Origin of the sequence: Streptomyces sp. NPDC047061, from assembly GCF_040643955.1 — a bacterium.
Lineage (GTDB): Bacteria > Actinomycetota > Actinomycetes > Streptomycetales > Streptomycetaceae > Streptomyces.
Genome location: NZ_JBEYVI010000002.1, coordinates 454,281 through 509,847, shown reverse-complemented (window position 1 = coordinate 509,847; position 55,567 = coordinate 454,281). Strand labels below are relative to the sequence as shown.

At 72.2% G+C, this 55,567-nt stretch carries 55 protein-coding genes, 1 pseudogene and 1 riboswitch (2 of these 57 only partly in view); of the genes and pseudogenes, 21 read left to right on the top strand and 35 right to left on the bottom strand.

What is annotated here, in order from left to right; all coding sequences use genetic code 11:
• Positions 1-131, bottom strand: partial view of an MMPL family transporter gene (locus ABZ887_RS05825; protein ID WP_361283381.1) — the 5' end (the start) only. 2,278 nt of this gene lie to the left of the window's left edge; 131 of the gene's 2,409 nt are visible here — the first part of the coding sequence; its start codon is at positions 129-131; its stop codon lies beyond the left edge, outside the window.
• A gap of 175 nt (positions 132-306) precedes the next feature.
• Between ABZ887_RS05825 and ABZ887_RS05820 the strand changes: the two genes are divergently transcribed.
• The gene (locus tag ABZ887_RS05820) at positions 307-996 is read left to right on the top strand and encodes a response regulator transcription factor (protein ID WP_350776007.1); all 690 of its coding nucleotides are present in this window, start codon (positions 307-309) and stop codon (positions 994-996) included.
• The gene (locus tag ABZ887_RS05815; protein WP_361283244.1) at positions 993-2,426 is read left to right on the top strand and encodes a HAMP domain-containing sensor histidine kinase; all 1,434 of its coding nucleotides are present in this window, start codon (positions 993-995) and stop codon (positions 2,424-2,426) included. Before ABZ887_RS05820 ends, ABZ887_RS05815 begins: the two co-directional genes overlap by 4 nt.
• A 135-nt stretch (positions 2,427-2,561) precedes the next feature.
• Here ABZ887_RS05815 and ABZ887_RS05810 read toward each other — a convergent pair whose 3' ends face one another.
• The 4 genes from ABZ887_RS05810 to ABZ887_RS05795 form a co-directional block, all read right to left on the bottom strand.
• Positions 2,562-2,963, bottom strand: a complete 402-nt coding sequence (locus ABZ887_RS05810) for an ATP-binding protein (protein WP_361283379.1) — start codon at positions 2,961-2,963, stop codon at positions 2,562-2,564.
• A 5-nt stretch (positions 2,964-2,968) separates the two neighbouring features.
• Entirely contained in the window at positions 2,969-4,525 is a 1,557-nt protein-coding gene (locus ABZ887_RS05805) for an ABC transporter substrate-binding protein (protein WP_361283242.1), read from the bottom strand.
• 210 nt (positions 4,526-4,735) lie between these two features.
• Positions 4,736-6,022: a metallophosphoesterase gene (locus ABZ887_RS05800; RefSeq protein ID WP_361283240.1), complete on the bottom strand. Its 1,287-nt coding sequence runs from the start codon at positions 6,020-6,022 to the stop codon at positions 4,736-4,738.
• A 27-nt stretch (positions 6,023-6,049) separates the two neighbouring features.
• Positions 6,050-6,289, bottom strand: a complete 240-nt coding sequence (locus ABZ887_RS05795) for a hypothetical protein (protein WP_361283238.1) — start codon at positions 6,287-6,289, stop codon at positions 6,050-6,052.
• A 262-nt stretch (positions 6,290-6,551) separates the two neighbouring features.
• On the opposite strand from ABZ887_RS05795, the gene ABZ887_RS05790 reads away from it, so the two are divergent.
• Entirely contained in the window at positions 6,552-7,757 is a 1,206-nt protein-coding gene (locus tag ABZ887_RS05790) for a D-alanyl-D-alanine carboxypeptidase (protein WP_361283377.1), read from the top strand.
• Here the strand turns inward: ABZ887_RS05790 and ABZ887_RS05785 are convergent.
• From ABZ887_RS05785 to ABZ887_RS05770, 4 genes are all read right to left on the bottom strand, one after another.
• A complete protein-coding gene (locus ABZ887_RS05785; protein ID WP_361283236.1) occupies positions 7,705-8,610 on the bottom strand; it encodes a YihY/virulence factor BrkB family protein in 906 nt (301 codons plus the stop codon). The genes ABZ887_RS05790 and ABZ887_RS05785 overlap by 53 nt on opposite strands.
• Positions 8,598-9,023 carry a GtrA family protein gene (locus ABZ887_RS05780; RefSeq protein ID WP_361283234.1) on the bottom strand — a complete coding sequence of 142 codons (426 nt, stop codon included), beginning with the start codon at positions 9,021-9,023 and terminating at the stop codon, positions 8,598-8,600. The genes ABZ887_RS05785 and ABZ887_RS05780 overlap by 13 nt, the downstream gene beginning before the upstream one ends.
• On the bottom strand, positions 9,020-9,964 hold the full coding sequence (locus ABZ887_RS05775) for a decaprenyl-phosphate phosphoribosyltransferase (RefSeq protein ID WP_361283375.1): 945 nt from the start codon (positions 9,962-9,964) through the stop codon (positions 9,020-9,022). Before ABZ887_RS05775 ends, ABZ887_RS05780 begins: the two co-directional genes overlap by 4 nt.
• A gap of 83 nt (positions 9,965-10,047) precedes the next feature.
• Entirely contained in the window at positions 10,048-10,545 is a 498-nt protein-coding gene (locus ABZ887_RS05770; protein ID WP_361283232.1) for a phosphatase PAP2 family protein, read from the bottom strand.
• 150 nt (positions 10,546-10,695) lie between these two features.
• Here ABZ887_RS05770 and ABZ887_RS05765 point away from each other — a divergent pair, with 150 nt between their 5' ends.
• Entirely contained in the window at positions 10,696-12,159 is a 1,464-nt protein-coding gene (locus ABZ887_RS05765) for an FAD-binding oxidoreductase (RefSeq protein WP_361283230.1), read from the top strand.
• Between the two features lie 15 nt (positions 12,160-12,174).
• A complete protein-coding gene (locus ABZ887_RS05760) occupies positions 12,175-12,930 on the top strand; it encodes a decaprenylphospho-beta-D-erythro-pentofuranosid-2-ulose 2-reductase (RefSeq protein ID WP_361283228.1) in 756 nt (251 codons plus the stop codon).
• A 97-nt stretch (positions 12,931-13,027) separates the two neighbouring features.
• On the opposite strand, the gene ABZ887_RS05755 is transcribed toward ABZ887_RS05760, so the two are convergent.
• From ABZ887_RS05755 to ABZ887_RS05745, 3 genes are all read right to left on the bottom strand, one after another.
• Positions 13,028-13,606: a 2'-5' RNA ligase family protein gene (locus ABZ887_RS05755; protein ID WP_361283226.1), complete on the bottom strand. Its 579-nt coding sequence runs from the start codon at positions 13,604-13,606 to the stop codon at positions 13,028-13,030.
• Positions 13,607-13,746: 140 nt separating this feature from the next.
• A complete protein-coding gene (gene trpS, locus ABZ887_RS05750) occupies positions 13,747-14,760 on the bottom strand; it encodes a tryptophan--tRNA ligase (RefSeq protein ID WP_361283224.1) in 1,014 nt (337 codons plus the stop codon).
• Positions 14,761-14,878: 118 nt separating this feature from the next.
• A complete protein-coding gene (locus tag ABZ887_RS05745) occupies positions 14,879-16,333 on the bottom strand; it encodes a glycine hydroxymethyltransferase (RefSeq protein ID WP_361283222.1) in 1,455 nt (484 codons plus the stop codon).
• A 32-nt stretch (positions 16,334-16,365) separates the two neighbouring features.
• Positions 16,366-16,482: riboswitch (ZMP/ZTP riboswitch) on the bottom strand.
• A gap of 104 nt (positions 16,483-16,586) precedes the next feature.
• Here ABZ887_RS05745 and rocD point away from each other — a divergent pair.
• Positions 16,587-17,792: an ornithine--oxo-acid transaminase gene (gene rocD / locus ABZ887_RS05740; protein WP_361283220.1), complete on the top strand. Its 1,206-nt coding sequence runs from the start codon at positions 16,587-16,589 to the stop codon at positions 17,790-17,792.
• A gap of 53 nt (positions 17,793-17,845) precedes the next feature.
• On the opposite strand, the gene ABZ887_RS05735 is transcribed toward rocD, so the two are convergent.
• On the bottom strand, positions 17,846-18,247 hold the full coding sequence (locus tag ABZ887_RS05735) for a hypothetical protein (RefSeq protein ID WP_361283218.1): 402 nt from the start codon (positions 18,245-18,247) through the stop codon (positions 17,846-17,848).
• Positions 18,244-18,885, bottom strand: coding sequence for a TetR/AcrR family transcriptional regulator (locus tag ABZ887_RS05730; protein ID WP_361283216.1), 642 nt, complete (start codon positions 18,883-18,885; stop codon positions 18,244-18,246). Before ABZ887_RS05730 ends, ABZ887_RS05735 begins: the two co-directional genes overlap by 4 nt.
• A 392-nt stretch (positions 18,886-19,277) precedes the next feature.
• Here ABZ887_RS05730 and ABZ887_RS05725 point away from each other — a divergent pair.
• Together ABZ887_RS05725 and ABZ887_RS05720 are read left to right on the top strand one after the other, a co-directional pair.
• Positions 19,278-20,216, top strand: a pseudogene (locus tag ABZ887_RS05725) (hydrolase); the annotation flags it as partial.
• A gap of 116 nt (positions 20,217-20,332) precedes the next feature.
• The gene (locus ABZ887_RS05720) at positions 20,333-21,160 is read left to right on the top strand and encodes a DMT family transporter (protein WP_361283373.1); all 828 of its coding nucleotides are present in this window, start codon (positions 20,333-20,335) and stop codon (positions 21,158-21,160) included.
• 73 nt (positions 21,161-21,233) lie between these two features.
• Here ABZ887_RS05720 and ABZ887_RS05715 read toward each other — a convergent pair whose 3' ends face one another.
• On the bottom strand, positions 21,234-21,758 hold the full coding sequence (locus ABZ887_RS05715; RefSeq protein WP_361283214.1) for a CGNR zinc finger domain-containing protein: 525 nt from the start codon (positions 21,756-21,758) through the stop codon (positions 21,234-21,236).
• Between the two features lie 144 nt (positions 21,759-21,902).
• Between ABZ887_RS05715 and ABZ887_RS05710 the strand changes: the two genes are divergently transcribed.
• On the top strand, positions 21,903-22,772 hold the full coding sequence (locus tag ABZ887_RS05710) for an alpha/beta hydrolase (protein ID WP_361283212.1): 870 nt from the start codon (positions 21,903-21,905) through the stop codon (positions 22,770-22,772).
• A gap of 42 nt (positions 22,773-22,814) precedes the next feature.
• Here ABZ887_RS05710 and ABZ887_RS05705 read toward each other — a convergent pair whose 3' ends face one another.
• On the bottom strand, positions 22,815-23,516 hold the full coding sequence (locus ABZ887_RS05705) for a DUF3050 domain-containing protein (protein WP_361283210.1): 702 nt from the start codon (positions 23,514-23,516) through the stop codon (positions 22,815-22,817).
• Positions 23,517-23,811: 295 nt separating this feature from the next.
• On the opposite strand from ABZ887_RS05705, the gene ABZ887_RS05700 reads away from it, so the two are divergent.
• The 6 genes from ABZ887_RS05700 to ABZ887_RS05675 are packed head-to-tail and all read left to right on the top strand — an operon-like array spanning position 23,812 to position 31,727.
• Complete coding sequence (locus tag ABZ887_RS05700) at positions 23,812-24,399, top strand: hypothetical protein (RefSeq protein WP_361283208.1); 588 nt, start codon at positions 23,812-23,814, stop codon at positions 24,397-24,399.
• A 30-nt stretch (positions 24,400-24,429) separates the two neighbouring features.
• Positions 24,430-26,640: an aminodeoxychorismate synthase component I gene (gene pabB / locus ABZ887_RS05695; RefSeq protein ID WP_361283206.1), complete on the top strand. Its 2,211-nt coding sequence runs from the start codon at positions 24,430-24,432 to the stop codon at positions 26,638-26,640.
• A complete protein-coding gene (locus ABZ887_RS05690; protein WP_361283204.1) occupies positions 26,637-28,148 on the top strand; it encodes an AMP-binding protein in 1,512 nt (503 codons plus the stop codon). Before pabB ends, ABZ887_RS05690 begins: the two co-directional genes overlap by 4 nt.
• A gap of 23 nt (positions 28,149-28,171) precedes the next feature.
• Positions 28,172-29,731 carry a class I adenylate-forming enzyme family protein gene (locus tag ABZ887_RS05685; protein ID WP_361283202.1) on the top strand — a complete coding sequence of 520 codons (1,560 nt, stop codon included), beginning with the start codon at positions 28,172-28,174 and terminating at the stop codon, positions 29,729-29,731.
• Positions 29,728-30,906 carry an FAD-dependent monooxygenase gene (locus ABZ887_RS05680; protein ID WP_361283200.1) on the top strand — a complete coding sequence of 393 codons (1,179 nt, stop codon included), beginning with the start codon at positions 29,728-29,730 and terminating at the stop codon, positions 30,904-30,906. Before ABZ887_RS05685 ends, ABZ887_RS05680 begins: the two co-directional genes overlap by 4 nt.
• A gap of 29 nt (positions 30,907-30,935) precedes the next feature.
• Positions 30,936-31,727 carry an aminotransferase class IV gene (locus ABZ887_RS05675; protein ID WP_361283198.1) on the top strand — a complete coding sequence of 264 codons (792 nt, stop codon included), beginning with the start codon at positions 30,936-30,938 and terminating at the stop codon, positions 31,725-31,727.
• Between the two features lie 102 nt (positions 31,728-31,829).
• Here the strand turns inward: ABZ887_RS05675 and ABZ887_RS05670 are convergent, their stop codons facing one another.
• Together ABZ887_RS05670 and ABZ887_RS05665 are read right to left on the bottom strand one after the other, a co-directional pair.
• Entirely contained in the window at positions 31,830-32,318 is a 489-nt protein-coding gene (locus ABZ887_RS05670; protein WP_361283196.1) for a carboxymuconolactone decarboxylase family protein, read from the bottom strand.
• A 64-nt stretch (positions 32,319-32,382) separates the two neighbouring features.
• Positions 32,383-33,819 (bottom strand): PLP-dependent aminotransferase family protein, encoded by a 1,437-nt coding sequence (locus tag ABZ887_RS05665; RefSeq protein WP_361283194.1) that lies wholly within the window; start codon positions 33,817-33,819, stop codon positions 32,383-32,385.
• 47 nt (positions 33,820-33,866) lie between these two features.
• Between ABZ887_RS05665 and ABZ887_RS05660 the strand changes: the two genes are divergently transcribed.
• Complete coding sequence (locus tag ABZ887_RS05660; protein ID WP_361283192.1) at positions 33,867-34,364, top strand: carboxymuconolactone decarboxylase family protein; 498 nt, start codon at positions 33,867-33,869, stop codon at positions 34,362-34,364.
• Positions 34,361-35,071, top strand: a complete 711-nt coding sequence (locus ABZ887_RS05655; RefSeq protein ID WP_361283190.1) for an isocitrate lyase/phosphoenolpyruvate mutase family protein — start codon at positions 34,361-34,363, stop codon at positions 35,069-35,071. The genes ABZ887_RS05660 and ABZ887_RS05655 overlap by 4 nt, the downstream gene beginning before the upstream one ends.
• A gap of 33 nt (positions 35,072-35,104) precedes the next feature.
• Here ABZ887_RS05655 and ABZ887_RS05650 read toward each other — a convergent pair whose 3' ends face one another.
• The 7 genes from ABZ887_RS05650 to ABZ887_RS05620 form a co-directional block, all read right to left on the bottom strand.
• Positions 35,105-35,794, bottom strand: a complete 690-nt coding sequence (locus tag ABZ887_RS05650) for a DUF2637 domain-containing protein (RefSeq protein ID WP_361283188.1) — start codon at positions 35,792-35,794, stop codon at positions 35,105-35,107.
• Positions 35,795-35,816: 22 nt separating this feature from the next.
• A complete protein-coding gene (locus ABZ887_RS05645) occupies positions 35,817-35,996 on the bottom strand; it encodes a hypothetical protein (RefSeq protein ID WP_361283186.1) in 180 nt (59 codons plus the stop codon).
• 203 nt (positions 35,997-36,199) lie between these two features.
• Positions 36,200-37,042: a hypothetical protein gene (locus ABZ887_RS05640; protein ID WP_361283184.1), complete on the bottom strand. Its 843-nt coding sequence runs from the start codon at positions 37,040-37,042 to the stop codon at positions 36,200-36,202.
• Positions 37,043-37,247: 205 nt separating this feature from the next.
• The gene (locus ABZ887_RS05635; RefSeq protein WP_361283182.1) at positions 37,248-37,598 is read right to left on the bottom strand and encodes a hypothetical protein; all 351 of its coding nucleotides are present in this window, start codon (positions 37,596-37,598) and stop codon (positions 37,248-37,250) included.
• Positions 37,588-39,360 carry a hypothetical protein gene (locus ABZ887_RS05630; protein WP_361283180.1) on the bottom strand — a complete coding sequence of 591 codons (1,773 nt, stop codon included), beginning with the start codon at positions 39,358-39,360 and terminating at the stop codon, positions 37,588-37,590. The genes ABZ887_RS05635 and ABZ887_RS05630 overlap by 11 nt, the downstream gene beginning before the upstream one ends.
• A gap of 110 nt (positions 39,361-39,470) precedes the next feature.
• Positions 39,471-40,031: a DUF664 domain-containing protein gene (locus ABZ887_RS05625; protein ID WP_361283178.1), complete on the bottom strand. Its 561-nt coding sequence runs from the start codon at positions 40,029-40,031 to the stop codon at positions 39,471-39,473.
• Positions 40,032-40,041: 10 nt separating this feature from the next.
• Complete coding sequence (locus tag ABZ887_RS05620) at positions 40,042-40,995, bottom strand: LysR family transcriptional regulator (RefSeq protein WP_361283176.1); 954 nt, start codon at positions 40,993-40,995, stop codon at positions 40,042-40,044.
• Positions 40,996-41,090: 95 nt separating this feature from the next.
• Between ABZ887_RS05620 and ABZ887_RS05615 the strand changes: the two genes are divergently transcribed.
• Both ABZ887_RS05615 and ABZ887_RS05610 read left to right on the top strand, forming a co-directional pair.
• Positions 41,091-42,494, top strand: a complete 1,404-nt coding sequence (locus ABZ887_RS05615) for an MFS transporter (protein WP_361283174.1) — start codon at positions 41,091-41,093, stop codon at positions 42,492-42,494.
• Between the two features lie 40 nt (positions 42,495-42,534).
• Positions 42,535-43,221: a siderophore-interacting protein gene (locus tag ABZ887_RS05610; protein ID WP_361283172.1), complete on the top strand. Its 687-nt coding sequence runs from the start codon at positions 42,535-42,537 to the stop codon at positions 43,219-43,221.
• A 69-nt stretch (positions 43,222-43,290) separates the two neighbouring features.
• Here ABZ887_RS05610 and ABZ887_RS05605 read toward each other — a convergent pair whose 3' ends face one another.
• The 7 genes from ABZ887_RS05605 to ABZ887_RS05575 all read right to left on the bottom strand — a co-directional run bounded on the left by ABZ887_RS05605 (position 43,291) and on the right by ABZ887_RS05575 (position 50,184).
• Positions 43,291-44,280: a malate dehydrogenase gene (locus ABZ887_RS05605; RefSeq protein WP_361283170.1), complete on the bottom strand. Its 990-nt coding sequence runs from the start codon at positions 44,278-44,280 to the stop codon at positions 43,291-43,293.
• A gap of 362 nt (positions 44,281-44,642) precedes the next feature.
• Positions 44,643-45,680, bottom strand: coding sequence for a DUF2690 domain-containing protein (locus ABZ887_RS05600; protein WP_361283168.1), 1,038 nt, complete (start codon positions 45,678-45,680; stop codon positions 44,643-44,645).
• Positions 45,681-46,024: 344 nt separating this feature from the next.
• Positions 46,025-46,495 (bottom strand): helix-turn-helix transcriptional regulator, encoded by a 471-nt coding sequence (locus tag ABZ887_RS05595; protein WP_361283166.1) that lies wholly within the window; start codon positions 46,493-46,495, stop codon positions 46,025-46,027.
• 302 nt (positions 46,496-46,797) lie between these two features.
• Complete coding sequence (locus ABZ887_RS05590; RefSeq protein ID WP_361283164.1) at positions 46,798-47,469, bottom strand: response regulator transcription factor; 672 nt, start codon at positions 47,467-47,469, stop codon at positions 46,798-46,800.
• Positions 47,466-48,629 carry a sensor histidine kinase gene (locus tag ABZ887_RS05585; RefSeq protein WP_361283162.1) on the bottom strand — a complete coding sequence of 388 codons (1,164 nt, stop codon included), beginning with the start codon at positions 48,627-48,629 and terminating at the stop codon, positions 47,466-47,468. The genes ABZ887_RS05590 and ABZ887_RS05585 overlap by 4 nt, the downstream gene beginning before the upstream one ends.
• A 282-nt stretch (positions 48,630-48,911) precedes the next feature.
• Positions 48,912-49,340 carry a DUF3017 domain-containing protein gene (locus ABZ887_RS05580; protein ID WP_361283160.1) on the bottom strand — a complete coding sequence of 143 codons (429 nt, stop codon included), beginning with the start codon at positions 49,338-49,340 and terminating at the stop codon, positions 48,912-48,914.
• The gene (locus ABZ887_RS05575; RefSeq protein WP_361283158.1) at positions 49,330-50,184 is read right to left on the bottom strand and encodes a bifunctional methylenetetrahydrofolate dehydrogenase/methenyltetrahydrofolate cyclohydrolase; all 855 of its coding nucleotides are present in this window, start codon (positions 50,182-50,184) and stop codon (positions 49,330-49,332) included. Before ABZ887_RS05575 ends, ABZ887_RS05580 begins: the two co-directional genes overlap by 11 nt.
• A gap of 229 nt (positions 50,185-50,413) precedes the next feature.
• On the opposite strand from ABZ887_RS05575, the gene ABZ887_RS05570 reads away from it, so the two are divergent.
• Complete coding sequence (locus ABZ887_RS05570; protein ID WP_361283156.1) at positions 50,414-51,001, top strand: RDD family protein; 588 nt, start codon at positions 50,414-50,416, stop codon at positions 50,999-51,001.
• 85 nt (positions 51,002-51,086) lie between these two features.
• Here ABZ887_RS05570 and purH read toward each other — a convergent pair whose 3' ends face one another.
• Complete coding sequence (purH, locus tag ABZ887_RS05565) at positions 51,087-52,670, bottom strand: bifunctional phosphoribosylaminoimidazolecarboxamide formyltransferase/IMP cyclohydrolase (RefSeq protein ID WP_361283154.1); 1,584 nt, start codon at positions 52,668-52,670, stop codon at positions 51,087-51,089.
• Complete coding sequence (purN, locus tag ABZ887_RS05560) at positions 52,667-53,296, bottom strand: phosphoribosylglycinamide formyltransferase (protein ID WP_361283152.1); 630 nt, start codon at positions 53,294-53,296, stop codon at positions 52,667-52,669. The genes purH and purN overlap by 4 nt, the downstream gene beginning before the upstream one ends.
• Positions 53,297-53,629: 333 nt before the next feature.
• Here purN and ABZ887_RS05555 point away from each other — a divergent pair, with 333 nt between their 5' ends.
• Positions 53,630-54,385, top strand: a complete 756-nt coding sequence (locus tag ABZ887_RS05555) for a hypothetical protein (protein WP_361283150.1) — start codon at positions 53,630-53,632, stop codon at positions 54,383-54,385.
• A gap of 58 nt (positions 54,386-54,443) precedes the next feature.
• Here the strand turns inward: ABZ887_RS05555 and ABZ887_RS05550 are convergent, their stop codons facing one another.
• A protein-coding gene (locus ABZ887_RS05550) for a DUF6350 family protein (protein WP_361283148.1) crosses the window boundary here: on the bottom strand, positions 54,444-55,567 show its 3' portion. The gene runs 616 nt beyond the window's last position; only the last 1,124 of its 1,740 coding nucleotides appear in the window; its start codon lies beyond the right edge, outside the window; its stop codon occupies positions 54,444-54,446.

Genomic DNA, 55,567 nt, shown 5'->3' with positions numbered 1-55,567 from the left:
TCCGTGTCGGGGAGGGAGAACACGTTCGCGTAGTTCGTGCCCGCCGCCGAGGCCGAGAAGCCCACGCCGACGAGTGCCCCCACCCACAGCAACAGGACCACCAGCCGGTGCCGATAGCACCACCGTGCCAATGCCGTCACGCTCAACAGCTCCTTGTCGTAGATCACTTCGGTCGGTTGGTCCCCCAGGTCCTGGGCACCAGGATCGGCAGCGGGCCGGGCGCCGGGACACCGGGCGCGCATGACTCTCAAGGAACTCCAAAGCTGCGCGCCCCCGGCTGTCGGCGGCGGCGCCGATACTGGGGGCATGACGGCTCCAGGCAGCACCGTGCTGATCGTGGAGGACGAGCCGAGCATCGCGGACGTCCTCGCCATCGCCCTGCGCTACCACCGGTTCGAGGTGATGACGGCCGGCACGGTCCGGGACGCCCTCGCCCTGGCCGAGCGCACCCGGCCGGACGCGGCCCTGCTCGACGTGATGCTGCCGGACGGCGACGGCCGCGCCCTGGGCCGTGAGCTGCGCGCCCGGCGGCCGGACCTGGCGCTGGTGTTCCTCACCGCGCGGGACGCCCCGGCGGAGATAGTCGGGGCGCTCGGCTACGGCGACGACTACATCACCAAGCCGTTCAACATCGACGAGGTCGTCGCCCGGATCGGCGCCGTACTGCGCCGCACCCGCCCGGCGGACGTCATCCAGCAGCGCCCGCCGCTGCGCTACGGCGACCTGGAGCTGGACGAGACGACGTACTCGGTGCACCGCGCCGGCCGCACGGTCGAGCTGACCCCGACCGAGTACGCGCTGCTGCGCTTCCTGGTGCGCAACGGCGGCCGGATCGTGCCGAAGGAGCAGCTGCTCAAGCACGTCTGGCAGTACGAGCACATACCGTCCGAGTCGACTGTCGTGGAGACCTACATCAGCTATCTGCGGCGCAAGCTCGACGCCCTGGGAGCGCCGGTGATCACCACCCGGCGGGGTGTCGGGTACGGCCTGACATGAGCCTCGGCAAGCGCCGGCACCGGCACGGAATGCACTCGCTGCGCGGCAAGCTCACCCTGGCCAACGTGGGGCTGCTCGCCGTCGGCATCGTGGTGGCGGCCGTCGTGAGCATCATGGGCATGCGGCTGTACCTGCTCGACCAGGTGGACTCCGAGCTGCTCAAGATGCGGACGTCACTGGGGGATTCGGGACTGACGCTGCGGCAGGTCGACTCGCTGAGCGCGCTCGGTGTGATCCGCGACCGGATCGTCCCCACCGAGTCCGACCCGACACCGGACTCGATCTTCGCGGTCATCGACACCAAGGGCGACGCGATCTCCCTCTTCGACATGAAGCCGACCGAGGCCCAGCGCTCCCTCGCCGCCGCCGTGTCCGACCCGCGCGCCCTCGCCGCCGCGCCCGACCCGCACGACATCGAGGTGCACGGCGCGTCCTACCGGGTGACGGCGACCCGGCTCGCCGACGGCCCCTACGTCCTGCTGGCCCAGTCGACCGAGCTGCTGCACAAGGGCATAGCCAAGGCGCTCAAGCTCGACTTCGCGGTCGGCTCGCTGCTGCTGGCGCTGCTGTGCTGTCTGACCATGTACAGCGTGCGGCAACGGATGCTGCCGCTGGAGGACATGGTGGAGACGTCGTCGGCGATCGCCGAGGGCGACCTGACCCGGCGGGTGCCCTCCAGCCAGCATCCGACGGAGGAGGTCGAACAGCTGCGGCTCGCCCTCAACACCATGCTGCACCAGGTGGAGGCGGCCTACCGGACCCGCGAGCGCAGCGCGGCCCAGCTGCGCCGGTTCGTCGGCGACGCCTCGCACGAGCTGCGCACGCCGCTCGCCGCCATCCGCGGCTACCTCCAGCTGTACGAGAAGGGGATGCTGAGCGAGCCCGGGGAGCGGCGGCGGGCCTGGGACCGGATGCACGGGGAGGTGGACCGGATGGGCCGCCTGGTGGACGAGCTGCTGCTGCTCGCGCGGCTCGACCAGCGGCCGGAGATCCGGTTCCGGAACGTCGACGTGAGCCGGCTGGTGCGGGACGCGGCGGAGGACCTGCGGGCGCAGCAGCCGGGGCGGCCGGTGGCCGTGGAGGCCGACGGGGCGGTGCTGGTGCGGGCGGACGAGTCGGGGCTGCGGCAGGTGCTGGGGAACCTGATGGCCAACGTGCGTGTCCATACGCCCGGTGACGCCGCCGTGCGGTTGGGGGTGGAGCGGGCGGACGGGGTGGTGCGGGTGTGTGTGGCCGACGAGGGGCCGGGGCTGAAGGAGGAGGACGCGGGGCGGATCTTCGACCGGTTCTTCCGGGTGGGGAGCGCGGAGGGGAGCGGGCTGGGGATGGCGATCGTGCAGGGGGTGGTGGAGGCGCACGGGGGTGAGGTGTGTGTGCGGACCTCTCCCGGGGAGGGACTGGCGGTGACGGTGACGTTGCGTTGCGGCTGAGTTCCGGGTGCGGGTGCGTTGTGGCTGGTCGCGCCCACGCGGCGGCAGCCGCAAATGGATACAGCCCCGCGCCCCTTCTTTTAGGGGCGCGGGGAACTGCGCGAGCAACCACGACGGCACCGCGGCCGCAAACGGCTACGGGTCGACCGAGATCAACGCCCAGACGGTCTTGCCGTGGCTTCCTCTGCTCCACACACCCCACGCCGCCGCGATCGTCTCCACCAGGTGCAGGCCCCGGCCCGTCTCGTCGTCCTCTCTCACGAGGCGCAGGCGGGGCTCCGCCCGGCCCTCGTCCGAGACCTCTATCAGGCAGGAGCCGTCCGCCAGGGCCGTCACCGCGACCTCGAACTCCCGCTCGCGCAAGGGGCCGTGGCGGACGACGTTGGTCGCCAGTTCGGAGACGAGGAGAGTTGCGTCGTCGACCGCCCGGGTGTCCGGACCGTGGCCCCAGGCGGCCAGATGGTCCCGGACCCGGTGCCGGGCCAGGCCGACGGACGCCGGGTGCCGGGGGAGCCGGAAGGCGTTGCGTCTCAGCACGCCCGTCAGATCCAGTTCAGACTCCACAGGCGGAAGATGCCCGTGCTGTCCGTGAGGTACTGGGCCCCGCCCACGTCCTCGCTGCTGAGGACGTAGTCCGTGCGCTGCCACAGCGGGATCAGCGGGACGTCGTCCGCCACGTCCGTCTGGACGTTGCGGAAGTCCTGGTCGGCCCGGCTGCGGTCGGCGTAGCGCTGGCTGTCCTGGAGGAGGTGGTCGACGGCCTTGTTGCTGTAACCGGTGCTCATCACGGAGTCGCTGCCGACGAGGGAGGCGCCGAAGGTGTCCGGGTCGGGGTAGTCGGCGACCCAGCCGACCGCCCAGGCGTCCATCTTCCCCTGGGCCCACGACTTCTGGAAGTCGGTCCACTCGTACCCCTTGACGTCGACCTTGAACAGGCCGCCCGCCTCCAGCTGCTTCTTCAGCGCGGCGGCCTCCTCGGCTCCCGCGCCGTGGCCGATGCCGTAGCCGAAGGTGAACTTGACGGGGGTGCTGACGCCCGCCTCCTCCAGGAGCGCCTTCGCCTTGGCGACGCTCTGGGTCGGGTAGGTGTCGAAGAAGGACGTGGTGTGGCCGGTGAGGCCGGTCGGGATCAGTGAGTACAGCGGCTGCACCGTGCCGTCGTACACGGTCGAGGCCAGTTCCTCGCGGTTGATCAGCCAGGCGATGGCCCGGCGGACCAGTACGTCGTGCAGGGCAGAGCTCTTGCGGGTGTTCAGGTACAGGTTGCGGGTCTCGGAGCTGTCCGACTCCAGGACGCGCTGGTCGGGGTCGCTCGGCGAGAGCTTGGAGACCATGCCGGGCGGCAGCGTGCGGGTCGCCACGTCGATCTTCTTGGCCTTGTACGCGCCGGCGAGCTTGGCCGAGTCGGCGTAGTAGTTCAGCTCGACGGGGCGGCCGGTGCCGCTCAGCTCACCCTTGTAGTTGCTGTTGGGCCGCAGGGTCGCCTGCTTGCCCTTCGTGTACGACGTCAGGGTGTACGGGCCGGTGCCGTCCACCGAGTCGTCGGTGCGCAGCTTGTCCGCCGGGTACTTGTCCTTGTCGACGATCGCGCCGGCGCCGGTGGCCAGCTTGAACGGGAACGTCGCGTCCGGGGACGACAGGTGGAAGGTGACAGTCTTGCCGGAGGCGGTCACCGAACCGAGCGTCGAGAGCAGGGAGGCCGGGCCGACATCGGAGTTGATCTTCTTGACCCGGTCGAAGGAGTACTTCACGTCCTCGGCGGTCATCGCCCGGCCGCTCGGGAAGGTGATCCCGTCGCGTACCACGCAGCGGTAGGTCTGGAGGCCGGAGTCCGTGAAGTCACAGCTCTGGGCGGCGTCCGGGACCGGCTGGACACCGCTGGGCTCGAAGGTCAGCAGTGTCTGGAAGACGTTGTTGAACAGCGCCCAGGAACCGGCGTCGTACGCGCCGGCCGGGTCGAGCGAGGTGACGGCGTCGGTCGTGCCGACGGTGATCGTCTTGTTCTTGTTCTCCTGCGACGGCAGCAGCTGCCAGCCACCGATTCCCACGACCGCCAGGACGACAAGTGTGACGAGAATCCGCATGCGAACAGATCGCATGGTTGGTGCCCTCCCCAGGACCAGCGCGGGTCCGCTCCAGGCCCTACCCAGGCCCTCCGCAAATGCCACTCCCCTAAGTGACGCGGCTCACCTAATCACAGGTGTTTCATGTGGGGGAAGAGTGATCTGACTAGATGAGGAAGAACTTACCGAGGGCTTGTTTCCGCCGGATTTCACAGCTCTTCCACAGTGAGTGCGGGGCTGTTTCGGTCAGGCCTGTATCGACGCCAGCTCGATGACCGTGATGTCCGACGGGGCGCCGACCCGGGTGGGCGGCCCCCAGGCACCGGCGCCCCGGGAGACGTACAACTGGGTGTCGCCGTAGCGGTCCAGGCCGGCGACGGTCGGGTTGGCCGCCGCCGCGATGAAGTTGCCCGGCCAGAGCTGGCCGCCGTGGGTGTGGCCGGAGAGCTGCAGGTCGACGTGGTGCCGGACGGCCTCGTGGATCTGGACGGGCTGGTGGGCGAGGAGCACGCAGGCGCGGGCCGTGTCGCGGCCGGCCAGGGCACGGTCGAAGTCCGGGCCCTGGCCCGTGCTCTCGCCGGCGATGTCGTTCACACCGGCGAGGTCGAAATGGGCCAGTTCGGTGCGGGCGTTCTCCAGGGGGTGCAGGCCGAGGGTGCGGACCTCCTCGACCCACTGCCGGGCGCCGGAGAAGTACTCGTGGTTTCCGGTGACGAAGTAGCTGCCGTGGCGTGCCGACAGCTGGGCCAGGGGGGCGGCCGCGGGGCCGAGGTCCTTCACGCTGCCGTCGACGAGGTCGCCGACCACCGCGATGAGGTCGGGCTGGGTGGCGTTGATCGTGTCGACGACCCGCTGCGCGAAGCCGCGGCCGAGGACGGGGCCGAGGTGGATGTCGCTCACGACGGCGATGCGGTAGCCGTGGGCGGCGCGCGGGAGTTTGGCCAGGGGGACGGTGACGCGTTTCACGCGCGGGCCGCGGAGGACGCCGTAGGTGCCGTAGCCGACGGTGGCCGTCGCTGCGGTGGCGGCTGCGCCGCCGACGACGCGGGAGACGAAGAGGCGGCGGGTTGGGGTGGGGGTGGGTTCTTGAGCGCGGGTCAGTGGGGGCTGTTCGCGCAGTTCCCCGCGCCCCTGAGGGGGTCCACCGGTCGGTGTCAACAGTTGCGCGTCGTGGGGGCTGGTCGCGCAGTTCCCCGCGCCCCTGAGGGGGCGCTTGTCGTCCCGGCGCTTCAAGAGACGGCTCAGTAGAGGCCTCAGCGCCTCGCCCGCCACCACCGTCAGCAGCAGGTACAGGGACAGGACCATCCACAGGAAGCCCGGCCAGGCGAGGGCGCGCTGGAGTACGAACGGCGCGTGGCCCACCTCTGCGAACAGGGCCGCGAACATCAGGACCGGGCCGACGACGAACAGCGTGGTGCCCAGTTGGCGCGGCAGGCCCCACCCCGTGGTCGTGTCGCGCACCAGGCGGCGCCACAGGTACCAGTAGAGGGCCGTCACCACGGCCAGGGCGAGGAACCCGAAGACGATGATCACCCTGCCGTGCCTCTTCCTCTGCCGTTGCTATGACGTGCGGCGCAGTGCGCGGACTCCGCGCAACCCGATGACCCCGATGACCGTCCCCAATACGAAGGACACGACGGCCAGCGTCAGGTGGACCCAGAAGTACGCCGTGGGGTGGCCGTCGTCGAAGGCGAGTCCGCTGCCGTCCTTGACGAGGTTCTTGACGAAAGTGATCCAGATGAACCAGCTCCACACCCCGAACACGAGCAGGAACCAGGAGACCGGACGGCTGAGTTTCACAGGGACAGACCTTTCGTCACCACGCTGGGCGCCCACAGCCAACCGAACCGGCCGGGGGTCCGGCCCGTCGCGCAGCGACCAAAGGCCGCCGCGTCCCCCGGGTGAGCACAGCATGGGTTCAGTATCTCCGGGGGCTGTCCGGTTCCGGCTCCGGGGTGGGGTCGGTGGTGGGACTTCGGCCTCCCGGGCAGGTACGTTCTCGTCCGTGTCCGCTCCGAAGCCGAAGGCCAGCCGTGTGCTGCTGGTCACCTCCGCCGCCCTGATGTCCCTGTCGCTCACCGCGCCGGCCGCGCTCGCCACGCCGACCCCCTCGACGACTCCGTCGGCCACTCCCCCGGCAGACATGTCGACGGTGGGCGGTACCCGGCTGGGGCAGCCCGGTACCCAGGTGAATTCGGCCGCCGGGGTGCCGGCGCTGCCGAAGGACGTCACGGGGCGTTCCTGGATCGTCTCCGACGCCGAGTCGGGCGAGGTGCTCGCGGCGCACAACGCGCACTGGCGGCTGCCCCCGGCGAGCACCATGAAGATGCTGTTCGCGGACACCGTGCTGCCCCGGTTCCCGAAGTCGACCCCGCACAAGGTGGTGCCGGCCGACCTCGCCGGTATCGGCGCCGGTTCCAGCATGGTCGGGATAAAGGAGGGCCAGACCTACACGGTCCGCGACCTCTGGCTCGGCGTGTTCCTGCGCTCCGGCAACGACGCCGTGCACGTGCTGTCCGCGATGAACGGCGGGGTCGAGCAGACGGTCCGGGACATGCAGGACCACGCCGACGAACTGCAGGCGCTGGACACCCATGTGGTGAGTCCGGACGGCTACGACCAGCCGGGGCAGGTGTCGTCGGCGTACGACCTGTCGCTGTTCGCGCGGTCCGGGCTGCAGAAGAAGGACTTCCGGGAGTACTGCTCGACCGTGCGGGCCAGTTTCCCGGGCGACACGACGAAGAACGCGAAGGGCAAGTCGGTCCGCGGGTCCTTCGAGATCCAGAACACCAACCGGCTGCTGAGCGGTGACACCGACGTCCCGGTGTACCAGGGCATCGCGGGGGTGAAGAACGGCAACACCACCAACGCGGGCGCCACCTTCACCGGGGTCGCCGAGCGCGACGGCCGGGTGCTGCTGGTCACCGTGATGAACCCGGAGAAGAAGGAGCACAACGAGGTCTACAAGGAGACCGCCAAGCTGTTCGACTGGGGTTTCCAGGCGGCCGGCAAGGTGACTCCGGTGGGTGAACTGGTGCCGCCCAAGGGGGCCGTGACCTCCAGTGCCGCGCCGTCCGCCACCGCCGTCGGCAAGGACGACGGCACGAGCTCGAAGCCCGTGGCCGCGGCCTCCGCCGACGGCTCCGGCGGGGTCGGGGTGGCGCTGGGGATCGCGGGCGGGGCGGTGGTGCTGCTGATCGGCGCGGGTTTCCTCGTCAACCGCCGTTGGCCGCTGCCGGATCTGGTGCGCCGACGGACTCGTCCCTGAACTCGGCGGTGGTCTCCTCCGCGGTCCAGGCGGCGGAGTACAGGACGATCCTGGCCGTGAAGTTGATCCACAGCAGCAGGGCCACCGGGACGCCGAACGCCCCGTACATGCTCTTCCCGGCGACACCCTGGATGTAGCCGCTGAGCAGGAGCTTGAGGAGTTCGAAGCCGACCGCGCCGATCAGGGCCGCGACCAGCAGGCGGCGGCGCGGCGGTTCGACGCCGGGCAGCAGGGTGAGGACGTAGAGCAGGAGCAGGAAGTCGGCCGTCACAGCGACGGTGAAGGCGGCGGTGCGGAGCAGGAGGCTGCCCCAGCTGTGTTCGGCGATGCCGAGCTGCCGGGACGTCCAGCCGACCGCCGCCGAGGCGACGGTGGAGACGGCGAGCGTGACGAGCACCGCGCCGCCGAAGCCGATCAGGATCAGCCCGTCCTTGGCCTTGGCCAGGATCGGGTTCTTGTCCATGTCGGGCAGCTCCCACACCGCGCGCAGGCAGTCCCGCATCTGGCCGACCCAGTTGATGCCGGTGAACAGCAGGACCGCACCGGCGATGAGACCGACCGTGCCGGCGTTCTGGACCAGGGAGTGGATGTCCAGCTGGTCGGAGATGCCGGGCACCTGGTCGGCGATCTTGTTCTGGAGTTCCTGCTGCCGGGACTCGCTGAGCGTGGCGGCCCCGATCGCGGCGCCCACGGTCAGCAGCGGGAAGATCGAGATGAAGCTGATGAAGGTCATGGCGGCGGCCAGCCGGGACCACTTCACCCGGTCGAGCCGCTCGTAGGACCGCCACACGTGCGTGGTCATCAGCCAGCCCACGAGGGGGCCGACGACGGGGAGTCTGCTCAGCCAGTCCATGATCCGACTCTGCCCCCTCCGCGGAACACCAATGTACGGGTACCCCAGAAGCGCAGGACCGTGGCCAGCGCCATGCCGACGACCGCGCCGGAGACGGTGTCGGCGCGCTGTGAGGTGAGGCCGAGACCGTAGTGGCTGACGGCGAGGCAGAGCAACTGGACCAGGGCACCGGCGAGGTTCACGGCGACGAAGACGGCGTAGGGGCGCACCCCGCTCGCCCGTGTGTGGCGGTAGGTGCCGCAGGCGTTGCCGAGGTAGGCGACCGTGCAACCCGCCACGAAGGAGAGGGACTTGGCGGTGAGCGGGTCGAGGGCGGCCGGGCCGCGCAGCCAGCTGAAGAGGCCGAGGTCGGCGATGTAGGCGAGCAGCCCGACGACCGCGAAGCCGATCAGCTCGCGCTGCTGGGCGGTCACCAGTGGGTCACGGCGAGGCCGTACATCGCCAGCCAGGCCAGGCCGATCAGGGCGAGGGCGCGGTCGCGCAGGACGACGTCCTCGGGTTCGCCGGCGGTGCCGCGGTCGGCGAAGACGGCGTACCGCAGGATCGCCAGGATGAAGGCGACCATGGACAGCTGGCGCCAGGGCAGCAGGCCGGCGGCGGGCCCGCGGTGGCCCTCCAGCGCCCACAGGCAGTAGGCGAGGACGGCGACCCCGGCGGCCAGCTGCCAGACGAAGCGGAGGTAGCCGGTGGTGTACTCGGTGAGCAGCGCTCGGGTGGCGCCCGCCTTCCCGGCCATCTGCACGGCCTCGGAGTAGCGCTTGGCCGACACCATGAAGAGCGCGCCGAAGCCGGTGGTGATCAGGAACCAGCGGGACAGCGGGATGCCGAGGGCGACCCCGCCGATCATCGCCCGCATCAGGAACCCGGTGGTGACGACGACGAGGTCGACGACGAGGACGTGCTTCAGGGCGACGCAGTACGCCAGTTGCATGCCCAGATACGCGACCAGGAGGACGGGGACCAGGGGCGGGGTCAGCCGGATCGCGAGCAGGGGGCCCAGGACCGCGAGGACGCCGCCCACGACGTAGGCGACGGGGACCGGGACCTGCCCGGCGGCGACCGGGCGGCGGCACTTGACGGGGTGGGCGCGGTCGGCCTCGGCGTCCCGGGCGTCGTTGATCAGGTAGACGGCGGCGGCACAGGCCGTGAAGAGGGCGAAGGTGAGGGCGAGGCGGGCGAGGGCGGGCCCGGAGAACAGCCGGCCGGCGGCGGCCGGGGCGGCGATGACGAGGGTGTTCTTGACCCACTGCTTGGGGCGGGTGGTCCGCAGCAGGCCGCGGAGGACGCCGGGGAGGGTGACGGGGGCCCGGGGTGGCGCGGACGGCCGGGCGGAGTGGGCGCGCTGCTCGTGCAGGGTCGTTTCAGCAACACCCTCGGCGGGACCTTTCGCGGGGGTCGTCCCGGCCACGCCTTCCGCTGCGGCGTGCGCGGTCTCGGTCACGCCGTGCCTCCGCTCATCCAGCGCGCCCCGGCTCGGGCGGTGAGCGCGCCCAGGGCCGCGCCCGCCGCCACGTCCGTCGGGAAGTGCACGCCGACCACCAGCCGGGACAGGCACATGGCGGCCGCGAGGGGGCCGAGGGCGGGCACGCCGAGCGCCCCGAAGGCGACGGCGGCGGCCGCGGCGGAGGTGGCGTGCGAGCTGGGGAAGGAGTGCCCGCCCGCGGTGCGCATCCGGGGCCGGACATGCGCGGGGCGCGCCCGGCGCACGACCCGTTTGACGCCCATGCTGCCCAGGTGCGCGCCCGCGACGAGCGCTGTGCCGCGCAACCAGGCGCCGCGCCGCACGCCGTCCACGGCGGCCCCGGCGAGGCCCGCCGCGAGCCAGAGCGCCCCGTGCTCACCGGCGAGGGAGAGACCGCGCGCGGCCGACGCGACGCGCGGATCGGCACCGCAGGCGTGCAGCGCGGAGAGGATCCGGTGGTCCATGTCGTCCATTGGACTCACTGTTCACCTTCACTCCGCCAAAGCTACGACCATATTGAGCGACATTCCGATAATCACCCGTTTCGGGGAGTCAGGTGATCTTCCGTAACCAATCCCCCATAGCGCTCATAACACCCATACGGCAGCGATACGGTCGCCCTTATGCCCGTCACACCCGGAAGGCCTGAAGGTCCCGCAGGTCCCGCAGGTCCCGCAGATCCCGCAGGCCCCGTAGACCCCGCAGGTCCCGCTGGCCCCGCAGGTCCCGCCGCGCCCGAGACCACCGTCTCCGTCACCGGCTGGGGCCGCACCGCACCCACCGCCGCCCGTCTGATCCGTCCCCGCACCTACCAGGAGGCAGCGAACGCGATCCGGACCTGCGGGGCGCGCGGCGGTATCGCGCGGGGTCTCGGGCGGGCCTACGGTGACGCCGCGCAGAACGCCGGCGGTGCCGTGCTCGACATGACGGGCCTCGACCGCATCCACGCCGTCGACGCCGACGGCGGCACCGTGCTGTGCGACGCCGGGGTCTCGTTGCACCGCCTGATGGAGGTGCTGCTGCCGCTCGGCTGGTTCGTCCCGGTGACCCCGGGGACCCGCCAGGTGACGGTGGGCGGCGCGATCGGCGCCGACATCCACGGCAAGAACCACCATGTCTCGGGATCGTTCTCCCGTCACGTGCTGTCCTTCGAACTCCTCACCGCCGACGGCCAGGTCCGCACGGTGAGCCGCGGCACCCCGCTGTTCGACGCGACGGCCGGCGGCATGGGTCTGACCGGAGTGATCCTCACGGCGACCGTCCGCCTCCTCCCCGTCGAGACGTCGTACATGCGCGTCGACACCGAACGCGCCACCGACCTCGACGACCTGATGGCCCGGCTGACCGCCACCGACCACCGCTACCGCTACTCGGTCGCCTGGATCGACCTGCTCGCGCGCGGGGCGGCGACCGGGCGCGCGGTGCTCACCCGCGGCGACCACGCACCCCGGGAGGCGCTCGGCGCACGCACCCGCGCCGGGCGCGCCCCCCTCGCCTTCCGCCCCCGCAGCCTCCCGCCCGCCCCCGCCTTCGTCCCCGACGGCCTCCTGGGCCGCACCACCGTCGGCCTCTTCAACGAACTCTGGTACCGCAAGGCGCCCCGCGCCCGGGTCGGCCAACTCCAGCCCGTCTCCGCGTTCTTCCACCCCCTCGACGGCGTCCCGCACTGGAACCGCGTCTACGGCCGGGCCGGCTTCGTCCAGTACCAGTTCGCCGTCGGACACGGCCGGGAGGACGCCCTGCGCCGGATCGTGGCCCGGATCTCCGAGCGCCGCTGCCCGTCCTTCCTGGCCGTCCTCAAACGCTTCGGCGACGCCGACCCCGGCTGGCTCTCCTTCCCCGTGCCCGGCTGGACCCTCGCCCTCGACATCCCCGCCGCGCTGCCCGGCCTCGCCGCCTTCCTCGACGAACTCGACGAGGAGGTGGCGGGCGCCGGCGGCCGCGTCTACCTCGCCAAGGACGCCCGGCTCCGCCCCGACCTGCTCAGCGCGATGTACCCGCGGCTCCCCGACTTCCGCGCCCTGCGCGCCGAACTGGACCCACGCGGGGTCTTCGTCTCCGACCTGTCCCGCCGTCTCGGTCTCTGAACCTCAGGAGTTGCAGTGAAGGACGCCTTCGGAATGCCCCAGTCCCTGCTCGTCCTCGGCGGTACGTCGGAGATCGCGCTGGCCACCGCACGCCGGCTGATCGCCCGCCGCACCCGCACGGTCTGGCTGGCCGGCCGCCCCTCCACCGCGCTCGAACAGGCCGCCGAGCAGCTGCGCGCCCTGGGACCGGACGTCCACACCGTCGCCTTCGACGCGCTGGACCCCGAGTCCCACGAGACGGCCCTCGGCAAGGTCTTCGCCAACGGCGACATCGACCTGGTCCTGCTCGCCTTCGGCGTCCTCGGCGACCAGGCCACCGACGAACGCGAACCGGTGAACGCCGTGCGCGTCGCCCAGACCAACTACACCGGCGCGGTCTCGGCCGGCCTGGTCAGCGCGAGGGCCTTGCAGGCGCAGGGCCACGGCTCCCTGGTGGTCCTCTCCTCGGTCGCCGGGGAACGGGCCCGCCGCTCCAACTTCATCTACGGCTCCAGCAAGGCGGGCCTGGACGCCTTCGCGCAAGGGCTGGGCGACGCGCTGCACGGGACGGGCGTGCACGTGATGGTCGTACGGCCGGGGTTCGTGCGGTCGAAGATGACGAGGGGCCTGGAGGAAGCACCGCTCGCCACGACCCCGGAGGCGGTCGCGACCGCGATCGAGGTGGGCCTGCGCAGACGCTCGGAGGTGGTGTGGGTACCGGGGGCACTGCGGGTGGTGATGTCGGCGCTACGGCACGCGCCGCGGTCGGTCTTCCGAAGGCTGCCGATCTAGTTCCGGCCGCCGGGGGGCGCCCCCTTGGGGGCGCGGGGCTGTGTTCGATATGCGGCTGCCGCCGCGTGGGCGCGACCAGCCCCCACCGGCCCGCAGACTACCGACTGGCGATGGACCCTCGCTCCACATGCCCCACCTGAGGCGGAACGACAGAGCCCCCGAAGACGAAGTCGCGCAGCTTCCGCCACACCCCGTCCGCCCCCTGCTCGTACAACGCGAACCCCATGCACGGCCACTCGGCCTCGAAGTCCGCCAGCTCGGCGAACGCCCGGTCCATCGCGGCCTCTTCGATCCCGTGGGCGACGGTCACGTGCGGGTGGTACGGGAACTGCAGCTCCCTGGCGAGCGGCCCCGACTCGTCCCGCACCCGTGCCTGCAGCCAGGCGCAGTCCTCGGCCCCCTGGACGACCCTGACGTAGACCACCGGCGACAGCGGCCGGAACGTACCCGTACCGCACAGCCGCATCGGGAACGGCCGGCCGGCCTCGGCGACCTCGCCCAGGTGGGCTTCCACCGCGGCCAGCGCCTCCTCTGCGATCTCCGCCGGAGGCAACAGCGTGACGTGCGTGGGGATGCCGTGGGCCGCGGCGTCGCCGAAGCCCGCGCGCCGCTCCTGGAGCAGGCTGCCATGAGGCTCCGGGACCGCGATCGACACGCCGATCGTTACGGTCCCCACGTCATCTCCCGTCGGTCGTGGTGGGCGGACGCATGTCGGGTTCGTACCCGGGCGTCCGGCTATCGACTGTACGGCCACGGCCGCCTCCCGGGCAGCCGTGGCCGAAGTGATGTGCAGCGCTTCGCTTCGCTCGGTGCTTCTCAGTGCTTCGCGGGCAGGAAACCGACCCTGTCGTAGGCCTGGGCCAGGGTCTCGGCGGCGACGGCGCGGGCCTTCTCCGCGCCCTTGGCGAGGATCGAGTCGAGGGTCTCCGAGTCGTCCAGGTACTGCTGGGTGCGCTCGCGGAACGGGGTGACGAAGTCGACCATGATCTCGGCGAGGTCCGTCTTGAGCGCGCCGTACATCTTCCCCTCGTACTCCTGCTCCAGCTCGGCGATCGACTTGCCGGTGAGGGTGGAGTGGATGGTGAGGAGGTTGGAGACGCCCGGCTTGTTCTCGGCGTCGTAGCGGATGACCGTGTCCGTGTCCGTGACCGCGCTCTTGACCTTCTTCGCGGTCGCCTTCGGGTCGTCGAGGAGGTTGATGAGGCCCTTCGGCGTGGACGCCGACTTGCTCATCTTGATCGACGGGTCCTGGAGGTCGTAGATCTTCGCCGTCTCCTTGAGGATGTACGGCTTCGGGATCGTGAAGGTCTCGCCGAAGCGGCCGTTGAAGCGCTCGGCGAGGTCACGGGTGAGCTCGACGTGCTGGCGCTGGTCCTCGCCGACGGGGACCTCGTTGGCCTGGTAGAGCAGGATGTCGGCGACCTGGAGGATGGGGTACGTGAACAGGCCGACGCTCGCGCGGTCCGTGCCCTGCTTGGCCGCCTTGTCCTTGAACTGGGTCATCCGGCTGGCCTCGCCGAAGCCGGTGAGGCAGTTCATGACCCAGGCGAGCTGGGCGTGCTCGGGGACGTGGCTCTGCACGAAGAGGGTGCAGTGGTCGGGGTCCAGGCCGGCCGCGAGCAGCTGGGCGGCGGCGAGCCGGGTGTTGGCGCGCAGGTCGGCGGGGTCCTGCGGGACCGTGATCGCGTGCAGGTCGACGACCATGTAGAAGGCGTCGTGGGACTCCTGGAGGGCCACCCACTGGCGGACGGCGCCGAGGTAGTTGCCCAGGTGGAACGAGCCGGCGGTGGGCTGGATGCCGGAGAGCACGCGAGGTCGATCTGAGGCCATGCTCACCATTCTCTCAGAGAGCTCGGGTGGTTTCGGTGCGTGGGGAACTGCGGACCGTGGGGGCTGATCGCGCAGTTCCCCGCGCCCCTTCAGGGGCGCTGCCCCTGACCGGCGTCGATCAGCCGAGGTCGATCTCGGGGTACAGCGGGAAGCCGGAGACCAGGTCTGTCGCCCTCTGCGCGATCTCCGTCGAGACCTTCTCGTCCAGGACGTGGGAGGCCTTCGACGGCGCTCCCGACTTCGTCGTGCCCGGTTCGGTCGCCGTCAGGACGCGGTCGATCAGGCCCGCGACCTCGTCCATCTCGGCGGTGCCCAGGCCGCGGGTGGTGAGCGCCGGGGTGCCGATGCGGATGCCGGAGGTGTACCAGGCGCCGTTCGGGTCGGCGGGGATCGCGTTGCGGTTGGTGACGATGCCGGAGTCGAGCAGGGCCGTCTCGGCCTGGCGGCCGGTGAGGCCGTACGACGTCTCGACGTCGATCAGGTTGAGGTGGTTGTCGGTGCCGCCGGTGACCAGCGTGGCGCCCCGGCGCATCAGGCCCTCGGCCAGCGCGCGCGAGTTGTCGACGATGCGCTGGGCGTAGTCCTGGAAGGCGGGCTGCCGGGCCTCGGCGAGGGCGACGGCCTTGGCGGCCATGACGTGCGGGAGCGGGCCGCCGAGGACCATCGGGCAGCCGCGGTCGACCTGGTCCTTGAGGGAGTCGTCGCACAGGACCATGCCGCCGCGCGGGCCGCGCAGCGACTTGTGGGTGGTCGTGGTCACGATCTGGGCGTGCGGGACCGGGTCGAAGTCGCCGGTCAGGACCTTGCCGGCGACGAGGCCCGCGAAGTGCGCCATGTCGACCATCAGGGTCGCGCCGACCTCGTCGGCGATCTCCCGCATGATCCGGAAGTTCACCAGCCGGGGGTACGCGGAGTAGCCCGCGACGAGGATCAGCGGCTTGAAGTCGCGGGCCTGGGCGCGCAGCGCGTCGTAGTCGATCAGGCCGGTGGCCGGGTCGGTGCCGTAGGAGCGCTGGTCGAACATCTTGCCGGAGATGTTGGGGCGGAAGCCGTGGGTGAGGTGGCCGCCGGCGTCCAGGGACATGCCGAGCATCCGCTGGTTGCCGAAGGCCTGCCGCAGCTCGGCCCAGTCGGCCTCGGAGAGGTCGTTGACCTGGCGGGCGCCGGCCTTCGCGAGGAAGGGGACCTCGACGCGGTCGGCGAGGACGGCCCAGAAGGCGACCAGGTTGGCGTCGATGCCGGAGTGCGGCTGGACGTAGGCGTGCTGCGCGCCGAACAGCTCGCGGGCGTGCTCGGCGGCGAGCGCCTCGACGGTGTCGACGTTGCGGCAGCCGGCGTAGAAGCGGCGGCCGACGGTGCCCTCGGCGTACTTGTCGCTGAACCAGTTGCCCATCGCGAGCAGGGTCGCCGGGGAGGCGTAGTTCTCGGAGGCGATCAGCTTGAGCATCTCGCGCTGGTCGGCGACCTCCTGGCCGATGGCGTCCGCGACGCGCGGCTCGACCGCGCGGATCACGTCGAGGGCGGCGCGGTAGGCGGTGGACTCGGTGGACAGGGGCGCAGACGGGTCAGACATTCGGGACCTCCGGACATGGCGTTCGGCATTCACGGTTCGGCCCAGGCGCACGGCACTCGGTCACGACACGGGCCGCTCCCCGATGGTCGGTCCCATCTTCGGGGTCTGCCGTCACGACAGCCCCCTGCGCGCCAGTCACGGCCCGCGGGTCACATTACCGGGCACGCCGGGCCCGAGGGCCGTGGCGTCCACCAGTCGGGCAGGGACAGAGGGTAGGAAAGGGGGCAGTCCGACCGCGTTCCCTGGAGTCGCCGTGACCACTACGGAAGCCCTCATCGCCGCCGCCGACGCGCACGGCGCGCACAACTACCACCCGCTGCCGGTGGTGATCGCGACGGCCGACGGCGCCTGGATGACGGACGTCGAGGGGCGCCGGTACCTGGACTTCCTGGCCGGCTACTCGGCGCTGAACTTCGGGCACGGCCACCCGCGCCTGGTCGCGGCCGCGAAGGCCCAGCTGGAGCGGGTGACGCTGACGTCGCGGGCCTTCCACCACGACCGGTTCGCCGCGTTCTGCACCCAGCTGGCCGAGCTGTGCGGGATGGAGATGGTGCTGCCGATGAACACGGGCGTGGAGGCCGTGGAGACGGCGGTGAAGACCGCCCGGAAGTGGGGGTACCGGGTCAAGGGCGTGCCGGCGGAGATGGCGAAGGTCGTGGTGGCGGGCGGCAACTTCCACGGGCGTACGACGACCGTGATCAGCTTCTCCACGGATCCGGAGGCGCGGGCGGACTTCGGGCCGTACACGCCCGGCTTCGAGATCGTGCCGTACGGGGACCTGACCGCGATGCGGGCCGCGGTGACCGAGAACACCGTCGCGGTGCTGCTGGAGCCGATCCAGGGCGAGTCGGGGGTGATCGTGCCGCCGGAGGGCTATCTGGCGGGGGTGCGGGAACTGACCCGGGAGCGGAACGTGCTCTTCGTCGCCGACGAGATCCAGTCGGGGCTGGGCCGCACCGGGCGGACGTTCGCGTGCGAGCACGAGGGGGTCGTACCGGATGTGTACGTGCTCGGGAAGGCGCTCGGGGGCGGGGTGCTGCCGGTGTCGGCGGTGGTGGCGAGCGCGGACGTGCTCGGGGTGTTCCGGCCCGGGGAGCACGGGTCGACCTTCGGGGGGAATCCGCTGGCCTGTGCGGTGGCGCTGGAGGTGATCGCGATGCTGCGGACCGGGGAGTTCCAGGAGCGGGCGGCCGAGCTGGGCGAGCTGCTGCACCGGCGGCTGGCGGAGATCGCGGGCAGTGGACGGGTGACGGCGGTGCGGGGGCGGGGGCTGTGGGCGGGCGTCGACGTGGATCCGGGGGTGGGCTCGGGGCGGGTGGTCTCGGAGCGGCTGCTGGAGCGGGGAGTGCTGGTGAAGGACACGCACGGGGTGACGGTGCGGGTGGCTCCGCCGCTGGTGGTGGCGGAGGAGGATCTGGAGTGGGGGATCGAGCAGTTGTGGGGGGTGCTGAGCGCCTGACGGAGTCGTGCCCCGCCAATTGCTTGGCGGGGCGCCGCGGAGGGCCGGCGGAGCTACTCGGAGGGGCTCGGCGCGGGGCTGTGCACCGACTGTCGCCGGATCCTGAGGAACAGTGCGGGTCCGGCGACGAGGACGAGCAGGCCGGCGGCCAGCAGGAGCCACGGGTCGAGCAGGCCGTCGGTGCAGCTGCCGGCGTTGGCCGAGGTGGTGCAGTAGGTGCCGGGGCCGTGCCGGTCGAGGTAGGCGAGCAGGAACAGGGGCAGGCTCGCACCCGACAGCAGGCCGGGCAGGCCGCGCCAGGTGTCCCGGCGCGTGGCCAGCGCGACGGTGCCGGCCACGGCGATCGGCAGGATGAAGATCCCGACCGACAGCGCGGTGAGGAGGGCGAGCAGGCAGCAGGCTCCGGTCAGAAGCCATCCGGTGAAGAGCAGCCAGGCGCGTGTGTTGCTGGTCATGCCTTCTTCTTTCGTTTGAAGATGTCGAGAAGGGAGGCGATTTTCCCGGCGCGGTCGAACAGGGCCAGTGCGGGCCCGCGTTCCTCTTCGAGGCCGGCGAGCATCTCCAGGCCCAGGTACAGGGCCACGATCGCGTGGGCGAGTTCCTCGGGGGGCAGCAGCCGAGCGGCGGGCGAGCCCGCGAGGGCCTCGCGGACGCTGTCGGCGGCGAAGGTGCGCCACGGACGGATCCGGGCGGCGACTTCCGGGCGGAGCCCGGGGGTGAACTGGGCGGCGGCGATCATCTCGACGAGCACGGTCACATGCCCCTGGTCCAGGTCCTCGTCGAAGACCGCCCTGGCGGCCCGGACCAGGTCGCCGATGGTCTTGGACTCGTCGACCATGGCCTGGTAGCGGGCGTTGCGCGCGTCGCTGACCGCGTCCAGGGCCGCCAGGTGCAGCTTCGCCACCGAGCCGAAGTGGTAGAAGACCAGCGACTGTTGGCAGTCGGCCCGCCGGGCGATCTCCCGCGCGCTGGCCCCGGCGAAACCCTCCTCGCGCAGTGCGTCGACGGCTGCGGCGACCAACGCCGCCCGCGTCGCCGCCGAGTTGGGACCCCCGGACGGCTCGACCGACCGCTTCCCTCCGGCTCTGGCCACGCTGCACCCCTTCGACTGAGCGATCGGTTTGAGCAACTGCTCAAACGGTAGGGGCGTTCGGAGGCCCCGAACAAGAGACCTAAACCAGCCATGATCGACACCGAGACGCCGGGATGCCGAGGTCGACTTGTCATGCACAGGTAAGAAAATCATGTGAAGTCACCGGGGATCCTGTCGGCGCACCGCATCCCGCCGGTACCGTCCAGCTGTCCGTAGGTGAACGATCAACTGCGGACTCTACGCGCGCAGAACGCTTCCCCTCCGCCAGAACCGCATTTCCCTGTACCCCGGTCCACGTCTCGTTCTACGCGCGCAGAACGACTCTTGACGCACCACCCGCACCACCCGCACCGCCATCCCTCTCGCACCCCCCACCGATGGAGGAATGACAGATGCCCGGCTTCGCCATCCCGCGCCGCAGACTCACCACGGCCCTGGCCGTGCTCGGCCTGCTCACCGCCGGTGCCGCCGTCCAGGCCACCAGCGCCGCGACCCCCGCCCACGCGGCCACCACCTACAAGGTCCTGTTCGACGACGGCCACGCCGAAGAGGCCGGCAACGCGGACTGGATCATCTCCACCAGCAAGCCCGACCCGCTCTCCCAGGACTCCTCCCCGTCCTCGGACAAGGACTGGACCGGCGCGCTGTCCTCGTGGGGCATCGCCCTGCAGAAGACCGGCAACTACAGCCTGAAGACCGCGACGAGCGCCCTCACGTACGGGGGTTCGTCGACCACCGACCTGTCGAAGTTCAACGCGCTCGTACTGCCGGAGCCCAACACCAAGTTCACGACCGCCGAGAAGACCGCGATCATGAACTTCGTGAAGGCCGGCGGCGGTCTGTTCATGATCTCCGACCACACCGGGGCCGACCGCAACAGCGACGGCTACGACGCGGTCGAGATCCTGAACGACCTGATGACCAACAACAGCGTCGACTCGACCGACCCGTTCGGCTTCTCGATCGACTCGCTGAGCATCAGCTCCGGTTACCCGGCCGCCATCAGCGACAGCAGCAACAAGGTCCTGCACGGCTCCTTCGGCACCGTCACCAAGAGCCTGATCGCCAGCGGCACGACCGCCACCCTCAAGCCGTCCGACAACTCCGCGGTCAAGGGGCTGCTGTACCGCAGCGGTTACTCCGGCAACACCGGCGCCTTCTTCGCCACCAGCACCTTCGGCAGCGGGCGGGTCGCGTTCTGGGGCGACAGCTCCCCGATCGACGACGGCACCGGCCAGTCCGGCAACACGCTGTACGACGGCTGGAACGACACCGGCGCCACCAACGCCGCCCTCGCCCTCAACGCCACCGCCTGGCTGGCCGGCGCGAGCTGACGCTGCGCGGACAGGCAAGGAGCGGGTCCGGGGTCGCCCCGGGCCCGCTTCTCTTACTCTCCTCCCGATCACCGCACGCTCCCCTCCCCTACAGTCCCTTTGTGCTCTTCGGAATGGTGTGCGCCCTCGCGGCCGCGATCTGCTTCGGTACGGCGACGGTCCTGCAGGCGATGGCCGCGCGTGCGGCCGGTGACGGCGCCGGCGGGGAGGCCGCGCTGCTGCTGCGGGCCGTGCGGCAGTGGCGGTATGTCGTCGGACTGGGGCTGGACGGGCTCGGGTTCGTGTTCCAGATCCTCGCGCTGCGGTCGCTCCCCATCTACGCGGTGAGCGCGGCCCTCGCGTCGAGCCTCGCCGTGACGGCGGTGGTCGCGGCGCGGCTGCTGCGGGTGCGGCTGAGCGGGGTCGAGTGGGCCGCGGTGGGGGTGGTGTGCGCGGGGCTCGCGATGCTGGGGCTGGCGTCGGGGCCGGAGGGGGACCGGGCCGGGACCATGACGCTGAAGTGGGTGATGCTGGGGACGGCCGTGGGGGTACTGCTCCTCGGCCTGGCCGGCGGGCGGCTGACCGGCAGGGGGCGGGCGCTGGCGCTCGGCCTCGGGGCGGGGTTCGGGTTCGGGGTGGTGGAGGTGTCGGTGCGGCTGATCGACACCCTGCGGCCGGCCGACCTGCTCAGCAACCCCGCGACCTATGCGCTGCTGATCGGGGGCGGCGGTGCCTTCATGCTGCTGACGTCGGCCCTCCAGCGTGGCTCGGTGACCACGGCGACGGCCGGCATGGTCATCGGCGAGACGATCGGCCCGGCGGCGGTGGGGGTGGTGTGGCTCGGGGACCGTACCCGGGAAGGGCTGGCCTGGCTCGCGGTGCTCGGTTTCGCGGTGGCCGTGGCGGGGACGCTGGCGCTGGGCCGGTTCGGGGAGGCGCCGGTCACGGCCGAGGAGGGGTGAGGGGCGAGGGGCGAACCCGTCCAGCCCGTCCGGCCCGTACGGCCCGCCGGGGGCGTCGAGGGCGTCGGGGCCGTCAGTCGGCCACGGCGTCACGGGTGCGCTGGTAGTGGCGTCTCGCCTTCATGCGGTTGCCGCAGACGGCCATGGAGCACCAGCGGGCCTGGTTGGTCCTGCTGCGGTCGACGAGGAACAGCCGGCACTCCGGGTTGGCGCACGGCCGCAGCCGGCCGGGCATCGTCTGCTGCACCGCGCTCCAGGTCATGATCACCTCCGCCGCCATCCTGCGGTCCGCGGGCGCGTCCAGCTGCCATGAGACCCCGGCGGGCGAGAGGTGCGGGCGGGAGATGACGTCTTCCAGGAGCGGGGCCAGGGCGGTGGCGGGCCGGCTGCCGCGTACGACGTCCTGAAGGGTGTCGCGGGCGGCCACGAGAGTGCGGAGTTCGGCCGCGGTTCCGCTGCCGCCGTGCGCCCGTTGCCAGGCCCGGGCCTCCTCCGGATCCGCCAGCCGGTCCTCTGCGACGCCGCTGACCACCGGTGTGCTGTTGAGGAGCGCCAGCAGCAACGCCTCCTGCCGGTCCCGCTGTTCGCGCTGGGCCACCGCCACCCCTCCTAACCGGATCGATTCATTTGACAGGTTACACGAGCAGGCGCACACCTAACCCCTTCACTCGACTTGACAGGTTATATGGGGCGTGCTCGACTGGAGATATAACCACCCAGGATCGATAGAAGGGTTAGGGACATGGAGCTCGCAGTCCACCACCGCACCGCCACCGTCGACGGCCTCGAGGTCTTCTACCGGGAGGCCGGCGACCCGAAGGCACCCGCCGTCGTCCTCCTGCACGGCTTCCCGACCAGCTCACACATGTTCCGCGGCCTCCTCCCGGCGCTCGCCGACCGCTATCACGTGATCGCCCCCGACCACATCGGGTTCGGCCAGTCCGCGATGCCCTCCCTGCGGGACTTCCCCTACACCTTCGACGCCCTCACCGACGTCACCTCCGGCCTGCTCCGGCACCTCGGTGTCGACCGGTTCGCGATGTACGTGCAGGACTACGGCGCCCCCATCGGCTGGCGGCTCGCCCTCCGGGCCCCGGACCAGGTGAGCGCGATCATCACGCAGAACGGCAACGCCTACGAGGAGGGGTTCGTCAAGCCGTTCTGGGACGCCGTCTTCGCCTACGCCACGAACCCGGGGCCGGAGACGGAGGCGCCGATGCGGGGCGCGCTGACCCCGGAGAGCACCCGCTGGCAGTACCTCAACGGGGTCGCCGACCCGACCCTGGTCAGCCCCGACAACTGGGTCCACGACCAGGCGCTGCTTGACCGCCCGGGCAACGACGAGATCCAGCTCAGGCTCTTCCGCGACTACCCCACCAACGTGGACCTCTACCCGCGGGTCCACCAGTACTTCCGCGACTCGCAGGTCCCGCTGCTGGCGGTCTGGGGCGCGGGTGACGAGATCTTCGGCCCCGCGGGCGCGGAGGCCTTCGGCCAGGACCTGCCCGACGCCGAGATCCACCTCCTCGACGCCGGCCACTTCGCCCTGGAGAGCCACCTCGGCACCATCACCGGGCACATCCGCGACTTCCTCGGCCGCACCCTCGCCTGACCCACCACCGAGCGCGGCCGCGCCCACCGTCCCCGCCCGCGCTCACCCCATCGCCGCGACGATCCCGTCCCACAGCCGGGACCTGGCCTCCAGGGCGACGAGGACCGTCTCGGTGGCCTCGTGCCAGCGCCGGTCGTCGGTGCCGCACAGGTCGGCGACCATCTGGAGGGCCATGGGGGTGTGTTCCTCGCCGTCGACCTCGATGTGGCGGGCGAGGTAGTCCCGGAAGAGCGGGAAACGGTCGGTGCCCTCCTCGCTGATGACCTGGTCGAACATGTCCGGGATCAGGTCCTCGCGGGAGAAGGCGAAGGCGGCGGCCCGGCAGTGCAGCGGGCGGTCGGCGATGATCCCGAAGGTCGTGCGCACGAACTCGGCCGCCGGAGCCGGGACCTGGGCCACCCGCAGGGCCGCCGGCACGTCGTGGCCCTCGGCGAGGAGCGCGACGAAGGTGTCGAGGGCGGCGGTGTCGGCCGCCGCCTCCGTCATGGCCGCGCGGTACAGCTCGAAGTGGCTGGTGAAGCCGCCGTCCAGGGCGTCGCTCTCCTCGACCAGCACGATGTCGTTGACGAGCCGGCGGGCCACCGCGGAGCCGCGGGGCACCCAGGGGACGTCGACGCAGGTCAGCTCGTACTGGAGCGACTTGAGCAGGGACATGAAGTCCCAGACCGCGAACACGTGGTGGGCCATGAAGACGGCCAGGTTTTCCCGGTCGGATATCCGCTGGTAAAGCGGGTGCGCGGTCACTTCTTTTCGCGCCGGTTCGATCACGGAACGCGCTTGATCGATTGCCTGTCGACCCTCTTCGGTCAAATTCCAGACGTACCTCGACATGGCGTCCTCCTTCGTTCTTGGACGGCGATCGTGCAACTTTCACGGCCGACCCGGCAAGCACTTTCCGGAATTACGGAGGAGTTACCGGAAGTAGCCGACGGCAGACCACAGCAAGCTCACAGAAAGCGCTATAAAAAGTCACGATCCGGACAACAAAAAACTCGTTGAATCTTTGAACGCGACTTGTGTCCATCTCGTAAAGGACACCGTGACCAGTAATCCCGTCACCGTCACCGTGGCCTATCACGTGATGCCGGGTCGCGAGGCCGACTTCCACTCGTGGGGGTGGGCCATGCTGGGCGCGAGCGCCCGCCGGCCGGGGTTCCTCGGCGGCGGTGTCCTAGTCGACCAGGAGGCGGAATGGCATGTCGTGTATCGGTTCGCCACCGAAGACACCGCGCTGGCCTGGGAGAACTCCCCAGATCGCGGAGAGTGGGAGATCCGCGCGGGCGGCATCGCCCGGCCCACCGGGCGCCGTAGCGTACGGGGCTCGAAGGCGTGGTTCGACTCGCTGACCGGGCCGCCGCCCGTGCCACCGCCGCCCGTCCCTCCGGCGAAATGGAAACTGTGGTTCATCAACATGAGCGCGGTGTTTCCACCGGTCCTCCTCTTCAACATCATCGTGATTCCGCATCTCAGCGGACTCAATCCACTCATCCGCACCCTGGTGCTCTGCCTCTGCGTGACAGCGCTTGTCACGTGGATTCTCATGCCGCGACTTCAGCGTTTCTTCAAGAAATGGCTGTATCCCCCGCTCCAGGCGCTGCGCGGGCGGCACAAACGACGGGCCGCATAGGCCCGGGAACGACCCGAGGGAGGTGGGCGGGTGAAGACCCTGCTCATCGACAATTACGACTCGTACACATACAACCTGTTCCAGCTGATCGCCGAGGTCAACGGCGAGGAACCGGTGGTGATCCGCAATGACGAGCCGGCACCGCCCGCTCTCGCGGGGTTCGACAACGTGGTGGTGTCCCCGGGGCCGGGGCATCCGGGAGACGGCCGTGACTTCGGCATCAGTGCCCGGCTGATCGCCGAGGCGACGGTCCCCGTCCTCGGGGTGTGCCTGGGCCACCAGGGCATCGCCCTCGGGGAGCGGGCCCGGGTGGTGCCCGCCCCGCAGCCGCGGCACGGGCACCTGACCAGAGTGCGGCACGACGGGCGGGACCTCTTCGAGGGACTGACCCAGGACTTCACCGCCGTCCGCTACCACTCCCTCGCGGTGCACGAGCCGCTGCCCGCCACCCTGGAGGCCACCGCGTGGGCCGAGGACGGCGTCCTGATGGGGCTGCGGCACCGCGAACGGCCGCTGTGGGGCGTGCAGTTCCACCCGGAGTCGGTGCTCACCGAGTACGGCCACCGCATGCTCGTGAACTTCCGCAACCTGACCGCCCGCCGCGCCCGCCGGGCCCGTACCAAGAACACCGCCGTCCCGCCGACCGAGGCGGCGATCCCCCGGCCGAGGCCCGCGGCGAGCGCGATGGGCACGGTCGGCACGGTGGACACGGCCGTCCCCCGCCCCCGTCCCCGCCCCGGCATCCCCCGCCCCCGCCCCGGCGAGGTGCCCGCCTACCGCCTGCACACCCGCCAGGTCGCCGGCGCCGTCGACACGGAGGCCGCCTTCGGCCGCCTCTTCGCCGCCTCGCCCCGCGCGTTCTGGCTGGACAGCTCGCTCGTCGAGAAGGACCGCGCCCGCTTCTCCTTCCTGGGCGACGACAGCGGCCCGCTCGCCGAGTTCGTGCGCTACGACGTCACGGCCGGACGGTGTGTGGTCGAGCGGACCGGACGGCCGCCGCGCAAGGTGTCCGCGAGCGTCTTCGACTACCTGAAGCGGCAGCTGAGCAGTCGCCGGGTGGACGCGGACGGGCTGCCCTTCGACTTCACCGGCGGCTATGTCGGCTACTTCGGCTACGAGACCAAGGCCGACTGCGGCTCCCCGAACCGGCACCGCGCCGAAACCCCGGACGCCTGCTGGCTGTTCGCGGACCGCCTGATCGCCGTGGACCACGAGGAGGACGTCACCTACGCGGTCTGCCTGGCGGAGGACACCCCGCAGGCCGCACGGGCGGCCACGGAGTGGCTGGCGGACACGCTGGCCCAGCTCAGCTTCCTGGCGCCGGACGCGCCCCGGCCGGCCCCGCCCGTCGCAGCGGAGCCGGACCTGGAGGCCGCCGAGCCCTGGCTGGTGCGCGACCGGGCCGCCTACCTCGCCGACATCGAGGCCTGCCGGCGGGAGTTGCGGGCCGGCACCAGCTACGAGGTCTGCCTGACCGACGCGGCCCGGCTGCCCGCCCCGCCCGACCCGTACGCCTTCTACCGGGAGCTGCGCCGCGTCAACCCGGCGCCGTACGCGGCCCTCCTGCGCTTCGGCGACCTGGACGTGGCCGGTTCCTCGCCGGAGCGGTTCCTGCGGATCACCCGGGACGGGGTCGCCGAGGCGAGGCCCATCAAGGGGACCGCGCCGCGCGGGGCGACGCCGTTCGAGGACGCGCGGCTGCGGGACGCGCTGGCGGCGGACGCCAAGACCCGCGCCGAGAACCTGATGATCGTCGACCTGCTCCGCAACGACCTGGGCAAGGTCTGCCGTACCGGAACCGTCCGGGTCCCCCGTCTCATGGCCACCGAGTCCTACGCGACCGTGCACCAGCTGGTCTCCACCGTGACCGGACGGCTGCGGGCGGGGACGGACGCCGTGGACTGCGTGCGCGCCTGCTTCCCGGGCGGGTCGATGACGGGCGCCCCGAAGCTGCGCACGATGGAGATCATCGACTCGCTGGAGACCGAGGCCCGGGGCGTGTACTCGGGGGCGCTCGGCTACCTCGGGTGCAGCGGCGGCGCGGACCTGAACATCGTCATCCGTACGGCCGTGATCGCGGACGGCCGGATGCAGCTGGGCGCGGGCGGGGCGATCGTCCTGGACTCCGACCCGGCCGCCGAGTACGACGAGATGCTCCTGAAGACGGCCGCGCAGATGCGGGCGCTGCGGGAGCACACGGCGCCGGCCGCGGCGGACGCCGTGGAGGAGGCCGCCCGATGACCCAGGCACCCGCCGTCACCACCACCGCCAACCTCGCCGCCATGCTCACCGACCGCACCGAGCGGTACGGCTGGGGCGGCCGGCCGGCCTTCCACCAGGGCCATCGCGCCTGGACCCATGACGAGGTGCACGATCTCGGGGCGCGGACCGCGACGGTCCTCGCCGGGCACGGCGTCGGCCCCGGCGACCGGGTGGTGCTCGCGCTGCCCGACTCGATCGCCTGGGTGGTGGCCTTTCTCGCCCTCGCCCGGCTCGGCGCGGTGGCCGTCCCGGTCAACCCGGAACTCCCCAGGGCCGACCACGCGTTCATGGCCTCCGACACGGAGGCGGTGCTGTGCCTGACGGGACCCGGTCTGGAGGACCGCTTCGCCAGACAGGTCCGCCTCGGCGCCGACCAGCTGCTCGCGCTCGCCCCCGCCGCCGCACCGGCCCCCGCCCACCCGGTCGACGCGGACAGCCCGCTGTACGTCCAGTACACGTCCGGGACGACGGGCAGGCCCAAGGGTGTCGTCCACACCCACGCCCACCCCGCCGCGTACCACGACCTGATCGGGCGGCGGCTGCTCGGGATCACCGAGGACGACGTGACCCTGTCGGTGTCCGGGCTGTACTTCGCGTACGGCTTCGGGAACGCCTTCGTCTTCCCGCTCTTCTCGGGGTCCAGCGCCGTCCTTTCGGACCGGCGTCCGAACCCGGCCGCCGTGGACGAGCTGATCACCCGGCACCGGGTGACCCTGCTGTACTCGGTGCCGTCCGCGTTCGCGGCGCTGGTCGCCGACCGGGGCAGCGGGCACCAGGCCTGCTTCACCTCCGTACGGGCCGCCGTGTCGGCCGGTGAGGGGCTGCCGGCCGGTCTCGGCGACCGGGTCACGGAGCTGCTGGGGGGCGCACCGGTCCTCGAACAGATCGGCTCCACCGAGGCCGGGCACGCCTTCTGCGCCAACAGCCTGGCCCACGACCACCCGGGCACCGTCGGCCGTCCCGTCCCCGGCTTCGAGGTGGAGCTGCGCGACCGAGACGGGCGGGTGGTGCCGGACGGCCACGAGGGCGAGCTGTGGGTGCGCGGGCCGACGGTGACGCCCGGCTACCTCAACCGGCCCGAGGACACCGCGCGCACCCTCGTGGACGGCTGGCTGGCCACCCACGACCGGGCGGTCCGCGAACCCGACGGCGCCTACCGGCATCTGGGCCGCAGCGACGACATGGAGATGGTCGGCGGGATCACCGTCTCCCCGCTGGAGGTGGAGGCCGTGCTGCGCACCCATCCGGGGGTGCGCGAGGTCGCGGTGGCGGCCGTGCCGGACGCGACCGGCACCGGACGGCTGCGTGCCTTCGTCGTCCCCGCCGCCACCCCTGCGCCGGACGGGCTCCCGGACGAACTGCTGGCGCTGGCCCGGCAGCGGCTGGCCGCCTTCAAGGTCCCGCGCAGCGTCAGCCTGCTGCCCTCCCTGCCGCGCACGTCGTCGGGGAAGCTCCGCCGCCATCTGGTCCGCCGGGGCGCGTGGTGACCACGACTGAAAGGACCGTCTCCATGCAGGAATCGCAGGAGTCCCTCATCGGCGACCGCGGGTTCTACCTCGGCCCGCTGTTCCGGCGGGCGGCCCAGCGGCACGGCGGGGTGTTCGTCACCCTGGACCGGCCCCTGGACACCCACCCGGACCTCGGCGTCCATCTGAGCTACGCGGAACTGGCCGACGCGGTCGAGGAGTTGTCGGCCCGGCTGTGGGCGGCCGGGGTGCGGCCCGCCGAGCAGGTCGTCGTGCACAAGACCGACAACGTCGACATCGTGCTGCTGACCTGTGCCGTCTCCCGGATCGGCGCGGTGCCGGTGCTGCTCTCGCCCGCGCTGTCCGGCGAGGTGGTCGGCAGGCTGCTCCCCAGACTGCAGCAGCCGTGGCTGGTCACGGACGGGGCGAAGCTGGACGGCCTGGAGGTCGGGGGCCTGGTCCGGCAGACCCTCACCGTCGACAGCGTGCCCGGCGTGGTGTCCCTGACCGAGCACACCGGCGCGAAGGTGCCCGCGCCGATCCGGCTGCATCCGCGCGAACCCGCCCTGATCACCCACAGCTCCGGCACCACCGGCGTCCCCAAACTCGCCGTGCACTGCCCGCAGACCATGTGGAACCGGCTGGTCCCGCAGCAGGCGATGGGCTGGCCCACCCGCGGCGAGGTCGCGGCCCTGCACATGTCCTTCGTGCACTCCCGCTTCTACCACCTGCTCGGCGTCCTGCTGCACTACGGCAGCCCGCTGCTGCTGATCACCGACCCCGACCCGGCGAAGGTCGGCCCGATGCTGGCCCGGCACCGCCCGGGCATCGTCGAGACCCACCCCAACACCTTCGTGCTCTGGGAAGAACTGGCGGACGCGCCCGGCGCCCCGCTGTCGCGCGTCAGGTCGTACGGCTCGACGTTCGACGCCATCCACCCGCGCACGGTACGACGGCTCCTCGACGCCTCGAAGCGCCGTAACCCGTGGCTGCTGCAGCTCTACGGGCAGAGCGAGACCGGTCCGGTCGCCTTCCAGTGGTTCACGCGGCGGAGCGCGGCCCGCGCGGACGGGCGGCGGGTCGGCATCGGGATCCCGGGCTTCACCCGCGTCCGCGTCACCGGCCCCGACGGCCTGCCCGCCGCGCCCGGCACCCCCGGCCGGATCGAGGCCCGCACCCGGGGCCGCATCCTCACCTACCTCGGCGCCCGCGAGCAGTACGAGCGGCAGCTGGACGGCGCGTGGTGGCAGATGGGCGACATGGGATACCTGAGCCGGCTGGGCGCGCTGTACCTGATCGACCGGGAGATCGACCGGATCGACTCCGTGCACAGCAACCTGGAGGTCGAGGACACCCTCATGGACCGGCTGGAGGAGCTCCGCGAGGTGGTCATCGTGCCGGGCGCGGACCGCGAGCCGGTGCCGGTGGTGTGCGTGCGCGGGGAACGGCCGCTGGACCCGGAGCGCTGGCGGGCGGCGACCGCCGACCTGCCCGCGATGGCGGAGCCGAGGCAGTGGCGGTTCGAGGAGCTGCCGATGACGGCGACCTGGAAGGTGAAGCGGGTGGAGATCACCCGGATGCTGGCGGCGGGGGTCCGCGCGTGACCCCGGTCGTCGTGGTCGGCGCCGGTCCGGTGGGCCTGTCGGCGGCGCTGGCGCTCCGCGCGCACGGCCTGCAGGCCATGCTCCTCGAGGCGGACCCCGAGGACCGCGAACGGCCGGGCAGCCGGGCCCTGTTCGTGCACCGCGAGACCCTCGCACTGCTCGACGCGATGCGACCGGGACTCGCCGCCGAGATCACCTCGTACGGCCGGACCTGGCACACCAGAAGAACCCTGTACCGGGGGCGCGAGGTGTACTCCCGCACCTTCCCGCCCCCCTCCGGCCCGCCGCCCTTCACCAGCCTGCGCCAGCTCGACACCGAACGCTTCCTGCGGGAGGCCTGCGCGGCGGCGGGCGTGGAGTTCGTGTGGAACGCACGGGTGATCGGCGTCCGCTCCACCGCCTCGGGCGTGTCGCTCAGCTGCGCCGACGGCCGGGAGCTGACGTGCGGGCACGTGATCGCGGCGGACGGCGCCCGCTCCGCCGTCCGGGCCGGGCTCGGCATCCCCATGGAGGGCACGCACGGCGAGGGCTTCCATGTGGTCGTCGACGTGGCGGACCGGCCCGGCGCCGAACTGCCCCTCGAACGGGTCTTCCACTACGAGCACCCGGCCGTCGGCGGCCGCAGTGTGATGCGGGTGCCGTTCACCGGGGGCTTCCAGGTGGACCTCCAGTGCCATGCCCACGACCGGGTGGAGGAGTACGGCACCGAGGAGGCCGTCCGCCGCTGGCTGCCCGGTGTGGTCGGCGAGGGACACGAGGAATACGCGGACCGGATCCTGTGGGTGTCGACGTACCGCTTCCTGCGCAAGGTCGCGGCCTCCTTCACCGACCCGCACCGCCGGGTACTGCTCGTCGGGGAGGCCGCGCACCTCTTCCCGCCGTTCGGGGCGCGGGGCATGAACAGCGGGATCGCCGACGCGGCAGCGGCGGCGGAGGCCGTCGCGACCGGCACGGTGGCGGACTTCACGGCGGTACGGCGGGCCGCGGCCCTGTTCAACAGCGAGGCGGCCGGGGCCGCCCTGGACCATCTGCGGCCCCGGCGGCGGATCGTACGGCTGCGGCAGCGCGCGGCGGCGGCGCTGGCGCCGGTCCTGCCGTCCTGCGGATCCTGGCTGGAGCACGCACCGTACGGGCCGCGGGGCGGGGCAACGGCGTCGGCGGGCCGGAAATACTGAGCGCGGCGGAGAAGGAGCAAGGAGGCGTCATGACACGACCGGCCGTGACCGAAGGCCTGCTGACATGGTCGCCGCGCGCCGGACTGCGGCCTGCAGGCGACGCGGACGAACCACTGCTGGTCGCGGACTCCTGGCTGGTGCGGGACGGCAGGGTGCGCGGCCTGGACCGGCACCGGGACCGCTTCGTGCGGTCCTGCGGCGAGTGCGACGGGCCTCCGGCCCACCGGATGCTGGAGTTCTGGCGGGACATGACGGCCGCGCTGCCCCGCACCGGCGCGTGGTTCCCCCGCGTCGAACTCACGCCCCACCACGTGCGGCTGCGCCTGCGGCACGCGCCGCCGCTCGGCTCCACGGTCGAGGTCTGGGCGGTCGGCCGGCCCGATCCGCGTACCGTGCCCCGCCGCAAGGGCCCCGACCTGGACACCCTGGCCCGGCTGCGCGCCCGGGCGGTCGAGGCGGGGGCCCAGGAGGCGGTGCTGGTGGGCCCGTCCGGGGTGGTCCTGGAGGCGGCCACCACCAGCGTCCTCTGGTGGGAGGACGACACCCTGTGCCTGCCGCCACCTCGGCTGCCGGTGCTGCCCGGGGTGACCCTCGCACTGATCCAGGAGCGCGCGGAGCGCAACGGCATCCGGGTGGCCCACCGCGAACGGACCCTACCCGAACTGGCGGACCGTGAGGTGTGGCTGGTGAACGCCCTGCACGGGATCAGACCGGTGACGCGCTGGGTGGGCGCCCCATGGAACGCCGGTATGGCGGAGCGGGCACCTGAGTGGCGGGAGTGGCTCGACGAAAAAGCACCGAAACCAATAGCGCCCCTTTAGGGGCGCGGGGAACTGCGCGACCAGCCCCCACCCACCCGCAGCCGAAGCACGCAAAGAAAACCGGCCCGGCAATATCTCACCGGGCCGGATATCAGGCTTCTTTCATTCGGCACGCTTGGGCTGATAAGCCCCCGGCACCATCCGCGTCGCAATGGCGATCCGGTTGTACGCGTTGATGACGGTGGCCGCCCAGACGAGCGCCGCGAGCTGCGCCTCGTCGAAGACCCCGGCGGCCTCGGCGTAGACGTCGTCCGGCACGTGACCGTCCGCGACAAGGGTGACCGCCTCGGTCAACGCCAGTGCGGCACGCTCCCGTTCGGTGAAGAAGGGGGTCTCCCGCCACGCGTTCAGGGCGTAGATCCGCTGCTCGGTCTCGCCCTGCGCGCGAGCGTCCTTCGTGTGCATGTCGAGGCAGAACGCGCAGCCGTTCAGCTGGGAGGCGCGTATTCTGACCAGTTCGAGGATTTCCCGTTCGACCTTGGCGTCCTGGGCCGCGGTGACGGCGGCGGCATGGAGGGAACCCATGGCCGAGGAGACGTCCGGGGTGATTTTCTTGAGGGCCACGCGAGAAATCTGATCGCCATTGCTCATGGGGATGACTCTAGCCTCCGGAATTGAATTACGGAGGCGATTACGGGAGCCGTTTCCGGCAAATTCAGGTGGCGCCGGTCACGGCCGGGTCGGACAGCACCGCGCACAGGATGTCCAGCGCCCCCGACCAGGCGTGGTCCGGCGGGGTGCCGTAGCCGAGGACGAGGGCGTCCGGGGCCTCGACGGCGGCCTCCGGGTGGCGGTGGCGCGGGACGAGCCCCTCGACGGCGAGGCCGCGTTCGGCGGCCGCCCGGATCACCCGGCGCTGGGTGCAGGGCGGCAGCCGCAGCACGACGTGCAGGCCCGCCGCGATGCCGGTGACCCGGATCGCCGGGGCGTGCTCGGCGAGGGCCCGGACGAGGGCGTCCCGGCGCCGCCGGTAGCGGGAGCGGGCCGCGCGGACGTGCCGGTCGTAGGCACCGGAGACGATGAACTCGGCCAGCGTCAGCTGGTCCAGCGCCCCGCAGGTGTCCACACCGCCCTTGACCGCCGTCACCTCCCGGGCCACGGCCGGCGGCAGCACCATCCAGGCCAGCCGCAGCGCCAGCGCCAGGGACTTGCTGGCCGTGCCCAGGTAGACGACCTCGTCGGGGGCGAGGCCCTGGAGGGCGCCGACGGGCCGCCGGTCGTAGCGGAACTCGCCGTCGTAGTCGTCCTCCAGGACCAGGCCGCCGGTGCGGCGCGCCCAGTCCACGACGGCCGCCCGCCGGTCGTGGTGCAGCGGTACGCCCATCGGGAACTGGTGGGAGGGCGTCAGCAGTACGGCGGCCGCTCCGGGGACCGGCTCCCGGGTGTCCGTGCCGAGTTCGTCGAAGGGCAGCGGGACCTGGCGGAGACCGGCCGCCGTCAGCAGCTGCCAGTGCTCGTCGAGGCCGTACGACTCCACGGCGACCGTGTCCGCCCCGCGGGCCCGCAGCAGCCGGCCGAGCAGGCTCAGGCCGTGGGCGAACCCGGCGCAGATCACGATGCGTTCGGGGTCGGCGCGGACGCCCCGGGCGCGGGCGAGGTAGGCGGCGAGCGCGGTGCGCAGTTCGGCGCGGCCGCGTGGATCGCCGTAGCCGAAGGCCTCGTTGGGGGCGGCGGTGAGGGCGCGGCGGGCGGCCCTGAGCCACTCGGTGCGCGGGAAGGCGGAGACGTCGGGGAAGCCGGCGCGCAGGTCGTGGACGGGCCGGTGGGCGGACGTACCCGCGGGGGTCTCCGCCTGCCGCACCGGCACCACACCCGTCGCGACCCGGGTGCCGGAGCCCTGCCGGGCGGTGAGCCAGCCCTCGGCGACCAGGTCGGCGTAGGCGTCGGCGACGGTGTTGCGGGCGATGGCCAGATCGGCGGCGAGCGAGCGGGAGGAGGGCAGCCGGGTACCGGGGAGCAGCCGGCCGCTGTGCACGGCCTCGCGCAGGGCGTCGGTCAGGCCCCGGCGCAGGCCCGGACCGGCGGCCGGTTCCAGGTGGAGGTCGATGCCCAGCATGGCCCGGGCAGGGCGAGTGGCCCATGTTTTCTCCATGGAAATGGACCATACCCCTGGGCTGCCTGGCACCTAGTGTCGACATCATGAGCAGCCAGGAAAACGCCGAGTACGCCCCCGAGCACACCCCCCGCCTCCCCTGGGCCCAGCACGCGCCCGAGGTCTACAGGGCGATGGTCCGGCTGGACGGAGCCGCCCGTAAGGGGCTGGACGCCAAGCTGTTCGAGCTGGTGAAGATCCGCGCCTCGCAGCTCAACCACTGCGCGTACTGCCTCGACATGCACACCAAGGACGCGCTCGCGGCGGGCGAGAGCATCCAGCGCATCGTCCAGCTCAGCGCGTGGGAGGAGTCGAAGCACTTCTACACCGAGCAGGAGATCGCCGCGATCGAGCTGACCGAGGCCGTCACCGTGCTGACCGACGGCTTCGTGCCGGACGGGGTCTACGAGCGGGCCGCCAAGCAGTTCGACGAGGTGCAGCTGACGCAGCTGATCGCCTCGATCATCGTGATCAACTCCTGGAACCGGTTCGCCGTGACGACCCGGATGGTCCCCGGGCACTACACGCCGGGCCAGCACGGATGAGCAAGTCCGGCACCTTCCGGGCCCTGCACCACGGGCGCCCGCCGGGAGACCCCCTGATCCTGCCCGGCCCGTGGGACGCGGCGAGCGCCCGGGCCCTGGTGGCGGCCGGGTTCCCGGCGCTGGCGACGCCCAGCGCCGGGGTCGCGGCGAGTCTGGGGTACGCGGACGGCGCGACCCCGGCGGCGGAGATGTTCGCGGCGGTCGCGCGGATCACGCGGGCCGTGGACGTGCCGGTGTCCGCGGACGTGGAGGAAGGCTACGGGCTGGCGCCGAAGGAGCTGGTCGAGCGCCTGCTGGAGGCCGGGGCGGTCGGCTGCAACCTGGAGGACTCCGCCGGGGGCGTCCTCAAGGACCCGCACGAACACGCCGAGTGGCTCGCCGAGGTCCGTTCGGCCGCCGGTGACCGGCTGTTCCTCAACGCCCGCGTCGACACCTTCGCCCGCGGGGTCACCGACCCCGGCCGGGCGATCGAGCGGGCCGCGCTGTACGTCGCGGCCGGCGCCGACTGCGTCTACCCGATCGACGCCCCGACCGCCGTACTCCCTCTTCTCCGCTCCGGCATCGAGGGCCCGCTGAACATGTACGCCCGGCCGGACGGCGCGAGCCCCGCGCCCGCCGAACTCGGCGGACTCGGGGCCACGAGGATCACGTTCGGCCCGGGACTGCTGCGCCTGGCACTGCGCTCGGTCCAGCGGGTCCTGGCCTAGGACCCGGCCGGTCCTGGCCCTTTCGTTTTCAGGTCAGGACGCGGCGCTCGCCGATTCGGCGGGCACGGCGTGCCGGGGCCGGCCCCTGGTCGAGATCTGACCGACGAGCTCCCAGAAACAGACCAGGGCGGTGACGGGCGGAATCCCGAAGATCACTAAGGACAACAGCGCATGGGAGGAGTGGCTGACGCACAGCCCCACGGCCACGACGGAGGCGACCAGCACCACACACCAGGACCGGCGCGCGCTCCGGCGCTGCGCGGTGGCCCGCAGGACGGACAGCGCCGCCACGAACCACGGGCCGTAGACCGTCAGCGGCCAGTACTGCGCCAGCCCGCCGGGGAGCACCGACGAGGCGATGCCGCGCAGCTGCGCGTAGGAGTAGCAGACGGACCAGGCCAGCATGGACACCGCGCACACCGAGACCGCCGCGATCAGGAGCGTGATGTGGGTGACGCTCCGGCCGCCGTCGAGCAGGTGCGAGTCGTGGCGGACCCGTCGGCGGCTGGCCCGGCGCTGGGCCGGCACGTCCACCAGGGTGGGGGCCGCGGCCACACCGGTCGGGGCGGACAGTATCTGCGCCAGCTCCTCCACCGGGTCCCAGTCGTTCGCCGCGACCCCTGACTCCGGGACACCCCAGGTGTGGTCGTAGAGACCGGGATGGTCGTAGAAGCCGGTGTGGTCGTAGAGCCCCGGACCCGGGTCGTGCTGAATCCCGTCCATCGATTAACCTCCGAACCCTGTCTCAGAACGCCGCGTACAGATCCGCCAGGGTCCGCCGATATTCGTTTTCCATCGCATTGATTCTCTTCAGGAAATCATCGAGCAGGTCCGAGCATGAGGTGATATCCATACCACCGGGCCAGCGCAGCACGGTTGTCGGATGATCTTCGGCTGCGCACCAGTCCAATCGCGTCACGGTCACCTAACGACCGTCGCACGGGGCGGGACTTGGAGCGTTCGGGGGAATTCAGTCACCCGGAAGAGAAGTTATAGAATACTTACCGATTCACAATTGAAGAAATTGTGAATATGCGGATGGCTACGCTCCGTGAATTCTCAAACTAAAGGAACGACGATGTGACCGGTGCGGCGGCCGGCGCGGGGCAGGCGCCTCGGTCCGCCGCCTCAGTCCGTCGCCGGATCCGCGTCGCAGGCCGTGTCCGGCGGGCAGAACCAGTCCAGCGCCGTCGTCAGAGCGGCCAGCTCGTCGTCGCGGCCGTCGGAGTCGGGGCCGTAGGAGGCGATGGCGTAGACCCTGCCGTCCTGCGCGACGAACCGCTCGTCGTAGACGTGCCAGGTGCCGACGTCCGGCTCGCCGCTGATCGCCCCGGCCAGGTACTCCAGGCGGGCGCCGGTGAACGGGCCGTCGACGAGGTCGGTGAGGCCGAGCTCCTCGAAGCCGTCCGGCTTGGGGGTCTCGTCGGAGAGGTAGAGCTCGAAGGAGGCGTCCGGGGAGTCCTCCGCGACCTGGTAGACCTGCAGCCGGTGGGTGCCGTCGGGGCTGCGGTAGTTGACCACGTCGAATCCGTACGAGGAGGAGGCGGTGGAGCGCGTCCAGCCCTCGGGGACGGCGGTCCGGAAGCCCTCGGTGTCCTGACGCAGCTCGTATCCCGCCGACGGCGACGGTGACGGTGAGCCGGGCTCCGTGGGCGACTCGGTGGCCTCGGTGTCGGTCAGCGCGGAAGGGGTCGGGGTGACCGAGGCGCCGGCCGCGGCGGGCCCGTGCCCGTCCCCCTTCCCGACCACCAGCGTCAGCACCAGGCTCACGGCCACACCGACGACGGCGGCCCCGACGACGACCGACCACACGACCCTGCGACCGGGCCACCGCCCCGCCGTCGCCACCCGGCCCGGCTCGACGGGCGCCGCCACGGACGGCTGCGCCTGCTCCGGCACCCCCGGCCCCACGGCAGCCGCCCAGCCCCCGCCCCCGTCCGACCACCACTCGGTCGCCGGGGCGGGAGGCACGGCCGGGACCGGTGGCGGAGGCGTTGCCGCGGTCGGTGGCGGCGCCGGCGCGGTCGGCGGGGGTATCGGCACACTCGGCGGCGGTGCCGGCACGCTCGGCGGTGGTGTCGATGCCGGTGCCGGGGTGGGACGGGCCGGGCCCTCCTCCCAGCGCTGGGTGTCCTCGTTCCAGTGGCGTGGTCCCCCGTTGGTCATGGCCGCCCTCTCACAGTCCGAGCAGGCCGGCCAGGGCGCCCGCCGAGGCCAGGACGTTGAGCAGGGCCTGGGAGTCGGTGAGCAGGGCGCGCAGGCGTTCCCGGCGGGTGGGGCCCGCCTGGCCCGTGCGGGCGATCTCCTCCTCGGTCTCGGCGAGTGCCGCGCCCAGCGCCGCCGTCTGCTCGGTGCCCCGCACCCGCTCCAGGTCGGCCCGCAACTCCCGGATCACGGCGAGGAGTTCCTCGTCGGCCCGGTCGCCCCCGGCGCCGTGGTGGTGGCTCTCGGCATGCGCGTGGCTGCCGATGGCGAACGTACTCCCCGTCACGTTCCCCATGCTGACCTGCGGTTCCTCACCGGCCATGGGTGTCGGCCCCCTTCTCCTGTACGACGCTGGTGGCGGTGGCGTGGCTGCCGACCGCGAACGTGGAGCCCTCGACCCGGCCGATGCTCACGTCGTTGCTGACATTGACGATCTTCTGGACGAACTCGCCGGTCTCGTACCCGGCGTCGGCGAGCGCGGCCCGTACGCCGTTCGCCACCCGGTCCTGGATGCTGCGCAGATAGCGGGCGACGTCCATCTCCTGGAAGTGGGAGCCGACGTCCACCGAGGCCAGTTCGCGCACGGACAGCGCGGGCCCCTCGGGGAGCGCGCCCGCGTGGCCGCCGGTCAGCAGCCGCCAGACGTACACCGCGCCCCGGCCGAGCTGGACCAGCGAGCGGCCCACGGACCCGGGGACCAGGACGAGCGCGGCGGCCGTCTTGCCCACCCAGTTGTTGTTCCGGAACCGGTGGGCGACGCGGTCCGCCTCCTTGAAGTCCGCGCGGACCGGGGTCAGTACGTGCGGGGCGATCTCCAGGACGAGCATCCGGCCCTGGGTGTGGATGCGCACGAACACCGTGACGACCAGCTCCTCCTCCCAGCCGTCGACCCGGATGCGCAGGAAGTGCCGGCGCTTCTCGGCGCCCTCCTCGACGGCCCGCGCCCGGTGCTCGGCGAAGGCGTCCGGGGTGTACGGCGCCTGGTCACGGCTGAGCAGCCCCTCGGCCGGGAGGAACACGCACTCGTCGATCTCCAGCTGGCGCAGCCGGTCCCGGACGCCGGGTCCGGCGTACTCGGCGGGGATGCGGAGCCGTTCGAGCAGCGGGCGGATCCGCTCCAGGACGGCGCGGTTGCTGAGCGGCTGCTGCTCCTTCTTCAGCTCGTCGCGCCGGAGTTCGACGGCGAGCACCCAGGTGCTGTAGGCGGTGCCGGCCCCGCAGAACGGATCGGTCTCGTTGTACATGATCAGCGGGGCGTGCTGTTCGGTCCGGATGTGCTGCCTGATCCGCTGGAAGCGGGGGCTCTCGGCCTTCTCCGCGGGGTCGTTCGCCGCGTCGGGGAAGCGCTGCGGGGAGAGTTCGCCGGCCAGGGCCCGGCTGAACCGGGTGCGCTGGGCGTGCCCGCACAGGGCGATGCCGGCCAGCACGGCGAGCGCGAGCCAGGCGTGCCAGGGCTTCGCGAGACCGCCCAGGTCGCCGCTGCCCGGGACCAGCAGGTCGGCGTAGCTGGTGGAGTCCGAGTAGCCGGACCCGTAGTAGCCGTCGTCGGAGCCGTACGACTGGTACGACGTGCTGCCGCTGTCCGAGCCGCCGCCGAACGCGATGAACAGGGTCAGGATCAGGGCGGTGGTGAAGAACGCCCGGCCCCACCAGCGGACCAGGAAGGCGCCGATCGCCCGGTACAGCGGCGGCACCACGGTGAGCCCCTGGATCCAGGGGGCGACGGCGAGCGCGATGCCGGGCAGCAGGAACAGGGCGAGCAGCCAGCCGCTGAGCGGCAGCCCGACCGCCCACAGCCCCAGGATCGCGGCGGCCCACAGCAGTTCCTGGCGGCGGGCGCGCAGGGCGTGGGCGAGGACGCGGGCGGCGTCGAAGCCCAGCGAGGGGGCCACGAACCGCTGTTCGTTGAGGTCGAGTTCCTCGATGACCCGGTCCCGGTAGGCAGGGTCCAGATAGGTCCCCGCGCACAGCAGCCGGGTCGCCTCACTGGCGTACGGCGGCACCCCCGGCTGGGCGGGCGGAGCCGGTTCGGGCGCCGCCCGCTGCGGCTGTTGCGGTTGCTGCGGCACGTAAGCAGTGCTCACGCGATCCCCCGATGCGTGTGAAGTGTGTTGTTGGACGTCGAGTTGACAAACCATCAGCATAGGGGGACGGCCGGGACCGCCGGAACGGAATTGACCGAAGACGCCGCTGGTCAGAAGTCGGCCGGCGGGTCCTCCCCCACGCGTCCGTCGATCGACTCCCGGATCAGGTCGGCCTGTCCGACGTGCCGCGCGTACTCCTCGATCATGTCGGTCAGCAGCCGGCGCAGGCTGGGCCGCGCGCCGGTGCGGGAGACGTACGCGATCAGGACACCGGCGTCCCCGGCGGCCGCCGCCCGGCGTATCGCGGCCCGGGACCGGGCCACCGCCGCCTCCCACAGCGCGTACAGCTCCTCGGGGCTGTCGGCGGCGGCCGATCCCCACTCCCAGTCGGGCTCGGCCTCCCAGTCCACCGCGTCCCACGGGGCGGGGAGCTTCTCCCCCAGCAGCCGCACGGTGAAGTACTGGTCCTCCACCAGGGCGAGGTGTTTCAGCAGCCCGCCGAGGGTGAGGGCGGAGGGCGCGAGCCGACGGCCGAGCGCCGCCGCGTCGAGCCCCTCGCTCTTCCAGGCGAAGGTGCGCCGCTGCCGCTCCAGGGAACCGATCAGGGTGTCGAGTTCGGTTCCGGCGACGGGCGGTTCCCACCAGACGGCCGACCGGGTGTCATCAGTCATGCCCCGAAGGTTACGAGCCGCCACTGACAACGCCCCCGGAACCGCCGCCGACCAGCAACTCCCTTACACAGCGCCGCAGCCATGCGTGCGCCGGGTCGGCGTCGTGGCGTGGGTGCCAGGCCAGGCCGAGGGGGATCGGCGGCAGCGGCAGCGGGACCTCGAAGGTGGTGAGGCCCAGGGCGGTGGCCAGCGGGACCCCCCAGGAGCTGATCAGGCCGATCAGGTCGGAGTCGCGGAGCACGAAGAGGGAGGCCGGGAAGGTGCCGACGGTCCCCACCACATGGCGTTCCAGGCCGAGTTCGGCCAGTGCGGCGTCGACGGGGCCGTGCAGCTTGCCGCGCCGCGAGACGTTCAGGTGACCGGCCTCGGTCGCGTACCGCTCGGGCGTCAGTTCGCCCGCGAGCAGCGGGTGTCCGGAGCGTACGACGCCGAGCATGCGGTCCTCGTGGAGCTGCTCCATCCGTACCTCGGGCGCGGTGGTGTCGATCGCGCCGACCTCCAGATCGGCGGTGCCCTGCCGCAGGTACGGCAGGTCCACGTGGGCCTCGGCGAGGAAGCGGATGCGGATGCCGGGCGCCTCCGCGGCGGCCCGGGCTAAGAGGGTGGCGGCCTGGGTGCCGGCGATGGCGTCGGAGCCGATGATCGTGAACGTCCGGGAGACGGTCCGCAGATCGGTGTCCCGGCCCGGTGCGAACAGCGCCCGCGCCCGTTCCACCACCGCGCTCACCTCGGCGCGCACGGCGAGCGCGTGCGGGGTCGGCACCATCCCGCGTCCGGCGCGCACCAGCACCGGGTCGCCGAGTGCCCGGCGGATCCGGCCGAGGGTGCGGCTCATGGCCGGTTCGGACAGGTGCAGCCGCCGCGCGGCCCCCTGCACACTCTGCTCCTCCAGGAGGACGTCCAGCGCGACCAGCAGGTTCAGGTCGAGGCTGCCGGGGGAACCGGCGGATTGCGTCACGCGCATTTACCCCTTGCAAAGGTTGCACTGGAAAGCAGGTCGGTGCCGACCCTACGGTGACAGGGCATCCCACACCACCCACCAGCTCCCCGGGAGGAGCCGTGCCCTCGCACGCCCTGAAACGCCCTGTCCTGCTCGTCCTGTGCGCCTGTGTGCTGGTCGCGCAGAGCATGGTGGCCGCCATCAACCTCCTCATCCCCGAACTGGCCGCGTCGTCCCTGCACCCCTCGCACAGCGAGATCCTGTGGACCGTCGACGCCTACGTCATCGCCTTCGCGGCCCTGCTCATCCCGGCCGGCGCGCTCGGCGACCGGCACGGCCGCAAGGGCGCCCTGCTCGCGGGACTCGCCCTGTTCGCGGCGGGGGCGGCCACCAGTGCGCTCGCGCCGGACCCCGCCGTACTGATAGCGGGCCGCGGCCTGTCCGGCGCCGGGGCCGCCCTGATCACCCCGGCCACCCTGTCGATCCTGGTCCACCTCTCCGCCCCCGAGCAGCGCGCCCGCGCCCTCGCCTCCTGGACCCTGGCACTGGGCCTGGGCGGCGCGGCCGGCAACCTGGGCGGCGGCCTGATCGGTCAGTTCCTGTCCTGGCGGGCCCTGTTCGCCGCGATGGTCCCGCTGGCCGCGCTGCTCGCCCTGGCCGTCGCCGTCGTCACCCCGCGCACCGAACGCTCCGCGCGCAGCAACCTGGACCCGCTCGGCACCCTGCTCCTGACGGCGGGCCTGGTGGCGGTGCTGTTCGGCATCATCGAGGGCACCACGTACGGCTGGACGTCGGCGCCCATCCTCGGCTCCTTCGCGGCGGGCGCCGTCCTGACCGCCCTGTTCACCGCGCACGCCCTGCGCGCGCCGCGCCCCCTCTTCGACCCTCGCGTCTTCGCCTCGGCCCGGCTGCGCTCGGCGTCCCTCGGCACGGCGGCCGGCTTCTTCGGCCTCTTCTCCCTCTTCTTCGTCAACTCGCAGTACCTGCAGGGCGTGAAGGGCTACGACGCGGCCGTGACCGGCGTCGCGATCATGCCGCTGACGATCGGCATGGCCCTGGTCCCGCGGCTCGCCGCCCGCTGGGCGGGCCACCCGCGCGCGGTCGTCGGCGCCGGGCTCGCCCTGATCGGACTCGGCCTGCTCGGGGCGTCCACCGTCGACGCGGCCACGCCGTACTGGGCGTACGCCTGCTGGCTGCTGGTCATCTCGGCCGGCACCGGGCTGTCCATGCCCGCACTCACCCTCGGCGTGGTCAGCTCGCTCCCGCCGCACCAGGCGGGCCTCGGCTCCGGGCTCGGCACCACGGCCCGCGAGACCGGCGCGGCCCTCGGGGTCGCGGTCACCGGCACGGTCCTGTCCGGGCACGGCGACCTCGCCTCCGGGATGGGCCCGGCTCTGCGTACCGTCGCGCTGCTGGTCCTCGCCGCGACGGCGCTCGTGGTGGCCGGTCACGACCGCCGCACCCCGACACGCACTATCGCGTCCGACCCGGAACGCGTACTATCGCGTTCTACCGGCGCCTGAGCAACTCCCCGCACACTACGGCCCGTTGAGGAGCCCCCCGATGCCCGCCCTCCTGAACCCCGTCCTCGACCTGCTGACCCTGCGCGGCACCGTCACCGAGGCCGAACAGATCACCGCCCGGATGCGCCGCCTGCGCATCGACGGCGACCAGCTCGCCGGCCTCGACGTCCGCCCCGGCCAGCAGGTCCGGGTCCTGGTCACCGGCCTGACCCTCCGCACCTACTCCGTCTGGCGTTACGACCCGTCCGGCGTCGTCGAGCTGTGCGTCCTCGACCACTCCGAGGGCGGACCGGGCGCTCGCTGGGGCCGCACCGTCGAGGCGGGCGAGCCGGTACGGCTGCGCAGGCCGGAGGGCACCTTCACGCTGCGCCCCGACGCCGCGCACCACGTCTTCGTCGGTGACGAGACGGCCGCGGTCGCCTTCGGCGCGATGCTCGCGGCACTGCCCGAGGAGGCCCGGATCTCCGGGTGCGTCGAGACGGAGACGGCCGCGGACCGGCTGCCCCTCCCCCACGGGGAGCGCCTCGACTGGCTGCTCAGGACCGAGACCTCGCTGCCGGAGGCGGTACGGCGGCTCGCTCCCGAACCCGGCGGGGTGGCGTACGTCGCCGGGGAGGCGCGGGCCGTGCAGGCGGTGCGGAAGGTGCTGGTCCAGGAGGCGGGCTGGGACCGGCGCGCGGTGCTCACCAAGCCGTTCTGGACGCCGGGGAAGCGCGGCATGGAGTGACACCGCGGACACGGCGACGGGCCCCGCTCCGGAGGAATCCGGAGCGGGGCCCGTCGGGGTGCGGGAGGCTCAGATGAGGCCGAGGGCGCGGACCGCGTCGCGCTCCTCCGCCAGCTCCTTGACCGAGGCGTCGATGCGGGCGCGGGAGAACTCGCTGATCTCCAGGCCCTGGACGATCTCGTAGACGCCGTCCTTGGTGGTGACCGGGAAGGAGGAGATCAGGCCCTCCGGGACGCCGTAGGAGCCGTCCGACGGGATACCCATGGAGGCCCAGTCGCCGTCGGCGGTGCCGTTGACCCAGGTGTGCACGTGGTCGATGGCCGCGTTGGCGGCGGAGGCCGCGGAGGACGCGCCACGGGCCTCGATGATGGCCGCGCCGCGCTTGGCGACGGTCGGGATGAACTCCTCGGCCAGCCACTTCTCGTCGTTCACGACCTCGGCGGCGTTCTTGCCGGCGACCGTGGCGTGGAAGATGTCGGGGTACTGGGTGGCGGAGTGGTTGCCCCAGATGGTCAGGCGCTTGATGTCGGCGACCGTCGAGCCCGTCTTCTTCGCGAGCTGGGTCAGCGCGCGGTTGTGGTCGAGGCGGGTCATCGCGGTGAAGCGCTCGGCCGGTACGTCCGGGGCGGCGGCCTGGGCGATCAGCGCGTTGGTGTTGGCCGGGTTGCCGACGACCAGGACCTTGATGTCGTCCGCGGCGTGGTCGTTGATGGCCTTGCCCTGCGGCTTGAAGATGCCGCCGTTGGCCTCCAGGAGGTCACCGCGTTCCATGCCCTTGGTGCGGGGGCGGGCGCCGACCAGGAGGGCGACGTTGGCGCCGTCGAAGGCGACGTTCGGGTCGTCGGAGATGTCGATGCCCTGGAGCAGCGGGAAGGCGCAGTCGTCGAGCTCCATCGCGGTGCCCTCGGCGGCCTTGAGCGCGGGGGTGATCTCCAGGAGGCGGAGCCGGACCGGCACGTCCGCGCCGAGCAGCTGGCCGGAGGCGATGCGGAAGAGCAGGGCGTAACCGATCTGGCCGGCCGCGCCGGTGACGGTGACGTTCACGGGAGTGCGGGTCATGGCGTTCTCCGTATGACAGCTGGCGGTGGGCGTCCTTGCCCTGGGTGCCCTGGGGTGCGGACGTACAAATGATCGATCTCTTGGTATCAAGAGATCCACCGGTCAGGCTATCGCGCATCAAGGATGCCGGAGGGCGAGGGGTCGGTGTGGCTCACCCCACAAAACTCCGCCCGCGAAAGAGGCGGCCGCCTGCCCGGGAGAGGTGGGACAGGACGGCCGCCACTCGGGGGTACCGGATTCCGGACTCCCGTGGGGGGATACCTTCCGCGTGCCCAGGAGTCCGGCCGGCATTCCTGCGTGCCGCCGGTTTCTTCACCGGCCGGCGTTGCCGCGAAGTCCGGGGGCTGTCGCGGTCGCGCTTCCTACGTCGTGCACCCCTGCTGCCCCGAGGCCAGCGTCGCGCACGCCTTCGCCTGTGCCGCGTCCCGCACCGCCACCATCGGCGTGTACGCGATGGTGTCGCCGGCGGCCGTGATGGAGCCGCGTTCCGTGGTGGTACCGGCGGCGAGCCGGACCGAGTCGCCCTGGGCGGCCCCGGTGATACGGCCCCACGCGGCGCCGCAGGTCCTGCTGTACCGGACCTCCAGGGTGGTCGCGCCGACCGCGACGGTCTTGGCGGTGGTCACGAGGTCGCCGCTGCACCCCATGGCCTCCGCGTCCTTGCCGGTGCAGCCGGCGCCCGCGCACTTCACCCCGGCCGGGAGCCGGCTGCTGGTGCCGGTGGAGGGGGTGGCCGAGGTGCCGTTGCCCTGGTTCTTCTTCCCGTCGCCGTCGCCCCCGGTGAGGAAGAGGACCGCGGCGATGACCACGGCCACGCCGACGACCCCGGCGAGGAACATCGTCAGCCGCCGCCTGCCGCCGCCGGGCGGGGCCGCAGGCGTGGCCGGGCCGCGGGAACCCGTGCCCTCCCGGCGGTTCGCGTCGGGTGCCGTCGGCTGGGGCGGGATGGTGGGCGAGACACCCGCCGGCCCGGCGATCCCCGGCATCGCCACGGCGCTGCCCGCCCGGCGCGGCGCCTTGCCGCCGGCGGCGGTGGTCGCGGACGTGGCGGGCGGCGCCCCGAACTCCCCGAGCGCGGCCCGCGCCTGGGAGATCCGGATCGCCTCCATGGTCATGTCGTGGCGCATCTCCGAACGGCTCCAGGCCCGTTCGGCCAGCTCCCACATGGTCGTGAGGTGGACGGGATCGGTGTCGGTGACCTCGGCGAGCGCGACGACCGCGCCCTTGGGCGCCAGCAGGCGGCCGTTGAGATAGCGCTCCCAGGACGTCTTGGCGTAGCCGGTGCGGTCGGACAGTGCCGCGACGCTCAGCCCGCCGCGGTCCACGAGCCTCCGCAGCTGGGTGGCGAACTCCTTGACCTGCGGATCGAGTTCATCCGGCAGGGCTTTCCAACGAGGCATTGCTTCCCCCCTCTTTCCCCCGGTCCTCTTTCCCCCGGTTCGGTGCCGTGTCTTCCCCCGCGCTCCCCGTGCGCGGTGCCCCCGCGCCGGTCCCGTTCTGGCTACCCACCGGAATGCGGCGACCCCGGCGGACAGTCCCCGGGCAGGGGGCGCACAGGAGCACTGACCCGTCCGGCATGCACCGTCGCACGCCGCCCGCCGTACGGTCCAACGGGCCGTCGACTCGTCCAGATTGGCCACGTTAGCCCGGCTGTGAGTCGGCTTCGTGACATATCCGCGAACTTGTCAACACATCGACACACCGGTCATCCAGCCGTGACCTCACAGGCCACAGGGCGCTCAGCTCACCCGAGAGCCACGGCACCGACGACCGCCACCAGGAGCAGCGCGAGCAGCAGCAGGACCGCGTACAGCAGCAGACGGCCGTGCGCGCGGGGCGCCGGGTCCGGCTCCGGCCGGTCCCACCACGGGAGGGTCGGGTCGTCCTCGTACCCCTCCGCGTCCCCGGCGCCCGCCAGGCGGTCCGGCGCGGTCGCCGGGCGCGGCCAGGCCTGGACGGCGAGTTCCCAGCGCACGGCGTGCCGTTCGGCGTCGGCGCCGGCCAGGCCCGCGACCCGGCACAGCGCGACGACGGCCTGGCGGGGCGGCGGCTGCACGGCGTTGAGGTAGCGCTGCCAGGAGGACTTGCTGTACGCGGTGCGGGCGCCCAGCGCGACCAGGCTGAGGCCGGTGTCGTCCTTGAGGAGCCGCAGCTGCTCCACGAAGTGCCGCACCTCCGGCGGGAGTCCCTCCGGCAGCGGCTGCCAGCCGCCCATCACGCACCTCCACGGCCTGCCTCGTTGCCAGTTCGTTGCCAGTTCAGAGCGGGTGACGACGGCGGGCGGCCCGACGGTTCCCGCAGGCTGTGGCAGTACGGGCGGCCCGTAGCGGAACTGTCACCTCTCTGCCACAGCCGACGGACAGCCGTTGAACAGCCGCGCCACGGTGGGAAGGCTGATTCAGGACGGCGGTCCGTCCTGCTCGGGGGAGGGGACGGGCCGCCTTTCGGACAGACCACGGACCGGACCACCGCCGGGACCGACGCCCGGGCGCCGTCGGTTCACCGGTCGGTCGCCGGTCAGCTCGCGGGTCCGCCCGGCGTCACCAGCCCCGTCTCGTACGCCACCACCACCGCCTGCGCCCGGCTGCCCAGGTCGAGCTTGGTCATGGTGCGGTTGAGGTGCGTCTTCACGGTCGCCTCGCTGATGTAGAGGCGGTCGGCGATCTCCAGGTTGGACAGCCCGCGCGCGGTGAGCTTGAGGACCTCGACCTCGCGGGAGGTCAGCACGTCGAGGTCGGGCGGTGGTCCGGTTTCGGGGCCGTGCCGGTGGGCGAAGGCCTCGACCAGGCGCCGGGTGACGCTGGGCGCGAACAGGGCGTCACCGCCGGCCACCGCGGTGACGGCGGCCAGCAGCCGTTCGGGGCCGGAGTCCTTGAGGAGAAACCCCGAGGCGCCGGCGCGCAGCGCGCCGTACACGTACTCGTCGAGGTCGAAGGTGGTGAGGACGAGGATGCGGGGCGCGGGACCCTCCGCCCGGGCGAGGATGCGCTCGGTGGCCTCGATGCCGTTGACCCCCGGCATCCGGATGTCCATGAGGACGACGTCGGGCCGGGTCTCGGCGGCCAGCCGCACCGCCTCCGCACCGTCCCCCGCCTCACCGGCCACCTCGAATCCGGGGGCCGCCTCCAGCAGGCCCACCAGGCCGGCGCGGATGAGGAACTGGTCGTCGACCACGAGCACTCTGGTCATCCGGTACGGTCGTCCCCCCGCCGTGCGAGTGCGGCCGATGTCGGCAGGGTCAGCTCGACCGCGAAGCCGCCCTCGGAGCGTGGGCCGACGTTGATCGTCCCGCCGTAGAGCTTGGCCCGCTCGCGCATGCCAATCAAGCCATGTCCGGCGCCCGTTGACACTCTGTCCGAATTCACCCCCTCTCCGTCGTCGAGGACGGACACGGTCAGCTCGTGGGGCCCGTACCGGAGCAGCACGCGCGCGTGGGCGCGGCCGGCGTGCTTGAGGACGTTGGTCAGCGCCTCCTGGACGACGCGGTAGGCGCACAGCTCCACGCCGGGCGGCAGCGGCCGGGGGGCGCCCTCGACCACGAACTCGACGGGCAGTCCGCCGGCCCGCACCCTCTCGACGAGCTCGGCCAGCCGGTCCAGCGTCGGCATGGGGGCGCGCTCGGCGGCGCGCGGATCCTCGTCCCTGAGCACCTGGAGCATGCGCCGCAGCTCGTCCAGGGCCTCCCCGCTGGTGTCGGCGATGGTGCCGAGCGCCCCGCGCGCCTTGCCCGGGTCGGACTCGAAGACGAACCTGGCGAGCCCCGCCTGCACCGAGATCACCGACATGTGATGGGCGACGACGTCGTGCAACTCCCGTGCGATCCGCCCGCGTTCCTCGACGACCGCGCGCCGGGCCCGCTCGGTCTGCTCGGCCCGCAGATGCCGGGTGAGCGCGGCGGACCGCTGCGCGAGATGCCCGAACCAGACCAGCACCGAGCAGTACAGCAGTGCCTGCATGACCACCGACGGCATCGAGGAGTTGTCGGTGACGATCCCCGCGTACAGCCACATGCCGGTCATGCAGGCCGCGCAGCCGACGGCGACCCGGACCGGCCGTACCGAGGCGACGGTGTACAGCGCGAGCATGGAGCCGAAGGTGCACACCACGGGCCAGAAGCCGAGGCTGACGTAGACGATCGAGGCGCCCTGCATGACGGCGAAGACCGCGACCGGCCACCGCCCGCGCAGGGCGACGGGCAGCTGCGCCAGCCCGATCAGCGCGTACGCCCGCGCGTCCAGCTGCGGCCACCCCTGTGTCGGCGACTCCCGCCCCAGCAACACGGCCATCACGACCGTCATGCACGCGATCAGCGTGTCGACGGCGAGTGGGGGCGGGTTCCGCAGTCGCATCGCCGCAGCGTAACGCGGTGCCCGCGGAGACCGAGTCAATCGCCCGACGTACCGCGGAAGTTGTAGGAGGTTCAACCGAAGGTGGGATTCGCGAACGGCTCCGGATCCCTACCTTCGAACCGGGGGGAGGAGGCCCGCACCCACCGGGGGAGGTGCGGGCTTTTTTCCAAGCGCAGGGCACAGTTTCAAGCGCCCTCACAGGAGCGCCCCGAAAGGTGCGCGGGGAACTGCGCGACCAGCCCCCCACGCACCCGCACCCGACAACGAATCCCTAGCTCTTCATCAGCTCTTCATCGTGAAATGCAGCGTGTCCTTCAGATAAGGGATCACCAGCCACGGCTTCGGCTGCGCCATCAACGCCAGCAGCACGATCGCCAGCCCCAGCACCCCGTACGTCGCGATGTCCGTGAACCGCGACCGGACCGCCAGCATCCCCACGCTCGGCAGTATCCATCGCATCACCGCCCCGGCCAGCAGCGCCGCCCCGATCAGCAGCGCCCCGATCCGGAACTGGTCCAGCGAGGTCAGCAGCAGCCCCATCCCGACGGTCGCCAGTACGACCAGCATCGGCCACTGCCGGGCCGGCGCCGGCAGATCGCCCGACGCAGCCCTGCCGCCCCCTTCGGGGCGCGCCGTGTCCCGGGTGAACAGCGGGAAGCGCCGGGTCGCCCGGCGCCCCGCGCCCTGCTCGTGACCGCGGTCAGCCGACACTGCGCTCCGCCGCCTCGACCACGTTGACGAGCAGCTGCGCCCGGGTCATCGGCCCGACACCGCCGGGGTTCGGCGAGATCCATCCGGCGACCTCGGCGACCCCGGGGTGCACGTCGCCGACGATCTTGCCCTCGGCGTTGCGGGAGACGCCGACGTCGAGGACGGCCGCACCCGGCTTGACGTCCTCGGGACGGATCAGGTGCGGGGAGCCGGCGGCGGCGACGATGATGTCGGCGCGCTTCAGATGCGAAGCGAGATCCCGGGTACCGGTGTGGCACTGCGTGACCGTCGCGTTCTCGCTGCGCCGGGTGAGCAGCAGCGGCATCGGGCGCCCGATGGTCACGCCCCGGCCGACGACCACGACCTCCGCGCCCTTGATCTCGACGCCGTGGCGGCGCAGCAGGGTGAGCACGCCGTTGGGGGTGCAGGGCAGCGGCGCCGGCTCGCCGAGGACCAGCCGGCCGAGGTTCATCGGGTGCAGGCCGTCCGCGTCCTTGTGCGGGTCCATCAGCTCCAGGATGCGGTTCTCGTCGATGCCCTTGGGCAGCGGGAGCTGGACGATGTAGCCGGTGCAGGAGGGGTCGTCGTTGAGCTCGCGGACGACCGCCTCGATCTCCTCCTGGGTCGCGGTGGCCGGGAGTTCGCGCTGGATGGAGGCGATGCCGACCTGCGCGCAGTCGCGGTGCTTGCCGGCGACGTACTTCTGGCTGCCGGGGTCGTCCCCGACGAGGATCGTGCCGAGGCCGGGCGTGACGCCCTTCTCCTTCAGCGCCGCCACGCGGGCGGTCAGATCGGACTTGATCGCGGCTGCGGTGGCCTTGCCATCGAGAATCTGGGCGGTCATGGCTCCATCCTCGCGGATAGCGGCCTCCCGGTTCCAGTCGGGTGTGTGGTCATGATCAATGATGTTGCACTTGCACAACACATCGCGAATCGGGGTGGACAACAACACGCCCGTACTAAACGATGAGCGGCGCAGTATCGCGGTCCGGTGGGGGGCAAACCGCTCAGATCATGACGTACCTCCGTCCTTGTCCGCGTCGTCCCCGCAGGTTCAACGGAGGAAATCGGTCATGAGTTTCGGCGCGCCCAACGACCCCTACGGTCAGCCGCAGAACCCGCAGCAGGGCCAGCCCGGCTACGGCTACCCCCAGCAGCCCGGCTACCAGCAGGCCCCGCAGGGCGTGCCGCCGCAGGGCTACGGCTACCCCCAGCAGCCGGGCTACCCGCAGCAGGGCGGTTACGGCTACCCGCAGCAGGGGTACGGCGCCACTCCGCCGTACGCGAACTGGGGCCAGCGCTTCGGTGGCACCGTCGTCGACGGCCTCATCTTCCTGGTGCCGTACATCATCGTGATCGTCGGCCGGAACAACGGGGCGATCAGAGCGATCGGCCTCCTCGCCGTCCTCGGCGTCGCCATCTGGCAGCTGATCATGGAGGGCCGCACCGGCCAGACGGTCGGCAAGAAGGCGCTGGGCATCCGCCTGGTCAAGGAGGCCACCGGCCAGCCGATCGGCGTCGGCATGGCGTTCGTCCGCCGTATCGCGCACATCCTGGACAGCCTCGCCTGCTACCTGGGCTGGCTGTGGCCGGCGTGGGACTCCAAGCGCCAGACGTTCGCCGACAAGGTCTGCGGCACGATCGTGATCCGCAGCAACTGAGGCGTTCACCGGTAGGTACTCCAAGGGCCGTGTCCCCCGCGCAGGGGGACACGGCCCTGGTGTTTCCGCGCTGTCTGCCGGTGGCTCAGTGGAAGAAGTGCCGCGTGCCGGTGAAGTACATCGTCACGCCCGCCTTCTTCGCGGCCTCCACGACGAGCTCGTCACGGACCGAACCGCCCGGCTGCGCCACGGCCTTGATGCCGGCCGCGGTGAGGATCTCCAGGCCGTCGGGGAACGGGAAGAAGGCGTCGGAGGCGGCGTAGGAGCCGCGTGCCCGCTCCTCGCCCGCCCGCTCGACGGCGAGCTTCGCGGAGTCGACGCGGTTGACCTGGCCCATGCCGACGCCGACCGAGGCGCCGTCCTTGGCCAGCAGGATGGCGTTGGACTTCACCGCACGGCAGGCCTTCCAGGCGAAGGCGAGTTCGGCCAGCTCCCCGGGGCTGAGCGCTTCGCCGGTCGCGAGGGTCCAGTTGGCCGGGTCGTCGCCGTCGGCCTGCAGCCGGTCGGTGACCTGGAGCAGCACACCGCCGTCGACGGGCTTGACCTCGACCGGGTTGGCGGGGGCGCCCGGCGCCTTCAGCACCCGGATGTTCTTCTTCCTGGCGAGGGCCTCCAGGGCCCCCTCCTCGTAGTCGGGCGCGACGATGACCTCGGTGAAGATCTCGGCGACCTGCTCCGCCATCTCCTTGCTCACCGGCCGGTTGACGGCGATGACCCCGCCGAACGCCGACAGCGGGTCGCAGGCGTGCGCCTTGCGGTGCGCCTCGGCGACGTCCGCGCCGACCGCGATGCCGCAGGGGTTGGCGTGCTTGATGATCGCGACGCACGGCTCGTCGTGGTCGTACGCGGCACGGCGCGCGGCGTCCGTGTCCGTGTAGTTGTTGTACGACATCTCCTTGCCGTGCAGCTGCTCGGCCTTGGCGAGGCCGCCGCCGGAGGCGTCGACGTAGAGGGCGGCCGGCTGGTGCGGGTTCTCGCCGTAGCGCAGGGTGTTCTCGCGCTCCCAGGTGGCACCGAGGAAGTCGGGGAACGGCGAGTCGTCGACGGGCGCGTACTCGGAGGCGAACCAGCTCGCGACCGCCACGTCGTAGGACGCCGTGTGCTGGAAGGCCTCGGCGGCGAGCCGCTTGCGGGTGGCGAGGTCGAAGCCGCCGTCGGAGACCGCGGCGAGGACGTCGGCGTACCGGGCGGGGCTGGTGACGATCGCGACCGAGGGGTGGTTCTTGGCGGCGGCACGGACCATGGAGGGGCCGCCGATGTCGATCTGCTCGACGCACTCGTCGGGCGTGGCACCGGAGGCGACGGTCTCGCGGAACGGGTAGAGGTTGCTGACCACGAGGTCGAACGGCTCGACGCCGAGGTCCGCCAGCTGCTGCCGGTGGTCCTCCAGGCGCAGGTCGGCGAGGATGCCGGCGTGGACCTTGGGGTGCAGGGTCTTGACCCGGCCGTCCAGGCACTCCGGGAAGCCGGTGAGCTCCTCGACCTTGGTGACGGGGACACCGGCGGCGGCGATGCGGGAGGCGGTGGAGCCGGTGGAGACGAGTGCGACACCGGCCTCGTGCAGTCCGCGGGCGAGCTCTTCGAGCCCGGTCTTGTCATAGACGCTGACGAGCGCGCGACGGATGGCCCGCTTGCCGCTCTCGGCCGTGACAGTGCTCTCGGCGGTCACTGGATAACTACCTTTCGTCCCTCAATGCGATAGCCGTTGCGGGCGATCCGCCCCACGACCTCGACGAGCAGCCTTCGCTCGACGTCCTTGATGCGCTCGTGCAGAGCGCTCTCGTCGTCCTCGTCCCGGACCTCCACCACGCCCTGAGCGATGATCGGCCCGGTGTCGACGCCGTCGTCGACGAAGTGGACGGTGCAGCCGGTGACCCTGGCGCCGTACGCGAGCGCGTCCCGTACGCCGTGGGCCCCGGGGAAACTGGGCAGCAGGGCGGGGTGCGTGTTGACGGTCCGCCCCCCGAACCGCGCCAGGAACTCCTTGCCGACGATCTTCATGAACCCGGCGGAGACGACCAGGTCGGGCTCGTGGGCGGCCACGGCGTCGGCCAGTGCCCGGTCCCACTCCTCGCGGCTCCCGAAGTCCTTCACCCTGGTCACGAAGGTCGGGATCCCGGCCCGCTCGGCACGCGCGAGCCCCTCGATGCCGGCACGGTCGGCGCCCACGGCGACGACCTCGGCGCCGTAGGCCCGGGCGCCGTTCTCCGCGATCGCGTCGAGGAGCGCCTGCAGGTTGGTGCCGGATCCGGAGACCAGCACGACGAGGCGCTTGGCCACGGGCTTGGCGGCCACGGTGGGGGCCCTTTCTCGGGGGAGCGTCGGTACGGCGGCCGGACTCGTACCCGCTTTGTACATTCGTACGAGTGCATCGCGCCCCGGGATACGGGGAAGTCTACGAAGCGGCCGACCGTCAGCAACGATACCGGCACACCGGGCGGCCCCCACGGGACGGGGGCGTGGCCGGAAGGTAGCGTCTGGGAGGTACCGCGGCGGGAACGCGTCCGGGATACGGCGCGTTCACCGGGTAGGCAGTCGTTTCGGTTGCTCTGCCGATCACCCGCAGCCAGCCGTCGTATCCATCAACTCCGTTCTGTTCATCTTGATCTAGGGGAAGACGCTCACTTGATGCCGGACCGCAGCCTGGGACTTCGCATGCTCCCCCCGCAGTCGGTACAGGGAGGGACGCGTTCCGCCGTGCTGCTGCGGGAGCGGCCGGCCTCGCCGCCGGACGCGCCCTCCGACCGGCCGAAGGGCGACCAGCAGGACGACAACCCCTTCGCCCCGCCGCCCGAGGGCACGCCGGACACGCCCTGGCGGCCGCGCCGCCCGGCCGGTGACGACGATCAGGGTTCGGGGGCGCTCTGGGGCAGCCAGTGGAGCGACCGGCAGCCCGGCCGGCAGCCCGGCGGGTTCGGCGAGCGTCCCGACGGCGGCCCGGGCGGCAGCGGTCAGGGCGGTCCCGGTCCCGGCGGTCCTGGCGGCCCCGGAATGCGGTGGGACCCGACGGACCCGGCCCAGCGGCGGGCGCGGTACGCCCTGCTGTGCGGCATGTGGGCCTTCCTCTTCGCGCTCTTCAGCTGGCCGTACGTGGCGCTGCTGCTCGGTGCCCTGGCGGTCTACTGGGGCATCAGCGCGCTCCGCGCCAAGCCCCGCACCCCCGACGAGGCCACCACCGGCCGCCCCCAGACGACGGCGGCGATCAGCGGCCTGGTCACGGCGTCCCTGGCGCTGGCCCTGGTGGCGGCGAACTTCACGGCCCAGATGGTCTACCGCGACTACTACACCTGCGTCTCGGACGCCCTCACCAACGAGGCCAAGCAGTCCTGCGACCACCTGCTGCCGCAGGAGCTGCGGAACGTGCTGGGGACCGGGAACAGCTGACGGTAGGGGGCGGCAGGGTACGGAAAGCGACGGGAGGAGACCGGAGAGGACCGGAGGGTCAGGGGGCGTCGGTGTCCTCGGCGGCCGGTCCGTACAGCTTCCGCCGCGCCGTCCAGCGGGCCCTGCGGGCCGCCTCGTCCTCCCACAGTCCGGTCAGCGGGTCTCCGGGCAGCACCTCGCGCGGCTCGGCCGGCAGCGCCTCGTACCGCTCGGACGCGTCGCCGTCGCCCTGATCGGGCCGCAGCCCGACCACCACGACCTGGGCCGGGGGCGACACTGAGGCCGGTGCCCGGGGCGAGACCGAGGCCGGGGGCGGCGGGGCCTTGTGCGACGGCGTTCGGCGACCCTGCTTCCTCTGCTTCCTCGGCTTCGGCTTCTGATCCGGCCTCTGCTTGTGCTTGCGTTTGTGGTTGTGGTTGTCCGCCGTGCGCCCCTCCCCCGGCTTCCCCGGCGCGAACCCCAGCCATGCGGCGAGCGAGGCGGCGCCCTCCCTCCGCCACGCCTGCAGCCCCAGGGCGCCCGGTACGCCCACCGCGAGGAGCCAGCCGCCGGCCGCCATGCCCGTCTGCCACCAGACCGGGCCGAAGCGGGTCAGCGCGGCGACGCCCAGCGGGCCGCCGGCCAGCTCGGCCAGCGCCGCGAGCAGCAGCGCGCACAGCAGCGCCGCCAGTGCCGCCACCCCGGCCGTGCGCCCGGCCGGCCAGCTCCGCTTGGCCGCCCGCGCCGCCACGAACCACGCCACCGTCACCCCGGCCGTCACCGGCACCGCCCCGGCCAGCCAGTTCAGCGGAGTTCCGGGACCGTGCTGCGGCACCGCCGCCAGCAGCGGGAAGGGCGGGAGCTGCGGTGCCGGATCCGAGGCCAGGGGGTTCACGAGATGCCCGGCGCCGAGTGCGAAGCCGGGGCCCGCGGCGTACGACGCCGACCACACCGCCGCGTTCGGGATCAGCGCGACGCAGAGGAACAGGACCGTGCACCGGCCCGACCAGCCCGCCGTCAGCTGCAGGAACGACGACCGCGCCGCGTCGCCGTGCCCCACCAGTGACGCCGCGAGCAGCAGCGTCCCGCCCCCGAAGAACACGGCCGTCCCGGCCAGGGACGCGCGGACCGCCGTACCCCACCGCACCCGCGAGTCACGCCCGAGCAGCAGCCTGCGAACCGACCCGGGCAGCACCAGCACCA

Bases quoted from the DNA above. Each gene is read 5' to 3' on its own strand.
- trpS (WP_361283224.1), bottom strand. From the start codon at position 14,760: ATGGCCTCAGATCGACCTCGCGTGCTCTCCGGCATCCAGCCCACCGCC.
- ABZ887_RS05735 (WP_361283218.1), bottom strand. From the start codon at position 18,247: ATGACCAGCAACACACGCGCCTGGCTGCTCTTCACCGGATGGCTTCTG.
- ABZ887_RS05655 (WP_361283190.1), top strand. From the start codon at position 34,361: ATGAGCAAGTCCGGCACCTTCCGGGCCCTGCACCACGGGCGCCCGCCG.
- ABZ887_RS05675 (WP_361283198.1), top strand. From the start codon at position 30,936: ATGACACGACCGGCCGTGACCGAAGGCCTGCTGACATGGTCGCCGCGC.
- ABZ887_RS05585 (WP_361283162.1), bottom strand. From the start codon at position 48,629: ATGCGACTGCGGAACCCGCCCCCACTCGCCGTCGACACGCTGATCGCG.
- ABZ887_RS05575 (WP_361283158.1), bottom strand. From the start codon at position 50,184: ATGACCGCCCAGATTCTCGATGGCAAGGCCACCGCAGCCGCGATCAAG.
- ABZ887_RS05670 (WP_361283196.1), bottom strand. From the start codon at position 32,318: ATGAGCAATGGCGATCAGATTTCTCGCGTGGCCCTCAAGAAAATCACC.
- ABZ887_RS05815 (WP_361283244.1), top strand. From the start codon at position 993: ATGAGCCTCGGCAAGCGCCGGCACCGGCACGGAATGCACTCGCTGCGC.
- ABZ887_RS05690 (WP_361283204.1), top strand. From the start codon at position 26,637: ATGACCCAGGCACCCGCCGTCACCACCACCGCCAACCTCGCCGCCATG.
- ABZ887_RS05805 (WP_361283242.1), bottom strand. From the start codon at position 4,525: ATGCGATCTGTTCGCATGCGGATTCTCGTCACACTTGTCGTCCTGGCG.
- ABZ887_RS05660 (WP_361283192.1), top strand. From the start codon at position 33,867: ATGAGCAGCCAGGAAAACGCCGAGTACGCCCCCGAGCACACCCCCCGC.
- ABZ887_RS05685 (WP_361283202.1), top strand. From the start codon at position 28,172: ATGCAGGAATCGCAGGAGTCCCTCATCGGCGACCGCGGGTTCTACCTC.
- ABZ887_RS05720 (WP_361283373.1), top strand. From the start codon at position 20,333: ATGGTGTGCGCCCTCGCGGCCGCGATCTGCTTCGGTACGGCGACGGTC.
- ABZ887_RS05620 (WP_361283176.1), bottom strand. From the start codon at position 40,995: ATGCGCGTGACGCAATCCGCCGGTTCCCCCGGCAGCCTCGACCTGAAC.
- ABZ887_RS05790 (WP_361283377.1), top strand. From the start codon at position 6,552: ATGTCCCTGTCGCTCACCGCGCCGGCCGCGCTCGCCACGCCGACCCCC.
- ABZ887_RS05610 (WP_361283172.1), top strand. From the start codon at position 42,535: ATGCCCGCCCTCCTGAACCCCGTCCTCGACCTGCTGACCCTGCGCGGC.
- ABZ887_RS05650 (WP_361283188.1), bottom strand. From the start codon at position 35,794: ATGGACGGGATTCAGCACGACCCGGGTCCGGGGCTCTACGACCACACC.
- ABZ887_RS05710 (WP_361283212.1), top strand. From the start codon at position 21,903: ATGGAGCTCGCAGTCCACCACCGCACCGCCACCGTCGACGGCCTCGAG.
- ABZ887_RS05765 (WP_361283230.1), top strand. From the start codon at position 10,696: ATGCCCGTCACACCCGGAAGGCCTGAAGGTCCCGCAGGTCCCGCAGGT.
- ABZ887_RS05785 (WP_361283236.1), bottom strand. From the start codon at position 8,610: ATGGACTGGCTGAGCAGACTCCCCGTCGTCGGCCCCCTCGTGGGCTGG.
- ABZ887_RS05555 (WP_361283150.1), top strand. From the start codon at position 53,630: ATGCCGGACCGCAGCCTGGGACTTCGCATGCTCCCCCCGCAGTCGGTA.
- ABZ887_RS05605 (WP_361283170.1), bottom strand. From the start codon at position 44,280: ATGACCCGCACTCCCGTGAACGTCACCGTCACCGGCGCGGCCGGCCAG.
- ABZ887_RS05590 (WP_361283164.1), bottom strand. From the start codon at position 47,469: ATGACCAGAGTGCTCGTGGTCGACGACCAGTTCCTCATCCGCGCCGGC.
- ABZ887_RS05745 (WP_361283222.1), bottom strand. From the start codon at position 16,333: ATGTCTGACCCGTCTGCGCCCCTGTCCACCGAGTCCACCGCCTACCGC.
- ABZ887_RS05625 (WP_361283178.1), bottom strand. From the start codon at position 40,031: ATGACTGATGACACCCGGTCGGCCGTCTGGTGGGAACCGCCCGTCGCC.
- ABZ887_RS05600 (WP_361283168.1), bottom strand. From the start codon at position 45,680: ATGCCTCGTTGGAAAGCCCTGCCGGATGAACTCGATCCGCAGGTCAAG.
- ABZ887_RS05820 (WP_350776007.1), top strand. From the start codon at position 307: ATGACGGCTCCAGGCAGCACCGTGCTGATCGTGGAGGACGAGCCGAGC.
- ABZ887_RS05595 (WP_361283166.1), bottom strand. From the start codon at position 46,495: ATGGGCGGCTGGCAGCCGCTGCCGGAGGGACTCCCGCCGGAGGTGCGG.
- ABZ887_RS05770 (WP_361283232.1), bottom strand. From the start codon at position 10,545: ATGGACGACATGGACCACCGGATCCTCTCCGCGCTGCACGCCTGCGGT.
- ABZ887_RS05570 (WP_361283156.1), top strand. From the start codon at position 50,414: ATGAGTTTCGGCGCGCCCAACGACCCCTACGGTCAGCCGCAGAACCCG.
- ABZ887_RS05665 (WP_361283194.1), bottom strand. From the start codon at position 33,819: ATGGAGAAAACATGGGCCACTCGCCCTGCCCGGGCCATGCTGGGCATC.
- ABZ887_RS05635 (WP_361283182.1), bottom strand. From the start codon at position 37,598: ATGGCCGGTGAGGAACCGCAGGTCAGCATGGGGAACGTGACGGGGAGT.